Source organism: Pseudoglutamicibacter cumminsii, assembly GCF_003143995.1.
GTDB lineage: Bacteria > Actinomycetota > Actinomycetes > Actinomycetales > Micrococcaceae > Pseudoglutamicibacter > Pseudoglutamicibacter cumminsii_B.
This window is the reverse complement of sequence record NZ_QFWG01000015.1, coordinates 1-42,179: the sequence shown is the minus strand read 5'-3', so window position 1 is coordinate 42,179 and position 42,179 is coordinate 1. Positions and strand designations below refer to the sequence as shown.

The 42,179-nt window shown below is 61.4% G+C and carries 38 protein-coding genes and 2 pseudogenes; 8 read left to right on the top strand and 32 right to left on the bottom strand.

The window, feature by feature from the left end:
- A partial coding sequence (locus CAY35_RS09750) for a hypothetical protein (protein WP_219930475.1) occupies positions 1-251 on the top strand: 251 nt, incomplete at its 5' end.
- A 352-nt stretch (positions 252-603) separates the two neighbouring features.
- Here CAY35_RS09750 and CAY35_RS09150 read toward each other — a convergent pair.
- The 3 genes from CAY35_RS09150 to CAY35_RS09140 form a co-directional block, all read right to left on the bottom strand.
- Complete coding sequence (locus CAY35_RS09150) at positions 604-1,119, bottom strand: ferritin (protein ID WP_109304305.1); 516 nt, start codon at positions 1,117-1,119, stop codon at positions 604-606.
- Between the two features lie 78 nt (positions 1,120-1,197).
- Positions 1,198-2,496, bottom strand: coding sequence for a tyrosine--tRNA ligase (gene tyrS, locus CAY35_RS09145; RefSeq protein ID WP_109304300.1), 1,299 nt, complete (start codon positions 2,494-2,496; stop codon positions 1,198-1,200).
- A gap of 49 nt (positions 2,497-2,545) precedes the next feature.
- On the bottom strand, positions 2,546-4,846 hold the full coding sequence (locus tag CAY35_RS09140; protein ID WP_258265732.1) for a HelD family protein: 2,301 nt from the start codon (positions 4,844-4,846) through the stop codon (positions 2,546-2,548).
- A 226-nt stretch (positions 4,847-5,072) separates the two neighbouring features.
- Here CAY35_RS09140 and CAY35_RS09135 point away from each other — a divergent pair, with 226 nt between their 5' ends.
- Both CAY35_RS09135 and CAY35_RS09130 read left to right on the top strand, forming a co-directional pair.
- A complete protein-coding gene (locus CAY35_RS09135; protein WP_109304298.1) occupies positions 5,073-5,999 on the top strand; it encodes a hypothetical protein in 927 nt (308 codons plus the stop codon).
- 201 nt (positions 6,000-6,200) lie between these two features.
- Entirely contained in the window at positions 6,201-7,112 is a 912-nt protein-coding gene (locus tag CAY35_RS09130; RefSeq protein ID WP_109304297.1) for a hypothetical protein, read from the top strand.
- Positions 7,113-7,232: 120 nt separating this feature from the next.
- On the opposite strand, the gene CAY35_RS09125 is transcribed toward CAY35_RS09130, so the two are convergent.
- Positions 7,233-7,799, bottom strand: coding sequence for an adenine phosphoribosyltransferase (locus CAY35_RS09125; RefSeq protein WP_258265735.1), 567 nt, complete (start codon positions 7,797-7,799; stop codon positions 7,233-7,235).
- Positions 7,800-7,910: 111 nt separating this feature from the next.
- Positions 7,911-9,383, bottom strand: a complete 1,473-nt coding sequence (argH, locus tag CAY35_RS09120; RefSeq protein WP_109304296.1) for an argininosuccinate lyase — start codon at positions 9,381-9,383, stop codon at positions 7,911-7,913.
- Between the two features lie 108 nt (positions 9,384-9,491).
- Here argH and CAY35_RS09745 point away from each other — a divergent pair, with 108 nt between their 5' ends.
- On the top strand, positions 9,492-10,061 hold the full coding sequence (locus CAY35_RS09745; RefSeq protein WP_219930474.1) for an ankyrin repeat domain-containing protein: 570 nt from the start codon (positions 9,492-9,494) through the stop codon (positions 10,059-10,061).
- 80 nt (positions 10,062-10,141) lie between these two features.
- On the opposite strand, the gene CAY35_RS09110 is transcribed toward CAY35_RS09745, so the two are convergent.
- The 6 genes and pseudogenes from CAY35_RS09110 to argC form a co-directional block, all read right to left on the bottom strand.
- On the bottom strand, positions 10,142-10,705 hold the full coding sequence (locus CAY35_RS09110) for an arginine repressor (RefSeq protein ID WP_109304295.1): 564 nt from the start codon (positions 10,703-10,705) through the stop codon (positions 10,142-10,144).
- Entirely contained in the window at positions 10,702-11,673 is a 972-nt protein-coding gene (argF, locus tag CAY35_RS09105) for an ornithine carbamoyltransferase (RefSeq protein ID WP_109304294.1), read from the bottom strand. The genes CAY35_RS09110 and argF overlap by 4 nt, the downstream gene beginning before the upstream one ends.
- Positions 11,670-13,004 carry an acetylornithine transaminase gene (locus tag CAY35_RS09100; protein WP_109304293.1) on the bottom strand — a complete coding sequence of 445 codons (1,335 nt, stop codon included), beginning with the start codon at positions 13,002-13,004 and terminating at the stop codon, positions 11,670-11,672. Before CAY35_RS09100 ends, argF begins: the two co-directional genes overlap by 4 nt.
- 3 nt (positions 13,005-13,007) lie before the next feature.
- Positions 13,008-13,934, bottom strand: a complete 927-nt coding sequence (gene argB / locus CAY35_RS09095; protein ID WP_258265734.1) for an acetylglutamate kinase — start codon at positions 13,932-13,934, stop codon at positions 13,008-13,010.
- Between the two features lie 149 nt (positions 13,935-14,083).
- Positions 14,084-15,307: a bifunctional glutamate N-acetyltransferase/amino-acid acetyltransferase ArgJ gene (gene argJ, locus CAY35_RS09090; protein WP_109304292.1), complete on the bottom strand. Its 1,224-nt coding sequence runs from the start codon at positions 15,305-15,307 to the stop codon at positions 14,084-14,086.
- A pseudogene (gene argC, locus CAY35_RS09085) lies at positions 15,307-16,337 on the bottom strand (N-acetyl-gamma-glutamyl-phosphate reductase). The gene argJ and the pseudogene argC overlap by 1 nt, the downstream one beginning before the upstream one ends.
- Positions 16,338-16,508: 171 nt before the next feature.
- Here argC and CAY35_RS09080 point away from each other — a divergent pair.
- Positions 16,509-17,474: a quinone oxidoreductase family protein gene (locus CAY35_RS09080; protein WP_109304291.1), complete on the top strand. Its 966-nt coding sequence runs from the start codon at positions 16,509-16,511 to the stop codon at positions 17,472-17,474.
- Positions 17,475-17,566: 92 nt separating this feature from the next.
- Here the strand turns inward: CAY35_RS09080 and pheT are convergent, their stop codons facing one another.
- From pheT to infC, 8 genes are all read right to left on the bottom strand, one after another.
- Positions 17,567-20,113 (bottom strand): phenylalanine--tRNA ligase subunit beta, encoded by a 2,547-nt coding sequence (pheT, locus tag CAY35_RS09075; RefSeq protein WP_109304290.1) that lies wholly within the window; start codon positions 20,111-20,113, stop codon positions 17,567-17,569.
- Positions 20,114-20,116: 3 nt separating this feature from the next.
- Positions 20,117-21,211, bottom strand: a complete 1,095-nt coding sequence (gene pheS / locus CAY35_RS09070) for a phenylalanine--tRNA ligase subunit alpha (protein ID WP_109304289.1) — start codon at positions 21,209-21,211, stop codon at positions 20,117-20,119.
- A gap of 38 nt (positions 21,212-21,249) precedes the next feature.
- Positions 21,250-22,056 carry a hypothetical protein gene (locus CAY35_RS09065; RefSeq protein WP_109304288.1) on the bottom strand — a complete coding sequence of 269 codons (807 nt, stop codon included), beginning with the start codon at positions 22,054-22,056 and terminating at the stop codon, positions 21,250-21,252.
- A gap of 349 nt (positions 22,057-22,405) precedes the next feature.
- Positions 22,406-22,906 (bottom strand): NUDIX domain-containing protein, encoded by a 501-nt coding sequence (locus tag CAY35_RS09060; protein ID WP_109304287.1) that lies wholly within the window; start codon positions 22,904-22,906, stop codon positions 22,406-22,408.
- Between the two features lie 42 nt (positions 22,907-22,948).
- Entirely contained in the window at positions 22,949-23,815 is an 867-nt protein-coding gene (locus CAY35_RS09055) for a TrmH family RNA methyltransferase (protein ID WP_109304301.1), read from the bottom strand.
- A 144-nt stretch (positions 23,816-23,959) separates the two neighbouring features.
- The gene (rplT, locus tag CAY35_RS09050; protein WP_109304286.1) at positions 23,960-24,340 is read right to left on the bottom strand and encodes a 50S ribosomal protein L20; all 381 of its coding nucleotides are present in this window, start codon (positions 24,338-24,340) and stop codon (positions 23,960-23,962) included.
- 122 nt (positions 24,341-24,462) lie between these two features.
- Positions 24,463-24,657 (bottom strand): 50S ribosomal protein L35, encoded by a 195-nt coding sequence (gene rpmI / locus CAY35_RS09045; RefSeq protein ID WP_035757002.1) that lies wholly within the window; start codon positions 24,655-24,657, stop codon positions 24,463-24,465.
- Positions 24,658-24,853: 196 nt separating this feature from the next.
- Positions 24,854-25,492: a translation initiation factor IF-3 gene (gene infC, locus CAY35_RS09040; RefSeq protein WP_375231768.1), complete on the bottom strand. Its 639-nt coding sequence runs from the start codon at positions 25,490-25,492 to the stop codon at positions 24,854-24,856.
- 405 nt (positions 25,493-25,897) lie between these two features.
- On the opposite strand from infC, the pseudogene CAY35_RS09035 reads away from it, so the two are divergent.
- Positions 25,898-26,286 (top strand): annotated as a pseudogene (locus CAY35_RS09035) (DUF1844 domain-containing protein).
- A 117-nt stretch (positions 26,287-26,403) separates the two neighbouring features.
- Here CAY35_RS09035 and CAY35_RS09030 read toward each other — a convergent pair.
- The 8 genes from CAY35_RS09030 to CAY35_RS09000 form a co-directional block, all read right to left on the bottom strand.
- Complete coding sequence (locus tag CAY35_RS09030; protein ID WP_109304284.1) at positions 26,404-27,729, bottom strand: MFS transporter; 1,326 nt, start codon at positions 27,727-27,729, stop codon at positions 26,404-26,406.
- 3 nt (positions 27,730-27,732) lie between these two features.
- Entirely contained in the window at positions 27,733-28,680 is a 948-nt protein-coding gene (locus tag CAY35_RS09025; protein WP_109304283.1) for an SseB family protein, read from the bottom strand.
- A 46-nt stretch (positions 28,681-28,726) separates the two neighbouring features.
- Positions 28,727-29,482 (bottom strand): bifunctional 1-(5-phosphoribosyl)-5-((5-phosphoribosylamino)methylideneamino)imidazole-4-carboxamide isomerase/phosphoribosylanthranilate isomerase PriA, encoded by a 756-nt coding sequence (priA, locus tag CAY35_RS09020; protein ID WP_109304282.1) that lies wholly within the window; start codon positions 29,480-29,482, stop codon positions 28,727-28,729.
- Between the two features lie 68 nt (positions 29,483-29,550).
- A complete protein-coding gene (locus CAY35_RS09660; protein WP_181377551.1) occupies positions 29,551-29,790 on the bottom strand; it encodes a hypothetical protein in 240 nt (79 codons plus the stop codon).
- Positions 29,790-30,434 (bottom strand): imidazole glycerol phosphate synthase subunit HisH, encoded by a 645-nt coding sequence (gene hisH / locus CAY35_RS09015; protein ID WP_109304281.1) that lies wholly within the window; start codon positions 30,432-30,434, stop codon positions 29,790-29,792. The genes CAY35_RS09660 and hisH overlap by 1 nt, the downstream gene beginning before the upstream one ends.
- Positions 30,431-31,051: an imidazoleglycerol-phosphate dehydratase HisB gene (hisB, locus tag CAY35_RS09010; protein WP_109304280.1), complete on the bottom strand. Its 621-nt coding sequence runs from the start codon at positions 31,049-31,051 to the stop codon at positions 30,431-30,433. The genes hisH and hisB overlap by 4 nt, the downstream gene beginning before the upstream one ends.
- Before the next feature lie 150 nt (positions 31,052-31,201).
- Positions 31,202-32,314 carry a histidinol-phosphate transaminase gene (locus CAY35_RS09005; protein ID WP_109304279.1) on the bottom strand — a complete coding sequence of 371 codons (1,113 nt, stop codon included), beginning with the start codon at positions 32,312-32,314 and terminating at the stop codon, positions 31,202-31,204.
- 85 nt (positions 32,315-32,399) lie between these two features.
- Positions 32,400-32,819 (bottom strand): LysM peptidoglycan-binding domain-containing protein, encoded by a 420-nt coding sequence (locus CAY35_RS09000; RefSeq protein ID WP_181377550.1) that lies wholly within the window; start codon positions 32,817-32,819, stop codon positions 32,400-32,402.
- Between the two features lie 306 nt (positions 32,820-33,125).
- Here CAY35_RS09000 and lexA point away from each other — a divergent pair, with 306 nt between their 5' ends.
- Positions 33,126-33,929: a transcriptional repressor LexA gene (gene lexA, locus CAY35_RS08995; protein ID WP_109304277.1), complete on the top strand. Its 804-nt coding sequence runs from the start codon at positions 33,126-33,128 to the stop codon at positions 33,927-33,929.
- 73 nt (positions 33,930-34,002) lie between these two features.
- Here lexA and CAY35_RS08990 read toward each other — a convergent pair whose 3' ends face one another.
- Positions 34,003-36,108: an ATP-dependent DNA helicase gene (locus tag CAY35_RS08990; protein ID WP_109304276.1), complete on the bottom strand. Its 2,106-nt coding sequence runs from the start codon at positions 36,106-36,108 to the stop codon at positions 34,003-34,005.
- Complete coding sequence (hflX, locus tag CAY35_RS08985; protein ID WP_109304275.1) at positions 36,105-37,865, bottom strand: GTPase HflX; 1,761 nt, start codon at positions 37,863-37,865, stop codon at positions 36,105-36,107. The genes CAY35_RS08990 and hflX overlap by 4 nt, the downstream gene beginning before the upstream one ends.
- A 178-nt stretch (positions 37,866-38,043) precedes the next feature.
- Here hflX and CAY35_RS08980 point away from each other — a divergent pair, with 178 nt between their 5' ends.
- Entirely contained in the window at positions 38,044-38,652 is a 609-nt protein-coding gene (locus CAY35_RS08980) for a class I SAM-dependent methyltransferase (RefSeq protein WP_109304274.1), read from the top strand.
- A 41-nt stretch (positions 38,653-38,693) separates the two neighbouring features.
- On the opposite strand, the gene CAY35_RS08975 is transcribed toward CAY35_RS08980, so the two are convergent.
- Genes CAY35_RS08975 through miaB form a run of 3 tightly spaced genes read right to left on the bottom strand, consistent with a single transcriptional unit; the run spans position 38,694 to position 42,094 of the window.
- The gene (locus CAY35_RS08975) at positions 38,694-39,632 is read right to left on the bottom strand and encodes a hypothetical protein (RefSeq protein ID WP_109304273.1); all 939 of its coding nucleotides are present in this window, start codon (positions 39,630-39,632) and stop codon (positions 38,694-38,696) included.
- 9 nt (positions 39,633-39,641) lie between these two features.
- Positions 39,642-40,553: a tRNA (adenosine(37)-N6)-dimethylallyltransferase MiaA gene (miaA, locus tag CAY35_RS08970; RefSeq protein ID WP_109304272.1), complete on the bottom strand. Its 912-nt coding sequence runs from the start codon at positions 40,551-40,553 to the stop codon at positions 39,642-39,644.
- Positions 40,554-40,564: 11 nt separating this feature from the next.
- Positions 40,565-42,094: a tRNA (N6-isopentenyl adenosine(37)-C2)-methylthiotransferase MiaB gene (miaB, locus tag CAY35_RS08965; RefSeq protein WP_109304271.1), complete on the bottom strand. Its 1,530-nt coding sequence runs from the start codon at positions 42,092-42,094 to the stop codon at positions 40,565-40,567.
- Between the last annotated feature and the right edge of the window lie 85 nt (positions 42,095-42,179).

The window sequence follows — 42,179 nt, the reverse complement described above, 5'->3', positions numbered from 1 at the left end:
CCCCAGACAGGGATCAAAGGCATGCAGGCAACCACCAAACAAAAAAATATTTGGTATCAACAAACAAACTTGGCACACTATTGAGTTCTCAAACAACAGACACCCAAGAATCCACGCCCCACAAACCCGCACACACTTACCGCATGCGGAAGAAAAATAATCAGGACGCTTCACTCAAGAGCGGATACCCACACTACCACAAACTTTCCAAAAGAACAAAACCAGGTAAACACCCAGAAACTCAACCATGAAACCCATGAAAGGCCTCAACCAGGAAAGCAACGATATGAAGGATATGAAACCCTCGAAACCAGAACAGCAGCAAGCCGCTAGCAGAGGTTTGAAGGGTTATTGTCCACCAGACACGCCGATAACCGGCACTCCATCTTGGCGGGCAACAGGAAAATACTCTACACACACCCACACCAAAAGCAAAACCGAGCGCTTCGCACCCCTGAAACCCTTGAATTCACGGGGTTTGAGGGCAGTCCATAGGTATGCAGGACGGGCTTAAACACTGCAGGTGGCTACCGGTTTCATGCCGATAGCCACCTGCGACTAAGGAACTGTCAGCGCGAGTATCCCGCGCATCGTGTTCTGAAATTATTCGTCTTCAGTCCCGTCACTCGTGCGGGAACCCAATGCGGTGTCCAGACGCAGCAGGCCGGAACCATCGTTGCCGACCAGCTTGATCTGGCCCAGGATCTCGCCCACGGTGTCTTCTTCCTCGAGCTGTTCGCTGATGAACCAGTCGAGCAACGGCCGGGAATCGATATCCCCGGCCGCATCAGCTGTGCGGTAGAGGTCGCGAATAGCCTGCGAAACCTTCTTCTCGTGGTTTAGTGCCGCAGTGAAGATGGTTTCCGGAGACGCGTTCTCCTCAACCTCAGGAGCAGCGATAGCCCCAATCTTCGGGGAACCGTCACGAGCCAAGAGGTGGTTGATGAACTTGTTCGCGTGCTCGATCTCCTCGTCAGCCTGTGCTCGGAGCCACTTCGCGAAACCAGTCAGGTCCTGCTTATCGGCCTCGATGGCGAGCTGGCGGTAAACCATGTTCGCTTCGAATTCGAGAGTGATCTGTTCGTTGATCTTTGCTTCAAAATCAGGTGTAAGCGTCATGATGCTCACGCTACGCTCTTCCCCACTCGTTAGGAAGGGTTCATCGCTACAGGTGAAACCGGGAGTAACCTGAGAGGCTCACACCAAGCGAACAGCAGCCAACGTACGTCGGCCGCGACGCAGAATCAGGACGTCCTTCTTCTCAGTTCCTGATGCCAAACCAGAACCAACCTCGAAGGTTTCGTCCGGATCGTTGACCTTGACGTTGTTCACGTTGATAGCGCCCTCGCCAAGCGAACGGCGAGCCTCGGACTTCGACTTCGAGATACCCGCAGCAACCAGAACATCAACGATGTTCGAGCCGCTAGCTGCCTCAGCGCCACCCAGCTCAGCGAACACCGCGTCGACCGTGCCAGCATCCAACGCTTCCAACTCGCCGGAACCGAACAAAGCCTCCGACGCATCGATCGCGGCCTGCGTAGCTTCCGGACCGTGAACCAGCGAGGTCACTTCCCATGCGAGGCGCTTCTGCGCCTCACGACGGAACGGCTCGTCCTCAACCTTCTTCGCGTACTCCTCAATTTCTGGGCGATGCAGGAACGTGAAGACCTTGAGCCGGTCGATCACATCGGCATCAGAAGTGTTGAGCCAGAACTGGTAGAAGGTGTAAGGCGAGCACATCTCGGCATCAAGCCAGATCGCGTTACCTTCAGACTTACCGAACTTGGAGCCATCCGAGTTCGTGATGAGCGGCGTACCGAACGCGTGAACCGAAACACCCTCAACGCGGCGAATCAGATCCGCGCCCGAGGTCAGGTTGCCCCACTGGTCCGAACCACCCGTCTGCAGAACGCAGTCGTATTCGCGGTACAGGTTCAGGTAGTCCATGCCCTGCAGAACCTGGTACGAGAACTCGGTGTAGGAAATACCTTCCTCAGAGGCCAGGCGCTTAGCCACGGTCTCCTTGCGGATCATCGTGCCCACCCGGAAGTACTTTCCAACATCGCGCAGGAAGCTCAGCGCGGACAGGTCCTTGGTCCAGTCAAGGTTATTGACCATGCGCGCGGCATTCTCGCCCTCGAAAGACAAGAAACGCTCAATCTGCGCGCGCAGACGCTTAACCCATTCCTGGACCGTCTCCGGGGTGTTCAAAACGCGCTCAGCGGTCTGACGTGGGTCGCCGATCAAGCCGGTCGAACCACCCACAAGACCCAACGGCTTGTGGCCTGCCAGCTGCAGGCGACGAAGAACCAAAATCTGCACCAAGTTACCCAAGTGCAGCGACGGGGCCGTCGGGTCGAAGCCACAATAATACGTAATGGGATCCCCAGCCAGAACCTTCTCCAGGGCCTCCTCATCGGTGGACACGTACATGAGGCCGCGCCACTTCAGCTCCTGGAAAATATTTTCAAATGAGGGGTCGTTTGTTTGTGCCATTACGTCGGCTTTCTCCTTTTCCGTTACACAGGCAATGGTACCAACCGGATTACTGTTGTTCAGTTTGTAACGCCGCCGGCAAACCGCCCTCTGTTGCGAGTACGACGAGGTCCTGCGTGGTGCGCGTTATCGCGACATATAGCCCTGCCGCAGTGTGGTCCTCAGCGACGATCGCATTCGGTTCCACAACAACCACCGCATCGAACTCGAGGCCCTTAGCCTGGTCCGTGCTCAAAACTACGATGCGCTGGCCTGCCGCCGCGTCACCGGCACCAGTTCCTACCTGGTTACCAAAGCGTTGCGACAAAGCATCCGAAACCTCACCTTGCTGAGCCTGCGGGCAGATCACGGCGATGAGGCCCTGGCTCGTCTGCTCCAGGAAGCGGGCCACCGCATCGGCGGCGTAGGTCAGGACCTCAGTGGAATCGGTGAGTTCCAGAATCGCAGGATCGGTCTCGGCGTCGCGGACCGCCTCAGCCGCAGAGATCGGCAAGCCTTCGGACCGAGCGAGCTTCTCCGCGAGCTCGACCACCTGACGAGGCGTGCGGTAATTCACGGTCAGCTCCTCAAGCCGGTACCGCTCCCCCAAGTGAGGCTCCAACGCCTCGGCCCACGACGACGCGGATCCCACCGTGGTTGCCTGCGCGATATCGCCCACGATCGTGAACGACTTCAGCGGGCCGCGCCGCATCAGAACCCGCCACTGCATAGCGGTGAGTTCTTGGGCCTCATCCACGATCACGTGCCCATACGTCCATTCGCGGTCGCGTTGCGCACGCTCCACCGCGCTCAGGCCCGTAGCCCGGTGCGCGTTGAACTCGAGCAGCATGTTCTCATCAACCACGCCGTCGACGCCCAATTCTTCAAGCTCCGCGTTGACGTTTTCGAGGGCCTTCTTAGCGTTTTCAGCGTCACGCTCACGCTGCGCTTTCTCTGCACGCTGCTCGCTCGAAGCAGCGGGAAGCGGCCCGAGCAGCTCAGCGGCCTCATCCAACAACGGAACATCAGCATCCGTGAACGGCGCCCCTGGCTCCCGTAGCAGCGCCTCACGCGAAGCATCGGACAGCCGCGGCAATACAGCGTCCAGGATCTCCGGCTTACTGAACAGCTCACCCACGAGCTGCTGAGGGGTCAGCGGCATCCAGCACAGATTCAACGCGACGCGCACATCGCGGCTTGCACGCACATCGCGCTCAAGGGCCGCGGGCTCTTGCTCTGAGCCCTGCACGCCATCGTTCTTGACAGCCTCCTGGTAGAGCTCCAGGATCTGCTCGACCGCGTGATCCACGAAAATCTCGCGCGCTTGGTTGTGTGGTTGGCGGCTTGCCCTCGCCGCGGCGAGCGCCCGCTTGATGACCTTGGGCTTGAGCGTGAGCGTCAGGCCTTCGATGGTGAGCTTGCGTTTGCCTGGGATGGTGCGTTGGCGCTGGGCTACCGCACGCTTGATGACGTCGGCCATCTGCAGAGAGCCCTTGAGATAGGCGGCGCGGCGATCAGTCTCCGGGACGCCCTCAACGCCCGGGAAGAGAGTCGAAACTGTGGACATGACGACGCCGGTCTCGCCCAGGGAGGGCAGCACGCGTTCAATGTAGGACATGAACGTCCGCGAAGGGCCCACGATCAAAACCCCGGCGCGCCCCAAACGTTCGCGCCGCTCATATAAGAGGTACGCGGCACGATGCAGTGCCACCGCAGTCTTGCCCGTTCCAGGCCCGCCTTGAACAACAGTGACACCGCGCATCGGGGCGCGGATGATCGTGTCCTGTTCCGCCTGAATCGTAGCGACAATATCGCCCATCTTGCCCGTGCGTGGAGCGTTCAAGGCGGCGATGAGTGCGCCATCGGAATGCGATGCGCCAGCCGCCGTCGCAAGATCAGGGTCCAGCACGTCGTCTTCAAAGGCCGCCACCGTGCGGCCCTTGAGGCTCAAGTGGCGGCGGCGAGCCACACCGAGTGGTTCAAACGGGGTCGCCTGATAAAAGGTTGAGGCCTCCGGGGCGCGCCAGTCGATCAGCAACCGCTGCTGGTCTTCATCTGTCAGGCCGATGCGGCCGATATAGCGGGCCTTGTCCTGGTCGATAACAGGCTCCCCGCCCCGCCACTCGATGTCTTGGCTGCGGTCGATACGCCCGAAAACCAGACGGTGTTCAACCGCGTCAAGCTGCGAGATCCGGTCCTCGTATAGCGCTGCGAAAGAATCCCGCTCCGATGCGTTCTGCACGCTACCGATCGCGCCCGTCGACTGGACCTGACGAAGCTGCTCAACCTTTTCTGCACGCAACTGATCCACGCGGTCGTACAACCGCGAAACATACTGCTGCTCTGCCTCGTCAGACCGTGGTTCCTGCACGCGACCTCCTTGTACCCGCCATCGTGTGCCTAGTGTTCCACCTAGTGCTCTACCTAAGGGCTCTACCTTGGGGCTCCACGACGAGCTAATAAATACGCGACCGTCCATTCTACGCGTTCGTGGTAGCACCACTCGCATACACTTACTAAGGAGCACCGCGTTAACACGTGCGCCTCAACGCCCTCGACAAGACCGACCTGCCGTCCTTCACATCAGGAGTTCCGCTGTGACAGAGCCTCGCGCATACCGAGCTTTCGCCGCGCGCTGTGTGACAGGCCTGCTCGCGATAGGTTTGCTGACCGGTTGCGCCCCAGCAACGGAAGAGAAGCCCACACCTTCGGATACGCCAACGCACGATGGTGGCGCCACTCCTAGCGAAACGACTGCTTCACCTGATGCCACTTCCTCGGGCCCTGCCTCTGGTAAGGAAACTGCTTCTGGTAAGGAAACAGAGTCCGCTTCAGCAACGCCAGAAGCTAGCGGAGCGGATGGGGCCGGGGCGGGCGCTACCGCAGCGGACGAGGCCGGGCAAGAGGCTCCGCAGTTTGCTGATATTCGCTTCGACGTTCTCAACACTCTGGCCACGATGTCGACCTATAAAGCGAGCGGAACCACTACCTTCAAGGGCCTCACTATCGACTTTGTTGGGGTCTTCCACCGCCAGCCTGCCCACGCCATGGCACTCGAAGGTCAAGTGACCGGCACTCGCGCCGACGGCCAGCTCGTCCTGATCCTCGACGAAGATACCGTGTATCTGCGGGGTGACCGCGATTTCTGGGACGGCCTCGGCGCCGGAGCACAAGAAGGCGCAGACGAGCAGATTCAGAACGTAGTCGACAAATACGTCAGCATGACCCCGCTAGACGCCCAGCTAGACAACCTCGACCCCGTACGTTTGAGCGACTTGATGCTTGCGACTATCAAGTGGGATACCTTCACCGAGCCCCCGGAGGAAACCGAGTTCAACGGCAAGAAGGTTCTCAAGTACCTCGGGGCAGATGACGTCGTGATCTACATCGATGCGGAGTCCCACGAACTTCACGGGATCGACACGCGCATCGGCGGCCACATGGTCCAGTTCAGCCACTTCAACCAGACCGCGCTGATCCCACAACCTGAGGCGAGCGACACAGTTCCTTGGTCAACTCAATAGGGTTTTGCTGACCGAGTAATCTGACGCCGCAGTTCGTTTATTCTTCATTTCCATTCAGCAAGGACGTAATCTTTTCATACGAAACTGACAGCAACTTGTAAACAGATGACCTTTTACACGGCCATCCCGGTGGTTCACCGACCAGCGGCTCATCGCGCGGAATGAACCATCACACGGAACGAAAGGAACCGTGAGATAAGAATGAGGACGACTAAGCTTCGCGCAGGGATCGCGATTCTCTCCCTTTCCGCTCTGGCACTCACGGGTTGCGGTAACGGCGGCAACGGTGGCGAGTCCCCTACCCCGAGCAACGGCCAGAACTCCCAGCCGCAAGGCAACGGCCAACAGCCGCAGGGTCAGGCCAAGCCGTTCTCCGAGATCAAGAACGACATCGAGCAGCAGCTCGCCAACGTGACGTCGTACAAGCTGCAGGCCGAGATCAAGACGTCTAAGGGCACGATGCAGCTCAGCTCGACTCAAGCCGTCAAGCCAGAGCTCGCTGCCGACATGCAGATGAAGATGGACATCGCGGAGAAGGGTCAGAAGATCAACGGCGGCTTCCACATCATGCTCGTGGGCGACCAGATGTACATGAAGTTCGACGACCAGATCCTCGACTCCATGATGGCCGAAATGGGAAGTGCCCCACCTGAGATGCGTCAGCGTTTCGAGGGTATGCGCGGCAAGTTCATGAACGTGCCGATGTCGGCAAGCGGCCAGAACGCCCCGAAGCCTGAGGACTTCACCGAGTTCACTGACAGCCTGGACTTCTCGCAGTTCAGCGAGCAGGGCGAGCCAGCGCAGATCAACGGCAAGAACGCCTTCAAGTACAGCGGAACGAAGGACGGAGCCGAGACCTCGCTCTTCGTTGACGCGGCAGACGGCAAGACCCTCATCGCGATCGAAGGTAACGCGAGCGACCTTGTCTCCGAGGGGCAGGCCAACGTCGGCAACCAGACCACCACCGGCCAGAAGACACAGGATGGCACAGGCCGCGCGCGCATCAGCAACATCAACGAACAGGTCAACATCCAGGCCCCACCCCAGGACCAGATCGTTGACATGTCCGAACTGATGGGTAGCCCGGGCATCCAGAACGGCAGCAACTTCTAACCGTCGCAGAGCTGAGCTCATAACAACACAGGGCTGAGCTCTTGATACCGCATGAGGGAGCGGGTCGAACGTCGTAGACGTTCGACCCGCTCCCTCATGCGCAACGTTTATATGCGACGCTCACACGCGCTGCAACGCATGAACCTTCCACGGGTCGAGCTTCTCGCGGCCGCCTAAGCCATCCAGCTCCAGAACCACCGCAATGCCCGCAACAGTTCCACCGACCTGTTCAACCAGCGACGCAGCCGCAGCGGCCGTACCTCCCGTAGCCAGCACATCGTCAACCAACAAGACGCGGCCACCCTTAGGCAACGCATCACGGTGAACCTCGAGCGTCGCGGTACCGTACTCAAGCTGATACTCACGCGAATACACTTCACGCGGCAACTTGCCGCCCTTACGCACCGTCATCAGCCCAACACCGGCCGCATACGCAACCGCAGAAGCCAACAAAAAGCCGCGTGCTTCCAAGCCAGCAACAGCATCGAACTCGCCAGCGAACGGCTCCGCCAAAGAATTCACAACACGATGCAGACCCTCAGCATCAGCGAAAACCGGCGTCAAATCACGGAACGTGATGCCCGGTTCCGGGTGATCAGGAATGATCGCGCACAGACGATCCAACATCTGCTCAATAGATTCCTCAGGCTCCCCCACCGCATCTGCGGCATGCTTACCCTGACGCATCTGGACAGGCTGATTCATAACAGCATCCTTCGAGATCAACGGGTGTTCTCCTTAAAACTTAGCCGCGCTGTAAACCTAGTAGCGCTGTGAAACCTAGTTGCCCTGTAAAAACTAATTACGAGGACCAAACGAATCCGAGTGCAATGGACCGTCAGCGTACTGACGCACCTGATGTACAGACTTGATGAGCGCCTCGAGCTGACGTGCCACCGCATCGGGCGCCGTGCCACCCTGACCAGAACGAGCCTCGAGCGAACCACGCGTGGACAAAACTTCACGCATCTGCGGAGTCATCGCGTCAGAGATGCCCGCGTAATCCTCGTCGGTGAGGTCCCACAGCTCGCAGTCCTTCGACTCTGCCAAAGACACCGCCTGGCCGGACAGCTCGTGAGCCACGCGGAACGGAACGCCCTGCTTGACGAGCCACTCAGCGATGTCGGTAGCCAACGCGAAGCCCTGCGGAGCGAGTTCCGCCAAACGCTCAGTGTTGAAACGCAACGTAGCGATCATGCCAGAAACAGCCGGCAGCAGAATCTCCAACGTATCCGCTGCATCGAAAACTGGTTCCTTGTCTTCCTGCAGGTCACGGTTGTATGCGAGAGGAAGGGCCTTCAACGTAGCCAAGAGGCCCGTCAAATCGCCGATCAGGCGGCCAGCCTTACCGCGAGCCAACTCAGCGATATCAGGGTTCTTCTTCTGAGGCATGATCGAGGAACCCGTCGAATAACGGTCGTCCAGGAACGCGAAGTTCGCTTCCTTGGTCGCCCAGAAAATGATCTCCTCGGAGATCCGCGACAAGTCCACACCGATCATCGCGCACACCCACGCGAACTCCGCGTACACATCGCGCGAAGCCGTGCCATCGAGCGAGTTCCACGTAGCCGAAGCGAAGCCCAGGTCCGCGGCAACGCGATTAGGGTCCAGACCCAGCGTGTTACCGGCCAGCGCGCCGGAACCATACGCGGAAACGTTGGCGCGATCATCCCAGTCACGCAGACGCTCAACGTCACGCAACAGAGCCCACGCGTGCGCGAGCAAGTGATGGCTCAACAAGATCGGCTGAGCATGCTGAAGATGCGTGCGTCCCGGCATCGGCGCATACGGGTGCGATTGCGCCTGCTGAATCAAAGCATCGATAACGTCCAAGACGCCGCGAGCGATCAGGCGTGCGTGATCGCGCAAAAACATACGGCCCTGCGTCGCGATCTGATCGTTACGGGAACGACCCGCGCGCAACTTACCGCCCAGCTCAGCGCCCGTACGCTCAATCAGGCCTCGCTCAAGCGAACCGTGAACGTCCTCATCGCTGAGAGCCGGCTGATACTCGCCCGAAACGACATCCGCATCGAGCTTCTCAAGGCCGGTAAGCATGCCGTCGAGCTCTTCATCGCTCAGCAGGCCGGCGCGGTGCAGAACATGCGCATGCGCCTTCGAACCCGCGATGTCATAACGCGCCAGACGCCAATCGAAGTGCGTCGACTTACTCAACGCAGCCATCACGTCTGAGGGCCCATCGGCAAACCGACCACCCCACAACGAACCCTCGTTCGTACCGTGAGGTTGTGCGTTCTTTTCTGCCGTCATGTACTACTCCTTGAAAGGCCGAGATTCGGGCGCAAAGCACCAGCGTCCATTCTATCTGTGACCGCTACAAGAAGCGGCCGCAAGCCCTGCTTAGTTACGATGTTTCCTATGAGTGGGACACACAATTCGACACACGATGAACAACCAGATGCCGCACAACCAGACAGCGCACAGCCAGGTGGAACGCGGCCAGGTGGAGCACAGCCGTTGCACCCGGCGGATCCGCGCCGCCCCTCCGGAATCGATTTCGAAGCCGCGATCGCGGCGCCAAGCCAGGTTGGCGGCAACGGGCCGGAACTGAGCGACGAGCAGGTCGAGTTCCTCAACAAGCTCTTCGACATGGCGCGCGAAGGCGATCGGTTGCTCGTCGAATACGTCAAGCAAGGCGTTCCCGCCGAGATCCAGAACAGCCGCGGCGACACGTTCCTGATCCTCGCGGCCTACTCCGGCCAGGGTGAGCTCGCACTCGCACTCATCGACGAAGCCGGCGCCGACGTCAACTACCTCAACCAGTCGAATCAGTCGGCCCTGACCTGCGCTGTTTTCCGCGGGGATGAACCGCTTGTACGCGGCCTGCTGGAGCGTGGCGCACAGCCCGATGCGGGAACCCCTAACGCGATCGACGCGGCGAAAACCTTCGGGCAGGCGGCACTGTTGACGCTGTTGGAAGGCAAGTAGAGCCTTGGGCAGGCAGGCACGGCGGGCCCGTGCCTGCCTCTGACCTGTTTCCTCTGACCCGCAGCTGCTGATAGCTGAGGCTAGATAGCGCCCGCGAGATCCAGGAAGCGGCGGGCCACATCGTCCCCGCCTTGCGGATCCCGCGTGATGACCAGCACCGTGTCGTCGCCGGCTACCGTACCCAGAATCAGCGGGATACCGGCGCGGTCGATCGCCTGAGCCAAGAAGTTCGCGGCCCCCGGCGGGGTATGCAGAACCGCCATGTTCGCGCTCGAATCAGCCGAAACCAAAAGCTGCGTGCACAACTGGGCGAGCTTGCCGCTCCACGCCTCCGGTTCACTCTTGGGGCTTGCGTGCGGACGCGTCAAAGCGGCTGGGTCCTCGCCATCGGCCAACAGACGGTACACATAGCCCGAGCCGTTCGCGCCACGCACACGCACAGCGCCAACGTCCAGCAGGTCGCGCGAAAGCGTGCCCTGCGAAACGTGAAGGCCCTCGTCAGCCAAGATAAGGACCAGCTCAGCCTGGGAGCCCACGGCCGCGGAGCTCAGGATCTCGCGGATGCGGGCTTGGCGTGCGGTCTTGGTCGTCAGCTGAGTGGGAGCTTTGGCTCCAGCTATTGCCGTATGAACCGACTCGCTCATCGAGCATCCTCCTTGCCGTTCGGGGCATCCGCCGACAGTCCGGATTCATCCAGCAAGAACGTCAACAAAGCCTTCTGAGCGTGCAGGCGGTTCTCTGCCTCATCGAACACAACCGACTGCGGGCCGTCGATGACCGACTCCGAAATCTCAAAACCGCGGTAGGCCGGCAAACAGTGCAGCACGATCGCGTCATCTGCGGCGTGGCCCATCGCGGCGTCATCGACGGTGTAATCCGTGAACAGCTTGAGCCGCTGTTCCTTCTCGTCTTCCTGACCCATCGAAATCCAGGTGTCCGTAGCCACCACATCGGCGTCTTTCAGGGCCTCTACAGGGTCAGTCGTTACCAGCACGCTGCCGCCAGTCTCCGCAGCGAGCGCCTGGGCCTCAGCAACAACATCCTCGGCTGGAAGATAGCCTTCAGGGCCGGCGATCCGCACGTGCATTCCGGCGTTAACGCAACCCAAGAGGTAGGAGTTCGCCATGTTGTTCGCGGCGTCCCCCAGGTACGCGATGCTCAAGCCCTCGGTTTTGCCCTTGTGCTCGCGGATCGTCAGCAAGTCGGCGAGGATCTGGCACGGGTGGTAGTCGTCCGTCAGCGAGTTCACGACGGGGATGGTCGAGTGAGCCGCGAACTCTTCAATGTCAGCGTGAGCGAAGGTGCGCCACACAACCGCGGCAACCATCCGGGAGAAAACCTTCGCGGAATCCTCGATGGTCTCCTTATGCCCCATCTGTGCCTCGCCCGGATTGATGATGAGAGCATGCCCACCCAAATCAGCGACGCCGGTCGCGAACGAAAGCCGCGTGCGGGTTGAGGTCTTATCGAAAATCACGGCAACAGTCTGCGGGCCAGCCAGCGGCGAGCGCGACCAACGCTCGGCCTTCAGCTGCACCGCCATGTCCAGAACCCGGCGCTGCTCGTCAGGGCTCAGGTCTGTGTCCTTCAGGAAGTGGCGTACAGAGCTCATGCTTTCGTGCCCTCTTTCTGCGTGTTCTTGTTAGCCGTGTGCTCGGTTTCTAGCGCCTTCACGGCCTCGGCGTGGATGCTTGCGAACGAGGCGAGGAATGTCCCCAGCTCGTCGCGGGTGATGTTGAGCGGCGGAGCCAAACGAACCGTCGATGGGCCCGTTGCATTGATGATGAAACCGGATTCGAGCGCGATGCGGACCATGTGAGGCGCGATGCCCTCGCCCACTTCGACGCCCAACAGAAGCCCCTTGCCGTGAACCGACTCGACCTCAGGCAACTTGGCGAGTTGCCCGGCAAGCCACTCACCGGTCTCTTTGACGTGCTCCACGATTCCCTCAGCTTCGAGGGTCTCCAACACGGCGAGACCTGCGGCCGTCGCAACCGGGTTACCACCAAAGGTCGTGCCGTGCTGGCCTGCGCTGAGCCGCTTCGAGTTCTCCTCGCCAAACGTGACCAAGGCACCCAGCGGCATCCCGCCGCCCAGGCCCTTAGCCAGCGTCATCGCGTCCGGGGTGACCCGGCCGAGCGACGCGAACCACTCACCCGTGCGAGCGATACCGGTCTGGACCTCATCGACGATCATGAGCGCGCCATGCTCACGCGTTACATCACGAACCGCCTCAAGATAGCCCTCCGGAAGCTCACGCACGCCGGCCTCGCCCTGAATAGGCTCAACGATGACCGCCTGAACCGTGTCATCCACAGCGGCTTTGAGCGCGTCCACATCGCCCGGCTCGATCCACTCAACTCCAGGAACCAACGGCTCGAACGGCGCACGGTAACCCGGCTTCCACGTCATCGACAACGCGCCCATCGTGCGGCCATGGAAGCCCTGCTTCAAAGCAACGATGCGGGTGCGCGGCTTATCTTCGGTGCCGGCGTTGCGGCGGGCCAGCTTCAACGCGGCCTCATTGGACTCAGTACCCGAGTTCGTGAAGAACACGGCTGAACCCTCCGGAGCGTCCGTAAGCTCAAGGATCTTCTCAGCAAGCCCGACCTGTGCGGGCGAGGTAAAGAAGTTCGAAACATGACCCAAGGTCGAGATCTGCTCAGTCACAGCCCCCACGATGGCCGGATGCGCATGACCCAAAGCATTCACCGCGATGCCCGCGAGCAGATCCAGATACTGCTTGCCATCCGCATCCCACACGTACGAGCCCTTACCCCGCACCAACGGACGCTGCGGCGTACCGAAAACACCCATGAGGCTGTGCTTATACCGCCCCAACAGGCTCTCATTCGACGCATCCTCAGCGGCCGATCCCCCGCGCCCCTGCTGGGCTAGCGCCAACGCAGACTGAGCTACCGCATCGTAATCATCAACAGACATGACTCACTCATCCTCCCCATCAGGAACCACCTGCGTACCAACGCCAGCGGACGTGAAAATCTCCAACATCATGCTGTGCGGCTTACGCCCATCCACGATGTGGGCGCGAGACACACCGGCCTCAAGCGCCGCCAAGCACGCCGCCATCTTCGGGATCATGCCCGACTCGAGCGATGGCAAAAGCTCCGTGAGTTCACTGACCGTGAGCGAGGAGATCAGCGAATCCTTGTCAGGCCAATTCGCGTACAGGCCCTCGACGTCCGTGAGGATCACGAGCTTCGACGCACCCAACGCGCCCGCGAGCGCGGCGGCCGCGGTGTCGGCGTTGACGTTGAGGACCTCGCCCGTAGGCTGGCCCCACTCATCGATCTCGGGGGCGACGGTCGAAATCACTGGGATGCGACCCGCATCGATCAGGTCCTCGACCGCGCTCGGGTCAACGCCCGTAACCTCACCCACGAGGCCTAGGTCAACCTCTTCGCCATCGACCACGGTGCCGCGGCGGCTCGCACGCAAAAGCTGGCCGTCCTCACCCGAAAGCCCCACCGCATAGCGGCCGTGCGAGTTGATCAAGCCCACGAGCTCGCGGCCCACCTGTCCCGTCAAAACCATGCGGACGATGTCCATGGTCTCCGAGGTCGTGACCCGCAGGCCGCCACGGAATTCAGACTCGACACCTAGGCGGTCGAGCATCGCGTTGATCTGCGGCCCGCCGCCGTGCACAACCACCGGGTGCACACCCATGTGGTGAAGGAACACGATGTCCTGGGCGAACGCTTCCCGCAACTCGTCGTTGATCATCGCGTTGCCGCCGTACTTGATGACCATGCGCGTGCCCGCGAAGCGCTGAATCCACGGCAACGCCTCGACCAGAGCCTCGGCCTTGCGCGCGGCGAGCGCGAGCCGTTCCGCCTGGGAACGCTGATTGATCGGCGTCTTGATCGACGATGTCTGTGGTGCTGGGTCTTGTGGGCTGGAGTGTGAGGTGCTCACAACGTTTCCTTAGTGATGTGGTTGAGAATGCGGTAGCCGGCGGCCATGACGTCGGCGCGGCGGACGGCTCAGGCGACGCTGACGGCTCAGGTCGAGTAGGCCGAGTTTTCCTCGACGTAGTCGTGGGTCAGGTCGTTGGTCCAGATCGTCGCCGATGCGTTACCGGCTTTCAGGTCGATTTCGACGTGCACGTCGCGTTGCGCTGATAGGTCGACGAGGTCTCGCGAATCCCCTACCCCGCCGTTGCGGGCAACCCACACGCCGTTCATCGCGACACTCAGGTTCTCTGGTTCGAAGGCGGCTTGCGTGGTTCCGACTTCGGACACCACGCGGCCCCAGTTCGGGTCGTTACCGAAGATCGCGGTCTTGAACAGGTTCGAGCGAGCCACCGCGCGTGAGACCTCGAGCGCATCGGCTTCGGATGCGGCGTTGATGGTCGTGACGGCGATGTCATGGCTTGCGCCTTCGGCGTCGCTCAGCAACTGTCGAGCCAAGTCAACGCACAGCGGTGCGAGCAGCTGCTCGAACTCGTCGTCTGCCTCGACGCCGGAGGCACCCGAGCTCATGAGCAGTACGGTGTCATTCGTGGACATGCAGCCATCCGAGTCAGCCCGGTTGAAGGACACTTCGACAGCCTGCTGCAGCGCCGTTTCCAGCCGTTCCTGCGCGATCACGGCATCAGTTGTGATGCAGACCAGCATCGTCGCGAGACCCGGCGCCAACATCCCCGCGCCCTTAGCCATGCCACCGATCGTGTAGCCCGCATCGGCGGTCACCTGGGCCTGCTTCGCGACAGTATCCGTGGTCATGATCGCCTGAGCCGCGTCAGCGCCGCCATCCGCCGACAGCTTCGCAAACGCATCGTCCGTGCCGGCAAGCAGCGTGTCCATCGGGAGCAAAACACCGATCATGCCGGTCGATGCCACCTGAACCTCGTCAGGCTCGCAGCCCAACAGGTCAGACACGTGCTGGCGGGTCGCCAACGCGTCCGCAAGGCCCTGCTGGCCCGTGCACGCGTTCGCACCACCCGAGTTGAGAATCATCGCGCGAGCGGAACGGTTACGCTCAAGCGCGGCACGAGAAACACGCACCGGGGCGGCACACACGCGGTTCGTCGTGAACACGCCCGCTGCCACATCGTGCGGGCCGTCGTTGACGACCAACGCGACATCCGGCTTACCCGAAGGCTTCAGGCCAGCCGTCACGCCAGCCGCACGGAAACCTTTCGCCGCCGTAACACCCGCGAGCGCCCGCGCCTCCTCGGCCGACGTGTACGCCGGAAGCGGTTCGATACTGACTTTTTCGCTCATTACGGAGCCATACCTTCCTGCTGCAGACCAACAACCTCATCGAGCCCGAGCGCAATGTTCATCGACTGAACCGCACCACCCGCGGTCCCCTTGGTCAGGTTGTCTACAACCGCAGTCACGATGACGCGGCCGGCATGCGGATCGAAGGCCAGCTGCATCTCAACATGGTTGGAACCAAGTACGTGCTTGGTGTGTGGCCACTGACCTCCGGGAGGACGTGCACAAACGGTTCGTCCTGGTATATGGCCGTCCACGCATCGCGGAGCTGTTCCGCGGTCACGCCAGGCTTGACGCGTGCGGTTGCCGTGGTGAGGATTCCGCGCGGCATCGGGGCAAGAGTTGGGGTAAAGGAGATCTGTACGGGTTCCCCGGCGAGCGCGCTCAACCCCTGCTCGATCTCAGGGGTGTGGCGGTGCATGCCGCCGACGCCGTACGGGCTCATCCCGCCCATCGTCTCTGCGCCAAGCAGGTGCGGCTTGAGCGACTTGCCCGCGCCGGACGTACCGGAGGCCGCAACGATGACAACATCCTGCGGTTCCAAAAGCCCCGCTTCCATGCCCGGGGCGAGCGCAAGCTGAGCCGACGTCGGATAGCATCCAGGGACCGCGATGCGCTTGGTACCGCGGAGCTTCTCGCGATGGCCCGGCAGCTCCGGCAGGCCATACGGCCAGGAACCGGCGTGCTCGCTTCCGTAAAACTTTTCCCACGCAACCGGGTCTTCGAGGCGGTGGTCGGCCGCCGCATCGATCACCAGGACATCGTCACCGAGCTGCTCAGCGATCTCGGCGGAAGCACCGTGCGGGAGGGCTAGAAACACGACGTCATGGCCTGAGAGGGTTTCGGCATTTGTGGGTTCAACCACGCGGTCCGCCAAAGAACGCAAATGCGGTTGCGAAACGCCCAACCGCTCCCCTGCGCTCGAATGCGCCGTGACCGCGCCAATGCTGACATGTGGGTGTTGGGTGAGCAGGCGCAAAACCTCGCCGCCTGCATAACCTGTGGCACCAGAAACCGCTACCGAATACGTCATAGGCTCATCATACGCCGCTATATTCACTCCAACGAATAGTTATGCAATCATGACGCGGCGGGAATGATGAGCGCGCCTTGCCAGCTATATACAGTGAGCCCGAGCCGATGCCTCAGGGCAGACGCCCCAGAAAGCACGAACGTGTCGAAAAATATGCAAAGGAGTCCACGCATGGCCCGCGCAATCCAGATGACCCAGACCGGAGGCCCTGAAGTCCTCACCCTCACTGATGTTGAGGTTCCCGAGCCGGCCGCCAACGAGGTTCTCGTCAAGGTCGCTGCCGCTGGCGTGAACTTCATCGAGACGTATCAGCGCAGCGGCGTCTATCGTGTGGACTTGCCTTTCACCCCAGGCAGCGAGGGCGCTGGCACCGTGACGGCGGTGGGCTCCGAGGTCACGAACTTCTCTGTTGGCGACCTCGTTGCCACTGCGGGCGGGCGTGGTTCTTACTCCGAATACATGCTCGTTGAAGAGAGCAAGCTCGCGCGCATCCCGGACGGCATCGACCTCACTACGGCCGCGGCCCTGCCACTGCAGGGTTTCACGAGCCACTACCTCATCAACTCGACCTACGATGTGCAGGCCGGCGATGTGGTTCTCACTACCGCTGGCGCGGGCGGCGTGGGCGGGCTCATGACCCAGATGCTCAAGGCCAAGGGCGCAACCGTCATCACGACGACCTCGAGCGATGAGAAGGCCGCGATTGCCAAAGCTAAAGGCGCGGACTACGTGCTCAAATACGACGAGGTGCCCGAGAAGGTGCTTGAGATCACGGATGGACGCGGCGTGGATGTCGCCTACGACGGGGTCGGTAAAGATACCTTCGACAACTCGCTGGCAAGCCTGCGGATCCGCGGGATGCTCGTGCTCTTCGGCGGCGCGTCCGGGCAAGTCCCGCCGTTCGACCTGCAACGTTTGAACTCCCAAGGCTCGATTAGTGTGTGCCGCCCGACGCTGGCCCACTACACCCTCACGGCTGAAGAAGTTCAATGGCGCGCCAACGATGTGTTCGGGATGCTTGCTGACGGAAAGCTCGACGTCAGCATCGGCGGAACCTACGACCTCGCCGACGCCGGCAAGGCCCACGCGGACCTTGAAAGCGGTTCGACGACCGGCAAGCTCGTGCTCACGGTCTAAACCAACCTCACGGTCTAAACCAATACAGACGATCGGGGCGGTGCCGTGTGGCACCGCCCCGATCATCTGCTTATGTAGAGTCTGTTCGCGTTTTAGCCGCGCAGCTGGGCTCCATACTTCTCTGCCGCAAGCTGCACCGCAGCCTGGCGCGCCTCGGAAGCCTCATCAGCCGTCAGCGTCCTGTCAGCCGCGCGGAAACGCATGCCGAACGCGAGCGACTTCTGCCCCTCTTCGATGCCCTTGCCGCGGTAGTCATCGAACAGCTCGATGTGCTCCAGCAGCTCGCCGGCACCCTCACGCAACGTCTCGAGGACATCAGCGGCAGGGATATCCGCCGCCAACGTCAACGCAACATCCTGCGTAGCGGCAGGGAACGTCGTGAGCGGCTCAGCGATCACGGCCTCCGGCATCTGGTTGATCAGCGCCTCGGCATCCAGCTCCATCGCGACCATGCGCTCCGGCAGGTCCTGCGAAGCCAGCCAATCAGGGTGAAGCTCGCCGGCCCAGCCCACGAGCTGGCCGTCCTTCGTCTCAAGACGAGCCGCACGGCCCGGATGGAACGAGTGGTGGCTGCCCTGGCGGACCACGAGCTCGACACCCAGCGTGTCAGCGACGAGGCGCGCGGAATCGATCGCATCAGCCCAGTCCCACGCGCGTTCGGTCTCGCCGAGAACGGCGCGCGAGGCCTTACCGACCATGACGGAAGCGATGTGCCACGGCTGAACAGGGATCGTCGCGTTGAGCTCGGCGAGTACATCCGCCGATGGGCGCTCCCCGCCCGCAGGCAACTCGACCGGGCCCTGCTTCTCGGCTGGCAAGAACACAAGACCGCCCTCGAACAGCGCAAGGTCACGGAAGCCACGGCCGTTGTTGCGGCGAGCGATCTCGATGAGCCCCGGCAGAAGCGACAAGCGCATCCAACCGTATTCGGAAGAAACCGGGTTAGCGAGGCGCACCGCCTCAACCTCGGCATCGGCGTCAGCGGAACCGAACGCAGCGTTCTGAGCCTGCGAGACGAACGGGTACGCGAGCACCTCGGTCATCCCGGCGCCGGCGAGCGCATCGCCGATGCGGCGGCGGCTACGCTGCGCCACGCTCAGCCCGCGGCCTGGCGGTGGAACCGGGATCGAGGAAGGGATGTTTTCGTAGCCGACCACGCGCGCGATCTCTTCGACGACGTCGTCGGCGATGGTCATGTCCGGACGCCATAGCGGGACGGTGACGTCCCAGCCGTCATCGGTGCGGTTGAGTTCGCAACCGACGCCTTCAAGCGCGGATGCGACCTGTTCCTCGGTGTATTCGATGCCGACGCGCTCAGCCGGGTAGTGCGCTGGAACGTGGATGACGGTCGGCTCTGGGCGTTCGCCCACATCGGTGCCCTTGCCGGTGTCGCGGCCGCCCGCGAGCTCAACCAACAGATCCACGACACGCTGAGCGGCCACGGACGCCATATCCCAGTCCACGCCGCGCTCGTTGCGCTTAGCGGCCTCGGACGGCAGCTTGTGGCGGCGTCGGCTGCGGCCCGTGCTGACGGGGTCGAAGTTCGCGGCCTCAATCACGATCGTGCGGGTCTCATCCGAGACCTCAGTCGACGCGCCACCCATGACGCCGGCGATGCCGATCGCCCCGGATTCGTCAGCGATCACGAGGTCTTCAGGGTTGAGCTCGCGTTCCTTCTCATCCAGCGTCACGAGCTTCTCGCCTGCCGCAGCACGGCGTACCGTGATGCCGCCGGTGAGCTTATCGCGGTCGTAGCAGTGGGTCGGCTGGCCGAGCTCCCACATGACGTAGTTGGAGATGTCCACAGGAAGCGAGACCGGACGCATGCCCGCAAGGCGCAGGCGTTCAGCCATCCAGCTTGGGGTCTTCGCGGTCGGGTCGATGTCGGTGACGACGCGGGTCACGAAGCGCGTGCACCCCTGGACGCCGCGGATTGGCGCCTGATCGTCGATGCGGGTCTCAACCTCGGCCTCGGACGGCGCGGTCACGGTGACCTTGGATGCTGGGTCGGTGAACGATGTGCTGGTCGCCAACGCGTATTCGCGGGCTACGCCACGGATCGAGAAGCAGTAGCCGCGGTCAGGGGTCACGTTGATTTCAGCGGCTTCGTCGGTGAAGCCGAGCAGAGGAAGCGCGTCCTGGCCGACCTCCGGGTCCAGTCCAAGGTCGGGGAACACGAGGATGCCGTCATGGTCATCGCCCAAGCCGAGCTCGCGAGCCGAAGCCATCATGCCGGCCGAAACGTGGCCGTAGGTCTTGCGTGGGCTGATGCGGAAGTCCCCCGGCAACACAGCGCCAGGCAACGTCACTACGACCTTGTCACCCACATCGAAATTGTGGGCGCCGCACACGATCCCCTGAACACCAGCCGGATCGATGCCTTCGCCCGTCAACGTCTGCTCCTGGCCCTCCGGCACAACACGCACCGAGCACCAGTTGATCGTCTTACCGTTCTTCTGCTCCTCCGGTTCGCGGCTGAGCACCTGGCCAACCACGATCGGGCCGGTCAGCTCATCGAGGGGACGGTGAACGTCCTCTTCTTCGAGGCCAACGCGCACCACATCGGCCATCAGATCTTCCGCGCGAGCACCCTCAGGCAGTTCGGTGAACTCACGCAACCAAGAAAGTGGAATACGCATTGCTTAGATCTCCATCCCGAAGTGCTGGCTGAAGCGGATATCGCCCTCGATCATGTCGTGCATGTCAGGGACCATGTTGCGGAACATCAGAGTGCGTTCAACACCCATGCCGAACGCGAAACCCGAGTAGACGTCCGGGTCGATGCCGCCGGAACGCAGAACGTTCGGGTGCACCATGCCGCAGCCGCCCCACTCGATCCACTGTGGGCCGCCCTTGGCGTTCGGATGCCAAATGTCCAGCTCAGCGGATGGCTCCGTGAACGGGAAGTACGACGGGCGCAGGCGGATCTTCGCTTCCACGCCGAACATCTGGCGAGCGAAGTGCTCAAGCGTTCCTTTGAGGTCCGCCATCGTGAGCCCCTTGTCCACCGCGAGGCCCTCGAACTGGTGGAAGACCGGGGTGTGGGTCGCGTCCAGCTCATCGGTACGGAACGTGCGGCCCGGGCACAGGACATAGATCGGGACCTCGCGGTCCAGCATCGAACGCACCTGCACCGGCGATGTGTGGGTGCGCAAAACCAGGTGCTGGGACGGCGGATCCACGAAGAACGTGTCCTGCATTTCGCGTGCCGGGTGGTCCTGGTCGAAGTTCAGCGCATCGAAGTTGTACCACTCGGATTCAACCTCGGGGCCCTCGGCGATTTCCCACCCCATGCCAACGAACACGTCAGCGACGCGTTCCTGCAGCAGCGAGAGCGGGTGGCGTGCGCCCAGGACGGTGCGGCGCGGCTGAGCCGTGACATCCACGGTCTCCTCACGAAGACGACGAGCCGCACGCTCCGCCTCGAGAACCTCAGTGCGTGCCGCCAAGGCCTTATTGATGCGGCCCTTAGCGCCGCCCAGAAGCTTGCCGGCGGTTGCCTTGTCCTTATTTTCCAGCTTGCCGATGCCGCGGTTAGCGAGCGTGATCGGCGCCTTGTCACCCAGGTGAGCCAGACGCGCTGTCTTGAGCTCATCAAGGTCAGTTGCGTTCTCAAACGCCGCCAACGCGGCCGCAACAACAGCCTCTACTGCCGCCTCATCAGTCGGATGCGGCACCGGCGGAATCTCTGCAGCTACCTGCGCTGGAGACTCTGGCACAGCAGTTTCTTTCTCCATGGATATTGGTCCTATCTCTACAAAAGATCCGGCGACGCTTACGCGTTCCCCTCAGCAGCATCGGTATCTGGGGTGTTCGGCTCAGGCGTGGCCTTCTTACCTGGGGTTACGGCCAGCGCGACCATGAGCGCGGCCGCGATAACACCGAGCGCAAAGATCACTGCGGAGAGCCAGATCGGCGTCTGATCAACCGTGCTTGCAACACGAGTTTCAGCGATCAGAGCCTCCGGGAGGTCTTTCGCCTTGACAGCTTCTTCGAGGTTTTCACTGGTCCAGGTAACGGTGTGGCCGTTAATCTGGCCGCTAGCGTTCGCCTCAGTGACCGCCGCGGGCAGAGTCAAGTTGAGCTCTGCTTCTACCTCTTGCTGTGGATTGCCTGCAACGAGAGCCAGCGCGGCCTGCGCGATGTAGGTGCCGTCTTCGGTATAGCCAGCCTTGACCGAGGTCACCGCTTCGAGCTCCTGCTCGGTGAGATCCTTAGCCTTGAACGTGGCCACCTGCTCAGATTTCTCGGTGACCTTCATCTTGTCTTCGCTGATGCCGACTTGCTGAGCCAGAAGCTTCTTCTGGCCTTCCATCGAATCCTTAGCCGAAAGCTTGTCATCGCCAGATGCCTCACGCATCTCCTTGAGCGTTTCCTTCTTCAGCTCAAGCTGCACCTCGACGTTAGCGTCGAGCTTTTCCGGGGTCCGACCATCGGCTTCAAGCTCTACATCGTAGGTAAATTTGTTCACTTTCGGATCCGAGTTCGGAGCGCCATCACCCCCAGCAGAGCAACCAGTCAACGCGAGAGCGCCGGCGAATAGCGCCGCGGTTATTGCTCGGACAGGTTTGGTGAACTTCATAATCTCCTACTTCATTCGACGGCCGCGCCTCTCACTGCAGAGGGCCATATATAGCCTAATTGGTGCCACCGTGTTTATAGAAAGAACGTTGCACGAACTCAGGAACTCCCCACGAGTTTAACACCGAGATGACACTCATTCGAATATGTGTTCTAATACTGGTGTGAGCATGGGAAGCTCCGACGATGCGGTTGCCGCGGATGCCCTCGGTGTCGCGTCGTCTGGGGTGGGCTTTCACGCCCACCCCTCACCCCCATGCGCTGAAGAGGATGGTGCTGGAGGGCCGTCGCGATGAGACTGTGACGGTAGAGCATAGGTCAGCAGAACGTTACTCAGCAGAACGCATTTGTCAGCAGAATGTTGGCATGTTGCCCGTAGCTTCGACAAGTGCACGGACGATCGGCTTGTCCGCGGGGATCCATTCGACAGCTTCCTCGGTGTTCTGGTCCAATGTGAGCCATCGGATTTCGAGATGGTCCGCTCCTTCAGGTTGAGCGCCTGAGGTGACGTCCGTTGGCTTCAGCACTACCCCATCGGCATCCAACAAGACCCCGGTCCAGACCCGCATCGTCATCCCGTTATCCAAAGGCCATCCGGCGCGACCTGCCGGCGGAACGATTTCCTGGCCCGCCCTGAACGCGTACCCGAGTTCCTCGGAAATCTCGCGTTCAAGCGCATCCAGTGGATTCTCGCCTTCGCGAACCTTACCGCCCGGGAACTCCCATAGACCTCGCAGCGCTTCCGGATACGCGCGTTGTGCCGCGAGCACCTGCTGAGCATTCACGAGGTCATCCACGATCGCGAGCCCCACCACCTGGCCCGAGGTTGTCGCATTAGTCTGGTCGTTCACTGCGTCTCCTGCCCTAGCTTCGTCAAGAAAACCATGCCTGCATTAGCTGCGCTGAGCCCGCGCGGAGGCATACAGGCACAGCGTCGCCGCCGTCGAAACGTTCAAAGACTCCGCCTGCCCGTACAAAGGAATCGAAACGGTAGAGAATGATGCGGCGCGCTCTTCATCCGAAATCCCCTGGCCTTCGTTGCCAAAAAGCCATGCGGTCGCGGTAGCGAGCGACGGCCGCTTCATCGACCCCTTGACGGTCACGCCGTGCCGGCGAGCAGCCGCATCGTCTTCAAGTACCGTCAAGTCATGGTCGCCGCCGCCGTCGGCAGCAAGCAGAACAATCCCGCAGCGTGTCAGGTGCTCGGTCAGCTCATCGAGCTCAACGCCCGTGACCACCGGAACATGGAACAGTGAACCCACCGTGGAGCGGACCACCTTAGGCGAGAAAACATCCACACTTCCCTTGAGCGCAACCACCGCATCGGCACCTGCGGCATCGGCGGCGCGGATGATGGTGCCAGCATTGCCCGGATCCTGGACCCGCCCCAAAACCGCTACAAGGCGCGTCTTGGGCGTGACCGCCTGCTTGAGCGTCGTGTGTGGGATACGGCACCGCGCGACCACGCCCTGCGGGGACTGCGTATCGGCGATCGCCGCCAAGACGCGATCCGTCACGACGTTCACACGAGCATCCGCGACCTGAGCAAGCTCGGGCTCGCGCTCCATCCGGTCCTCAGTGATGAACACCTCACGCACAAAACCACGCTGAGCGCGATGCTCCACGATCGCTTCCCGCACGGCCTGCGGACCCTCAACAAGGAACTCGCCTGCCTTTTTACGGCCAGCGGCTTTCGCTAGGTGCGCGGCAGCTCGGACGCGGTCTGCACGCGGGTTATCCATGATCTCCATAGAACTCATCTTCCCATCTTGCGGCAACACAGCCAGTTCGCACGCATGAAACAGCTGGGGTCTTAAACGGCTGGGGTTCCGACCCTTGCGAGTCGGAACCCCAGCGACACGGCACCTAGCCATCACGACGGCTCGGCGACGCTACAGCTTCACTTACGCGCGTGGTGCGTTCACGTCAGCTGGCAGAGCCTTCTTAGCGGTCTCAACCAGAACCGAGAATGCGTGAGCGTCAGATACAGCGAGCTCAGCAAGCATGCGGCGGTCAACCTCAACGCCAGCGAGCTTGAGGCCCTGCATGAAACGGTTGTAGGTCATGCCGTTAGCGCGAGCCGCAGCGTTGATGCGCTGGATCCAGAGGCGACGGAAGTCACCCTTACGCTTACGACGGTCGTTGTAGTTGTATACGAACGAGTGGAGCAACTGCTCCTTGGCCTTGCGGTAGAGGCGCGAACGCTGACCGCGGTAACCAGATGCGCGTTCCAGAACGACGCGACGCTTCTTCTGGGCGTTTACTGCCCGCTTCACACGTGCCACGTGTGTCTCCTAACATGTGGGGTCTAACTGCACTCTGCCGGTCACATTGCCGACGCAGTTAGAAAAGTTTTGAAGGTCTCAAGTATGTGTGCGCGTTAGCGCACGAACACGCCAGCGTGGGTTTAGAGGCCCAGCATGCGGCGGATGGTGCGCTGATCAGCCTTAGCCACAACCACATCGCCCTTGAGGCGACGAGTCAAACGCGAGGACTTGTGCTCGAGGTAGTGGCGGCGGTTTGCACGCTGACGGCGGATCTTGCCAGAACCGGTGAGCTTGAAACGCTTCTTAGCCCCAGAGTGGGTCTTGAACTTCGGCATGAGAGCCTTCTCCTTGTACGTCTTCCCGAATGACCCCTAGGTCACCGGGTGCAGCTACCCGCACACAATGTGTGACGGGCGCCCGCTGGGCTCCTCCCCCACCTGCCGAGCATCCTCGAGTGGAACTCGCCCGCAAATGGGTTGGAGGAGAAAAACTATTGATATGTGTGGACTGGTTTGGCGTTGCCGCTGAACCTTAGTCCTCTGTGGTCTTGTCCTTCGAGGCCTGCGCCATGCGGCGCATCGCTTCAGGTGCCGATGCCGCAATCGTCTGCCCGGAAGTATCCTGCGGGGCCGACGTGTCCAGACGCTGCTGGCGGCGCTGGCGGCGCGGTGCCTTCTCCGGCTGAGCCTTACGGCTTTCAGCCTTGCTCTTGAGAGGGCCAACGACCATGACCATGTTTCGACCATCCTGGCGCGGCTGCGACTCAATCACACCCACATCGGCCACATCCTCAGCGAACTGCTGAAGCAACTTCACACCGAACTCAGGACGCTGCTGCTCACGGCCACGGAACTGAATCATGGCCTTGACCTTGTCACCCGCGGACAAGAAACGATGCGCGTTACGCACCTTCGTCTCGTAGTCGTGAGTGTCGATCTTCAGACGGAAACGAACCTCCTTGAGGGACGCGTTCGTCTGCTTCTTGCGAGCTTCGCGAGCCTTGACAGCGGCTTCGTACTTGTACTTGCCGAAGTCCATCAGCTTGCACACGGGCGGGCGAGCGTTAGGCGCAACCTCAACCAAGTCGAGGTCCGCTTCAACCGCCAGGCGCAGGGCGTCCTCGATGCGGACAATCCCAACCTGTTCACCGTTAGGTCCGACCAACCGCACCTCTGGGACGCGGATTCGATCGTTGATGCGTGGGTCGCTGATGTTAGTGCTCCTTCATGCGATGGTGTGGCCGACGCTCCCGAAGGCCTACGAAAAAAGCCCCCGAGTTCAAACACGGGGGCTCCAGATACCAGCAAGACACGCTTCCGCCACACATTCCTGCGCGACTCGCTGCGTGTTTCGCTAGACCTGACCCGGCCGCCCTCAGGCGATCGCGGGTGGGATACCTCCGCTTTGATTCCTGCTTCAAGCCAAACACGTGAACCAGGCGCTCTTTCACCTGGAACACGCATCCGCACGTCAATGCTTCACATCGCGTTACGTGGCGATCAATCTCAGCGATCATCGCCACATTTACGGCGCAAACCATCAACAAGCAGAACGGTCTATGACAAGCTTAGCATTATGAGCGATCAGAATTCGAATCAGCACGTGCATAGCTTCTCGGACTCCGAGTACGCAGAAGCCCAGCAAGAACTCCGCGACATCGCAGAAGTTCCAGCCGTGGAAGTCATCACGACCACCGCGGTCCACCTCATGTCAGCCGCCGCAGTCAAGGTCGGCCTCGCTGAAGGTCCCGACGCCGAAGAGCTCAAAGACCTCGACGAAGCCCGCAAACTCATCACAGCCCTCGCAGGCTCGTGACCGCAGGTGCCCCGGAGATCGGCTCCCAGCACGCCGCACCAATCCGCGACGGCCTCCGCTCCCTCCAACTCGCGTTCCGCGAAGCATCGCTGATCCCAGACAAGCCAGGACAGGGTCCAGGCGAAAAGTGGACCGGCCCAGTCAGCTAACACACGAACGCGGCAACGCGAACACCACTACCAACGACGTGGGGTGGGCTTCCCAACGGAAGCTCACCCCACGTCGTTGTTTAAGTTATTTGCTGCGCCGTTACTTGCTCTGGACCGTTACTTGTTCAGGGCCGCGCGCTTGCGGCGGCGGCGAATCTGCCGCAAAACCATCGCAGCGGCACCCGTCGCCACCGCGACACCAGCCAACGCAGAAATCGCGAGAGTCGGGCCACCAACATCCAGCATGATGCCCACCAGCGGTGTCCCCGCTGCCGTGCCTGCCGTCATCGCCGAGCCATACAAGCCCATCGCCTGGCCACGGTTACGCTCCGGAACAGTCTCCGTCAGACGCTCCGAGGCCGCAGTCAGCAACGGCGCAACGCAGAAGCCAGATACGAAGAGCGTGATCGACATCAATGCCAACGTCTTGGAAAATGCGACCGGAAGTAGCGTGAGACCCAGAACGATGATGATCGCGAACGGATCGAACTTACGGGACAACGCGCCATACACGAGCCCGCCAATCAACGAACCAAAGCACCACAGGCCGTACATGATCCACAGCGTGTCACCGCCGCCGCCCAAGGTCTCATTGAAGCCAACCACCGCGACCTCAGTACCTGAAAGCGCCATGCCCGCGCCCAGCGCCATGACCATCATCGCGGCCGCCGAAATGCTCAGCCACGGCATGAGTCGGCGCTGACGAGGCTGAGGTTGAGGAAGCGGAACCACTGGGATAGCGCCAGTCACCGCGGCAACCGACGGCGCATCCCGAGGGTGTGACGGGGCCGCTAGGTCGTCAACTGCCTCACGCGGAGCGGACGGCAACTGCGAAGAACGCGTCGGCGGGTTCGTGATCATCAAAATCACACCGGCAAACACCACGAGCGCGCCCACCAAAAGCAACGAGACCGTCGTCGAAATGGCCGTAGCCAAAACACTGATGCCGCCCGGCGCAATCACAAACACGAGCTCAGTGGTCACCGAGTCCAAAGCGAACGCCGTGGTGCGATCGGGGCCACGCACCAAAACACCCATTGACTGACGCACCACCGTGAATACCGGTAGCGAGAAAACGCCAGCCATAAACATGAGGACAAGCAGAACCTCGAAGCTCACAAACGGAGCGGCACCGAAGGCTCCTGCCTCGACGACGATCGACGGCAGAACCGCGCGCCGGACACCCTTGATGTCCACGACCCGGCCACGCCATGGGGAACCGATCGCGATACCGATAGTGAGCATCGCCGTAACCAGGCCGGCCGCTGCGAAGTCCATCTCCAACGCGTTGCGGACATGCAGCGTCAACAAAATCGCGGCCGAGGAGTGCGGCAAACGACCAAAAATACCGACCAACAAAAGTGTTGGCACGTGCGGGCGTTTCAGAACCCGTGCATAACGCTGGAAAACACCGTTCGGCTCTCCAACACCCGCTTGGGTCATGCGTTATCCCCCTTGAGCGACCCTAATGGTCAACGAATCAGCTTTCTCCTGCACCTCTTGAGTACCTTCAAGAGCAGTGCGAACCTCAGAAACTATACGCGAGACATCCTGATCTGTAACCGTGTTGTTCACCACTACAGTCACCACCAATTCAGGCCCGTGGCCGCCACCGCGCATCACCGTGCCGTCGGCCGCCCGCGACGCGATCCCGTCCGCAGGGCCCAAGATCAACGCGCCCACGCCATCGATATCAGCAACCGCCTGCTGAAGGGGTTCGGCGAGCGAATCGTCGCGGTAGCTCGGCAACCACAGTCGCTGCTGAGCCAAAGCCCACACGGCTGGGCGACGCACCACGAACGTGACGTTCGCGCCAGGATCCAAAACCAGCAACTGCGCACCCTCGTCCACCGCGGACAGCGCAGCACGCGGCGCGTACACCGCAACCGGGCGAGCGTCCGGGTGCCAGTTCGTCAGGCGATCCACCGAAGAAAACACAGGCAAAGCCGTCCGGCCGTCTGGAGCAGCGATCATGACCAGCGCCATGTCCGCTTCCTTCTCCACCAAATGGCCGTGTTCACCGATCTCCGTGTGGCCTGTCTGAGGCACAATCGGGACGAAAACGCGCGCATCAGCCAAAGCCTCAACCACATCGTCCTCGGGGCCATAGCCGGCCTTCAACGCGTCGAGTGCTTCCTGCAGTGCCTCGTTCGGCAGACCGTCATCGCCATCGAACTGGTGAAGCGGGTTTCCTTCACCGGATAGGTCACGGCCCTCCCACGACTGCCCCGCGGTGTCCGAGGTGCCGCCAGCTCCCGCAAGCAAAGCCTGCTGGATGTGGGCCGGCAAAGGCTTCGAACCCGGCGTGGGGTTGCTGTTGGCGGGGTTTTCGGCCGCGTTCTCGGAAGCCGGGTTTTCAGAAGCGGAGTTTTGAGCGGCGGAGTGTCTGCCCATGGAGTTCTTACCTCTGTTTACTTCAGGCCTTACTTCAGGCCTACTTCTACTTCTGACCGCGCGCGACGGCGAGCGCATCTTCGAGTGAGAATGCGCCGTTGTAGAGTGCGCGGCCGATGATCGCGCCTTCAACACCCGAGCCGACCATCGCGCGGAGCGCGCGCAGGTCATCGAGCGTGGACATGCCGCCGGAGGCGATGAGCGGTTTGTCGGTGTGCTTCGCGATTTCGGCGAGGAGTTCGGTGTTAGGTCCGGTCATGGTTCCGTCGCGGGTTACATCGGTCACGACGTAGCGGGCGCATCCGGCGTCGTCGAGGCGTGCGAGGACGTCCCACAGGTCGCCGCCGTCCTTGGTCCAGCCGTGGCCCGAGAGCGTGGTTCCGCGAACATCGAGGCCTACTGCGATCGCGTCACCTACGCGTTCGATGGCTTTCGCGGTCCACTCTGGGTTCTCGAGTGCAGCGGTGCCGATGTTGACGCGGGCCGCACCCCATTCGAGTGCGCGGTCTAGCGACTCATCGTCACGGATGCCTCCGGAAAGCTCAACCTCGAGGTCCAGCTCGTTTGCGATCTTCTTGAGGACCGGGCGGTTGTCACCGCGAGAGAAGGCTGCATCCAGGTCAACGACGTGAATCCATTCCGCACCGGCCTCTTGCCAACGCAAAGCCGCTTCGAACGGGTCGCCGTGATCAGTTTCGGTGCCAGCTTCGCCCTGAGTCAGGCGCACTGCCTGACCGTTGACGATGTCCACCGCAGGGAAAAGAACAAGTTCCTTATTCTCAGTTGCTTTGTGATCAGTCATGGGATCTTTCTCAAAAGTTCAAGGGGTGAATTTCACGAATGGATACGGCACTTCGGTGGGCCTGTGTGTCACGGGGCAGGTGTGTCACTGGGCATGTGTGTCGCTTCGCTGTGGGCGACGGCGGCATCGTTGCCTTTGTCGTCTGCGTCGGGACCTTTCTGCGCAACGGCCCACGCAGCGATCAAGAACATAACCGCGAGTGCACCGCACACGATAACCCACACGCGTTTGACACCTTGTTGCGCGAGCGAATACGTTCCGCCCACCAGCAGGCCGCCCAGGATCATCAACACGATCGGTGAGGGCATCAGAGTGTCTCCATCCAGTTCTTGATCAGTTGGGCGCCGGCGTCCCCGGATTTTTCGGGGTGGAACTGAACCGAGCTGAGCGGGCCGTTCTCGACCGCGGCGATGAACGGGCCTCCGTGCTCCGACCACGTGACCATCGGCGGTTTCATGAGGGGCTGCACGACGTCGAAGTCCCAGCTCTGCACGGCATAGGAGTGGACGAAATAGAAACGTTCATCTTCAATGCCGCGGAAGAGCTGTGTGTCTTCCGGTGGGGTGACACTGTTCCAACCCATATGCGGTACGACGTCAGCTTTGAGGCGTTCAACAACACCTGGCCATTCGTCCAGGCCCGCGGTTGTGGTGCCGCCTTCGGTGCTTTCGGTGAACAGCACTTGATGGCCTACGCAGATCCCGAGGACTGGTTTTCCGCCTGCGATCCGGTATCCGAGGTGGCGTAGTAGCGAACCCTTTTTGAGCGCCTGCATGACGCTCGCGAACGCTCCAACGCCGGGCAGAACCACGCCGTCGGCTGCTTTGAGTTCTTCGCCGTCTGCGGTGAGTGAGACGTCGGCGCCGACGTGTTCGAATGCGCGCAGGACTGAACGGACGTTACCTGCCCCGTGGTCCACGACGGCGATGTGTGGCCTGCGGCCCTGAGTCATAGCGCTCCCTTGGTGGATGGAATGATGTCGCCCATCCGATCATCTGGTTCGATGGCTTGGCGCAGTGCGCGTGCGAGTGCCTTGAACTGGCATTCGACGATGTGGTGCGGGTCGCGACCGCGCAGAACATCGATGTGGAGGCAGATGCCTGCGTGGTAGGCGAAGGATTCGAAGACGTGGCGGGTCATGGAACCGGTGAAGTGTCCACCGATGAGGTGGTACTGCTGACCTTCTGGTTCACCTTCGTGAACGACGTATGGACGGCCGGAGAGGTCGACGATACAGCGCGCCAGGGCTTCGTCGAGTGGGATGGTGGCTTGGCCGAAGCGGGTAATGCCGCGCTTGTCCCCGAGTGCGGTTTTGAAGACTTCGCCGAGTGTGATGGCGGTGTCTTCGACGGTGTGGTGGACGTCGATGTCGGTGTCGCCGTGGGCCTTGATCGTGATGTCCATGAGCGAGTGACGGGCGAGCGACGTAAGCATGTGGTCGTAGAACGGGACAGTGGTGGAGATGTCCGCTTTGCCGGTTCCATCGAGTTTGATGGTGACGTTGACGGTGGATTCGGAGGTGATCCGTTCCATGGTCGCTTCACGGGTACCGATCAGCTTAGCGCTCATGGTGCTCGCTTTCTTCATGTGTTGCGCCAGACGCGTGGGGCGTCGGCGTTGGAGTGTTCTGCCCTTCATTCTATGAGGGGCAACTGTTGAGTTAGATGGGCTACAGGGACTCGGCGGGAGGTCCGACTATGAGCCGCACTGCTTAGCGCGTTAGTGCTGAGCGCGTTCCATGTATTGGTGCATCAACGTAAGGAACTGTGTGGTTTCCTCTTCGGTTCCTGCTGTGACACGGAGTTTTCCTGGCAGGCCGTTGTTGCGGATGATGACTCCGCCGGCCAGGAGGTATTCGAAGACGTCGTTGGGGTCTTCGAAGTCGCCGAAGGTTACGAAGTTCGAGTCAGACAGTGTTGGGTTCAGTCCCATGTCTTTGAGTTCGTTGACGATGCGGTCGCGTTGTTCCTTGATCGCTTCAACGTTGGCCAGCAGCGCGTCCGTGTGTTTGAGCGCTGCGAGTGCTGTCGCTTGGGTTACTGCGGAGAGGTGGTACGGAAGCCGTACGAGACGTAACGCGTCGGCGATTTCCGGGGCGGCCGCGAGGTATCCGAGCCTCGCGCCTGCTAGCCCGAAGGCTTTAGACATGGTGCGGGAAATGATCAACCGTTGGCGGCCTTCAAGCAGGGTGATTGCGGTCGAGTTCGGGTCGTGTGCGAATTCGGCGTAGGCCTCGTCGACGACAACGATGGTCTGCGGTTCTTCGCCGGCCTCGTAGACGGCTTTGACTACGTCAAGCTCGAGGCCGGTTCCGGTGGGGTTGTTGGGCGAGCACAAGAAGACGATGTTCGGTTTGTGCGCGCGAACTTGTTCCGCTGCCGATTCGGCGGTGAGGCTGTAGTCGTCTGCTCGGTGACCGGCGATGTAGGTCGTGTCCGTTCCGGATGCCAGGAGCGGGTACATCGAGTAGGTGGGAGGGAAGCTCAGGAGGGTTCGACCCGGCCCACCGAAGGCTTGCAGGATCTGCTGGAGGACTTCGTTGGATCCGTTGGCGGCCCACAGGTTGTCTGCGGTGAGTCCACGGCCGAGGTATTCAGCGAGCGCGGTCCGCAGCTGCGTGAATTCTCGGTCTGGGTAGCGGTTCAGCGTATGTGCGGCCGCTTGCACGGACGTGGTGATCTCGTCGATCACTTCTTGTGGCAACGGGTGCGTGTTCTCGTTGACATTCAGCTGGACTGGAACGTCGATCTGTGGGGCGCCGTATGGTGAGAGCCCGCGAAGGTTCTCCCTGAGTGGGAGCCGGTTGAGCCGTTGCAAAGCATCCTGAGACATGCTTCAAGTCTAGAGATCGGCTGAGCGGCGATTCGAATTAGGGTCGCCCTGTTGCGAAAGACCGCCCACTCAGGCGCAGGTCAGGTCAGTAGCTGACGGGAACGACGATCTTCTGACCCGGGACAAGAGCACCGTCAAAAGAGTTGTGCTTGTGAATCAGTGCCACGGTATCTCGCACATCACGCTCAGGGGCGTAGTGCTCCGCGATGGCCCACAGGGTATCCCCGTGCGCAACGGTGACCTCAACCAACCGGTCACCTTGCGCAGTGACTGCCTCACCCGTCGTTGCTTGTGCCGGCTGGAGCAGTGCCGAGAGCATCAGGAACATGCCAACAATCAGCGCGACCGTCGGCAAACCGAAAAACAAGAAACGGCCACGTCGGGTCAAGCGAACAGCTGCGGAGCTTTCGTTTGCACGAACCTCTGCAACGTCTACAGAGGTGACGTCCACACAAGCAGCGTTAGCGGCAGCAGGGTTGATAGTGCGCTCAGACGAGTTCAGCATGGTCATTCCTTTCGACTTCGAACAGAAAAATTATTCGAACATCTCTTCGATACCTTTCTAGCACACATCTTCGAACACGCTCAAGAAACTTCGTACATATCTTTGAATATGTTCAAAAGCCGTATAGGCTGTAACTACCGATGTGGCCTGTATTTACAGTGAAGAACGACCCCCTGACAGTTTGAAACTGGATCTACTGAAACCGCATCTAAGCGAAAGCCATACATTCGAACATCGGTATGCGTCTGAGGACGACTGACGATGCCGAGCTATCAAGCACGGAGACCTGACAAGGATGGGAAACGAATGAGCACCGAGACACCGTCACCGGACACACAGACGGCACGCCCATCGAAGCCGCTCACCGCTCGTCAGCGTTCCGTTTTGGAGTGCATCGAATCGTTCCTGAATGTGCAGGGCTACCCGCCAACGATGCGTGAGATTGGCGATGCGGTCGGGTTGAAGTCGCTCTCATCTGTAACGCATCAGTTGCAGCAACTCACTAAGCTCGGCTGGATCCGCCGCGACCCTAAGTTGCCGCGCGCACTCGAAGTTCTCCATCCATCCGACTCGACGTTGGAAAGCTCTGCGCCTGTTTCCCCTGCCGCAGCAGACGCCTCTTCAGAAGGTACCCCTGGCCTCGCACCGGTGAACTCAATTGTGCAGGGCTCGGCACACGCAAAGACACCAGCAACTTCCACCGCCGCGACGCTCGATTTTGCTCAGGGCGACGAAGATTCGGCCGCAATCCCGCTTGTGGGTCGCATCGCCGCGGGTGGCCCGATTCTTGCTGATCAGCAGGTCGAGGACGTCATGACGTTGCCGCGCCAACTTGTGGGGCACGGCGAGCTCTTCATGCTCAAAGTCTCTGGTGATTCGATGATTGATGCGGCGATCTGTGATGGCGACTGGGTTGTCGTGCGCCGCCAGAACACCGCTCAGAACGGTGAAATCGTTGCGGCACTTCTCGACGATGAAGCCACTGTGAAGACGTTCCGTCAGCGCGACGGCCACACGTGGTTGTTACCTCAGAATTCCCAATACGAACCGATCCTGGGCGACCACGCTCAGATCATGGGTCGCGTCGTATCCGTGCTGCGTTCGCTTTAGATGCCGTTCGCGCTAGATGCCCCTCGCACTAGACGCCGTTCGTTTTAGGCCTGCGCGCTAGCGGTCGTTTGACCTATTTATTGGCTTCGCGCAAGCGGCCCAAAGCACCAAGAACCGTATTCCGGTCGGTAGTGGTCCACAGCGGCGGCAAAACATTACGTAGATACGCCCCGTAACGGCGGGTAGCCATCCGCGAATCCAAAATCGCGGCCACTCCCCTGTCTTCCGTCGAACGGATCAGACGGCCCACTCCCTGAGCCAAACGGATCGCAGCATGATGCGCGGAAACAGACATAAACCCGTTCCCACCATGCTCATTCACATCACGAGTCCGAGCCGTCATCAAAGGGTCATCCGGCCGCGGGAACGGGATCCGGTCGATAACCACCAAGCGGCAATGACGCCCCGGAACATCCACGCCCTGCCACAAAGTCATCGTCCCGAACAAGCACGTCTGCTCATCAGCAGAAAACTCACGCACAAGCTCCGTCATCGACGCCTCACCCTGCACCAAGATAGGCACATCAAGACGCTCACGGCACGCAGCGGCCGCATCCTCAGCCGCCCGGCGGGACGAAAACAGCGCCAAAGCCGCCCCACCCGAGGCCTTGATCAAATCGACGAGCTCATCAATCGCCTCTTCAGAGACCCCGCGGCCCGGCGGCGGGAGATGCTGAGCGACATACAGGACACCCTGCTTCTCATATTCAAAAGGCGAGCCAACATCGACCGAATCCCACTCAGGAGCCTCAGGCCCCATCAGCCCGAGCCCACCAGCAACCGGCTCAAAAGCCTCACCCACCGCGAGCGTCGCCGAAGTCAGCACAACAGTCCGGTCCTCAAACAGGCCATCCCGCATCTGCATCGCAACAGACAAAGGAGCCACCATCAGCGAAGCCGGCTCGGAATCATCCGGAACCACGTAGCCGCGCCCAGGCTCGAAGCTACCGGGGCGAGACGCCCACACAACCTCTTCTCCCTGGCCGGCATTCAACAAGCGCTCGCACAGTTCAACAATCTGAGCCACCGCAGAACGCGCGGATTGCCAGCCACCGTCCGGAGCCGCATCGCCGGCCTCGCGCTTCGAATCCGACATCACAACTTTCGCGGACTCGAAAACCTGCGTCACGGCCGCACGTTGAGCCTCCGTCAAACCGCGCGGCTGCAACCCTGTCGGAATGTTCGTGACCGATTTCTCAAAAGCCTTCGCCGCATCGGATAACGCTTTTGACGCGACTTTCAAATGCTTCTTAGCGCCCTGCGCGGCGTGCGTGATCGCAGTGTGCGTCAACGGTCGCGTATACGTGTTGGTGACCCGGTCCTGAAGTTCGTGAGCCTCATCAACGATCACAACGTCGAAATCCGGCAAAACCGGTAGCTGCTCGAACGCAGAAAAAGCGAGCATCGCATGGTTCGTCACCACAACGTCGGACTCAGCCGCCAACCCACGGGCACGCTCAGTGAAGCATTCCTCCGCCATCGGGCAATGCTGTGTGCCCAAGCATTCAAGGGAAGACACCGAAACCTGACGCCACGCCTTATCCGAAACCGACGGGACCAGCTCATCCCGGTCCCCCGTTTCGCTCTCCTCAGCCCACTTACGGATCCGCATGATCTCTTGACCCAAGGGCGACGTCGGGCCGTCGTCAACCGCACTCGCATCAGCTAGCGACGCATCGAAAAGCGAGCCCGCATCGTTATCCTCCGGGTAACCGCCGGCCAGCTTATATTTGCACGCGTAGTTGTTCCGGCCCTTCAGGAGCGTGACGTCAACCGGCCGTGGAAGCTCATCTTCCAAAGCCTTCAACAAGCGCGGAACGTCACGCCCCACAACCTGGGACTGCAGCGCCAACGTCGCCGTCGCAACCACAACGGGTTTCTCTGCATGGATCGCGTGCGTGATCGCGGGAATCAGATACGCCAGGGACTTACCCGTACCTGTCCCAGCCTGCACCAGCAGATGCCTCCCAGACGAGAGCGCGTGCGCTACCGCGTGCGCCATCTCGTGCTGGCCGTCGCGACGCTGGCCACCCATCTTGTCGACGGCGGTGGTCAGCAAGCGCTCAACCTCCTGAACCGCGGGGTCAGCTGATGCGGTTGCTGATTCCGATGCTGATGTAACGCCCGATGCGGTTGCTGATTCCGATGCGGCGGCGGCTTCCGGGGTGCCTGGACTCATGCGTCCGCACCGTCTTCCGCGCCATCTTCCGCTCCGTCTTCCCCACCGTCCGCTTCCGCGTATGGTGCGAGCAGGTCAGCAAGATCCGGGCGAACCAGAGCGTGGATCCGCGTACCGTCTTCGACGTGTTCCAGTTCCAGCAGTTCGGCGTCGTGACCGTGAAGCCGCGCCACGAGGCCACCTTCGGTGTACGGGATCAGCGCGCGAACCTCGGTGTGCGGGCGTGGGATCGCCCGTGAGATCCCTTCCTTAAGTTCATCGATCCCCTGGCCTGTGCGGGCAGAAACCACAACGTGCTCAGGGTAGTTACGGCGCAGCTGAGCCAGCGTATGCGTATCGGCTAGGTCTGCCTTGTTGAGCACGATGATCTCGGGACCGTTCGCTTCAACATCTGCGAGAACCTCGTGCACCGCTTGGATCTGCGACATCGGGTCCGGGTGAGATGCATCGACCACGTGAAGCAGCACATCGGCACCCGCCGCTTCTTCCAGGGTGGAGCGGAACGCCTCGACAAGGTGGGTCGGCAGGTTGCGCACGAAACCGACCGTGTCGGTCAGCGTATAGCCGATCCCGTCAGGGGTTTCCGCGGAACGCACGGTTGGGTCCAGCGTGGCGAACAATGCGTTCTCCACAAGCACCCCGGCGTCCGTGAGCCTGTTGAGCAGCGAGGACTTGCCTGCGTTGGTGTAGCCGACGATGGCCACAGACGGAACAGCGTTACGCTTACGGTTGGCTCGCTTGGCTTCGCGAGCGGGCTTCATGGCTTTGATTTCGCGGCGCAGCTTAGCCATCCGGTTGCGAATGCGACGACGGTCGAGCTCGATCTTCGTTTCACCGGGGCCACGCGAACCGATACCGGCACCGCCAGCGACCTGGCCACCGGCCTGACGCGACATCGACTCACCCCAACCGCGAAGACGCGGCAAGAGGTATTCGAGCTGTGCGAGCTCAACCTGGGCTTTACCTTCGCGGGATTTAGCGTGCTGAGCGAAGATATCCAGGATCAACGCGGTCCGGTCAATGACTTTGACCTTGATGACGTCTTCGAGCCCACGACGCTGGGATGGTGCAAGCTCGCTGTCGACAATCACGGTGTCCGCGCCAACCTCGTTCACGATGTCACGCAGCTCGGTTGCCTTACCTGAACCGAAGTACGTTCCTGGGTCCGGTTTCACGCGGCGCTGGATGACGCCATCCAACACTTCTGATCCCGCGGTTTCGGCGAGCGCGGCAAGCTCACGCAAAGAGTTCTCCGCCTGCTCGGCAGTACCGTCAGACCATAGGCCCGCCAGGACGACTCGTTCGAGGCGAAGCTGGCGGTATTCGACCTCGGAAATGTCTTCAAGTTCGGTCGAGAGACCTTGCACACGGCGGGTCGCGCGGCGCTCCTCAAGGTCTTGTTGCAGACCATCGAAGCGAGAATGCTCGGTCTGCCCCACGTCAAGGGCTTCAGCCTGACCGAAGCGCAAGAACGATCCCCGCTGCCCACGCCCGCTAGCCTGCGCCTCCGGATCCACCGCATCGGCCGTCTCTGAGCCTTCTGCCCCTACTTCTACGCCTTCTGCCGCTGATGAACCTGCCGCTGAAGAATCTGCGGAGCCTGTTGTATCTGCGGAGCTACCCCCGCGGCCAGCGAGCCGCTCACGCTCACGATCGGCGGCGAGGATCCTTTCGATCGTCGCTTGGATCTCGCGGTCGTGTTCTGTTGAGCTCTTCTCCGAAGGGGTATCGGGGGTGTTGCTGCCGTGGTCGGTCATGGTCTCCTGACGTCGTATCTCCCGCGCTCGCGGGTTCCCTACCATTCTAAGCCGCCGCTACGCCTCAGCGAGGGTCGCTCGCCGCATGTGGACGCCCTTCGGGCACTCTGGCACCTGTGAACATCGAATCCCCAGCGACCCCAAACCCAGCCCCGCGGTTCAGATAGGCTTGTGTTCCATGGCCGAGCATTACTTCACAGCGGAACCGGTGACCCCCGAAGCCCGCAAGCGCATCACTGTTTCGCTTGCAGACCGCGAGCTTGACGTCCACACCGCGGCAGGCATTTTCAGTCCCGCTGGTGTGGATAAGGGAACCCAGATTCTGCTGGATGAAGCTCCTACCCCGCCGGCCCGCGGAACGATGCTCGACATCGGTTGCGGATGGGGCCCCATCACGCTGACCCTGGCTTTGCGCTCGCCGCAAGCGGACGTGTGGGGCGTGGACGTCAACGAGCGCGCGATGGATCTCGCCCGGCTCAACGCGTCCGATGCGGGCGCTCAGAACGTCACGGTGTGTTCCCCTGAAGATGTGCCGGCCGATGTCGGTTTCGATCTGATCTGGTCGAATCCGCCCATCCGGGTGGGCAAGCAGGTGCTCCACGAGATCCTGATGACGTGGCTTCCGCGCCTCAACCCTGGCGGCGAGGCGTATCTTGTGGTTCAGAAAAACCTCGGGTCAGATTCCCTGCAGAAGTGGCTCGCCGAGAATCTGCCAGCCGACTGGACGGTTGACCGCTACGCCCGCAAGAAAGAGTTCCGCATCCTGCGCGTGGCCCGCCCGGCGTGAGTCACTAGCTCAGCTGGCGGGGCCTGTTCAGATGGACCGGGCTAGCTCAGCTGGATATTCGCGACGACCCGGGCTGGCCCCGTCACTTGCGCCGTTCCGGAAGCGTTCGATGCGGAACCTGGCTCGAGCCGGACCCCCATGAGGGCTGCTGGCTGGCTTACGGCCCAACCTTCGGCGAGGTCACGTCCGGCTCCGGCCCAGTACTGGAATGCGAGCGAACCCGCGACTGCGGCTGCGGCGCTCGAACCGTATTCACGCGAAAGCCTCTGCCCCGCCGAGTAATCCGATCCACCCTCCCGGTCATCCGGCGCGTGGTGGAAACGCATCGACACCGCGGCTATACCGCCCTCAACCAGCGGATCATGCGGAACCACGAAGCTCGTCGACGAACGCTCGAGCACCTCAGAATCCAATTGCGGACCGTGACCGTCCAAACGTAGCCCCTCAAGCTCGGACACATCGGCGAGCGCAACCACCGACACCGGCGCGCCAACGGTCATCGTCAGGCAGGGCCGGGCAACGGGGAGGCCCTCCGCATGGACCGTACCGTCGCTCGCTTCGGATTGCGCTTGTTGCGGGAACGCGAACGACCACCGCACCCCTGCGACCTTATAGTTGCTCCGCGAACGGGCCACCGTGTACTGCTCGCCCGACCCGAATTCAAGCTGCGAACCGTTGCTAGCCAGCTGCCCGGCGCCGTCGAGGTACGCAGCGACGGCGAGCGCCGCATCGGGCTCCAGCTCCGGTACCGGTGCGCCTGATGTCCCAACCAGAACGCACTTCCAGCTGCCGTTCCCCTGCTCAGACACGGTCAGCACACCTGCCGCACCGAGGCCCGCGGCATCATCGCACAGCCACTGCGCTTCGGCTTCGCTCACGGTCGCTGAGCTGATGAGAAACGGGATAGCACCAGAGGTAACACGGGCGAAACTCGCACCAGTTAGCCCGGCCGGAACGTCATTTGGAAGCGGATCAACCATGTTTCCAGCCTACCGAGCGTCAGGCAACGCTTCTGCAACGAAAGCGCGAGCGATCTCGCGCGTGCCGGCCCCCGCATCGTAATGTGTGACCCGCGGATCGGCCCGGAACCACGTCCGCTGCCGCTTGGCGAACTGCCGCGTAGCGATGTGGGTGCTCTCGATCGCTTCGTCTTGGCTCATCTCGCCGTCGAGTACCGCTAGCGCTTGCTTATATCCAATAGCCGCCGATGCGGTCCTCCCCTCCCGCAGGCCGCGCGGGATGAGCCCGCGGACCTCGTCGAGCAGGCCCGCTTGATACATGCGGTGAACACGGCGAAGGAGGGCCTCGTTGAGGATGGCCGGGTCGAGGTCGAGCCCCACCTGAAGCGTGGGCTGGTGATAGATACGCTGCGGCATGTAGGACGTGAAGGTGCGGCCGCTGATGCGGTGCACTTCAAGTGCGCGGATCATCCGGCGCAGATCGTTGATCTTCGCGGCACTCTCCGGGTCAACCGCGCGCAAGCTTTCACGGACTTCCTCGATCGTGCGTCCGTCCGCCCATTCTTCTATCTCGGCCCGGACCTGCGGGTCAGTGGGCGGGAACTCGATCTCGTCCAGGACCGCGCGTACATACAGGCCGGAACCTCCCACGAGCACAGCGGTTTTCCCGCGCGCCTGGATCTGGGCGATCGCATCGCGGGCTTGCTCTTGGAACACCGCAACCGAGGCTTCCTCGGTCACGTCCATGATGTCGAGCAGATGGTGCTCAATCCCCTGCCGCTCCTCCACGGGAAGCTTGGCGGTACCGATGTCCATGCCACGGTAGAACTGCAACGCATCAGTGTTGACCACTTCGCCATCGAGCATGTGGCATAGCTCGAGCGCGAGCTCCGATTTGCCGGTTCCGGTGGGGCCAACCACCGCGATGACAGGGTTGCTCATGACGCAGATGTCTAGGCTTCCGGGCGCAGGCTCGGCATACCGAGCGAAACGCCCTTACCGTTTGCGCCGCCGCCTGGCGAGCACGAGTCAGCTTGTGCACGCTCCCATGCGTCTCCGGAACGGGTGCGGCGCAGGCTGTACTGTTCGATACTCGGGTCAGACAGCAAGTGGAAGGACCCTGCGTGGGTGATCGGAACGGTTACGGCATCGCCAGGGCGTGGGGTTTCCGCACCCTCTGGGACCGAGAAATGCACGAGACGCTGGTCTTGAGCGCGGCCCGCGAGCCGGCCGGTTTCTTCAGCTTTGCGGCCCTTCGAGTCAGCGACGATGAGCTCAACCGTAGTTCCGATTAGCTTCTGGTTTTCCTCGGCAGAGATACGGTCTTGGAGCGCGACGAGGCGTTCGAAACGTTCCTGCACGACGTCCTTGGGAACCTGGTTTTCGTATTCTGCGGCCGGGGTTCCTGGGCGCGGCGAATACTGGAAAGTGAAGGCCTGGTGGAAGCGGGCCTCTTCAACCACACGCATGGTTTCTTGGAAGTCTTCCTCGGTTTCACCCGGGAAACCGACGATGATGTCGGTCGTGATCGCAGCGTGCGGCATGCGCTCGCGAACTTTCTCGAGGATCCCAAGGAACTTCTTGGAGCGGTATGAACGGCGCATATCCTTGAGGACCTTGTCCGAGCCGGACTGCAGCGGCATGTGCAGCTGCGGCATGACGTTCGGGGTTTCAGCCATCGCCTCGATCACGTCGTCGGTGAACATCGCTGGGTGAGGCGATGTGAAGCGGACGCGTTCGAGACCTTCGATCTCACCGCAAGCGCGCAACAGTTTGGAGAACGCTTGGCGGTCGCCGAATTCAACGCCGTAGGAGTTCACGTTCTGCCCGAGCAGGGTTACTTCGATCGCGCCGTCGTCGACGAGTGCTTGCACTTCGGCGAGGATCTCGCCCGGGCGGCGGTCTTTTTCTTTTCCGCGTAGCGACGGCACGATGCAGAACGTGCACGTGTTGTTGCAGCCGACTGAGATGGAGACCCAGCCTGCGGAGTGTGATTCACGCTTAGCGGGCAGTGTGGATGGGAACACCTCGAGCGCTTCGAGGATTTCAACTTGGGCTTCTTTGTTGTGGCGTGCACGGTCAAGGAGCACCGGAAGGGACCCTACGTTGTGGGTTCCGAAGACGACGTCGACCCATGGCGCGCGTTTGACGATGGTGTCGCGGTCTTTTTGTGCGAGGCAGCCGCCGACGGCGATCTGCAGGTTAGGGTTTTCGTCTTTAGCTGCTTTGAGCATGCCGAGGTGACCGTAAAGCTTATTGTCTGCGTTTTCACGGACCGCGCACGTGTTGAATACGACGACGTCGGCTTCGCCTTCCTGGGCGTCAGCGTCGACTGGGACCATGCCTGCGGTTTCGAGCAGGCCGGCGATCCGTTCGGAGTCGTGGACGTTCATCTGGCAGCCGAACGTGTTGACCTGGTAGGTGCGCGCGGTCGCCTCCACACCGGTGGTCTGGGGTTCGGTTGCTGGGTTTGAAGCAGTCATAGGCGTAGAAGTCACCCGTCTAGTCTAGCGAGAGGGGCACGTAACATGGTGAGTCGGTGCCTGCGGGAATGTTGGACTGTTGGGC

What these genes read in the sequence shown, in the direction of transcription:
- CAY35_RS09150 (WP_109304305.1), bottom strand. Translation starts at nt 1,119, where the DNA reads ATGACGCTTACACCTGATTTTGAAGCAAAGATCAACGAACAGATCACT.
- tyrS (WP_109304300.1), bottom strand. Translation starts at nt 2,496, where the DNA reads ATGGCACAAACAAACGACCCCTCATTTGAAAATATTTTCCAGGAGCTG.
- CAY35_RS09130 (WP_109304297.1), top strand. Translation starts at nt 6,201, where the DNA reads ATGAGGACGACTAAGCTTCGCGCAGGGATCGCGATTCTCTCCCTTTCC.
- CAY35_RS09125 (WP_258265735.1), bottom strand. Translation starts at nt 7,799, where the DNA reads ATGCGTCAGGGTAAGCATGCCGCAGATGCGGTGGGGGAGCCTGAGGAA.
- argH (WP_109304296.1), bottom strand. Translation starts at nt 9,383, where the DNA reads ATGACGGCAGAAAAGAACGCACAACCTCACGGTACGAACGAGGGTTCG.
- CAY35_RS09745 (WP_219930474.1), top strand. Translation starts at nt 9,492, where the DNA reads ATGAGTGGGACACACAATTCGACACACGATGAACAACCAGATGCCGCA.
- CAY35_RS09110 (WP_109304295.1), bottom strand. Translation starts at nt 10,705, where the DNA reads ATGAGCGAGTCGGTTCATACGGCAATAGCTGGAGCCAAAGCTCCCACT.
- argF (WP_109304294.1), bottom strand. Translation starts at nt 11,673, where the DNA reads ATGAGCTCTGTACGCCACTTCCTGAAGGACACAGACCTGAGCCCTGAC.
- CAY35_RS09100 (WP_109304293.1), bottom strand. Translation starts at nt 13,004, where the DNA reads ATGTCTGTTGATGATTACGATGCGGTAGCTCAGTCTGCGTTGGCGCTA.
- argJ (WP_109304292.1), bottom strand. Translation starts at nt 15,307, where the DNA reads ATGAGCGAAAAAGTCAGTATCGAACCGCTTCCGGCGTACACGTCGGCC.
- CAY35_RS09080 (WP_109304291.1), top strand. Translation starts at nt 16,509, where the DNA reads ATGGCCCGCGCAATCCAGATGACCCAGACCGGAGGCCCTGAAGTCCTC.
- pheT (WP_109304290.1), bottom strand. Translation starts at nt 20,113, where the DNA reads ATGCGTATTCCACTTTCTTGGTTGCGTGAGTTCACCGAACTGCCTGAG.
- pheS (WP_109304289.1), bottom strand. Translation starts at nt 21,211, where the DNA reads ATGGAGAAAGAAACTGCTGTGCCAGAGTCTCCAGCGCAGGTAGCTGCA.
- CAY35_RS09065 (WP_109304288.1), bottom strand. Translation starts at nt 22,056, where the DNA reads ATGAAGTTCACCAAACCTGTCCGAGCAATAACCGCGGCGCTATTCGCC.
- CAY35_RS09055 (WP_109304301.1), bottom strand. Translation starts at nt 23,815, where the DNA reads ATGAGTTCTATGGAGATCATGGATAACCCGCGTGCAGACCGCGTCCGA.
- rpmI (WP_035757002.1), bottom strand. Translation starts at nt 24,657, where the DNA reads ATGCCGAAGTTCAAGACCCACTCTGGGGCTAAGAAGCGTTTCAAGCTC.
- CAY35_RS09030 (WP_109304284.1), bottom strand. Translation starts at nt 27,729, where the DNA reads ATGACCCAAGCGGGTGTTGGAGAGCCGAACGGTGTTTTCCAGCGTTAT.
- CAY35_RS09025 (WP_109304283.1), bottom strand. Translation starts at nt 28,680, where the DNA reads ATGGGCAGACACTCCGCCGCTCAAAACTCCGCTTCTGAAAACCCGGCT.
- priA (WP_109304282.1), bottom strand. Translation starts at nt 29,482, where the DNA reads ATGACTGATCACAAAGCAACTGAGAATAAGGAACTTGTTCTTTTCCCT.
- CAY35_RS09660 (WP_181377551.1), bottom strand. Translation starts at nt 29,790, where the DNA reads ATGCCCTCACCGATCGTGTTGATGATCCTGGGCGGCCTGCTGGTGGGC.
- hisH (WP_109304281.1), bottom strand. Translation starts at nt 30,434, where the DNA reads ATGACTCAGGGCCGCAGGCCACACATCGCCGTCGTGGACCACGGGGCA.
- hisB (WP_109304280.1), bottom strand. Translation starts at nt 31,051, where the DNA reads ATGAGCGCTAAGCTGATCGGTACCCGTGAAGCGACCATGGAACGGATC.
- CAY35_RS09005 (WP_109304279.1), bottom strand. Translation starts at nt 32,314, where the DNA reads ATGTCTCAGGATGCTTTGCAACGGCTCAACCGGCTCCCACTCAGGGAG.
- CAY35_RS09000 (WP_181377550.1), bottom strand. Translation starts at nt 32,819, where the DNA reads ATGCTGAACTCGTCTGAGCGCACTATCAACCCTGCTGCCGCTAACGCT.
- lexA (WP_109304277.1), top strand. Translation starts at nt 33,126, where the DNA reads ATGAGCACCGAGACACCGTCACCGGACACACAGACGGCACGCCCATCG.
- CAY35_RS08990 (WP_109304276.1), bottom strand. Translation starts at nt 36,108, where the DNA reads ATGAGTCCAGGCACCCCGGAAGCCGCCGCCGCATCGGAATCAGCAACC.
- hflX (WP_109304275.1), bottom strand. Translation starts at nt 37,865, where the DNA reads ATGACCGACCACGGCAGCAACACCCCCGATACCCCTTCGGAGAAGAGC.
- CAY35_RS08980 (WP_109304274.1), top strand. Translation starts at nt 38,044, where the DNA reads ATGGCCGAGCATTACTTCACAGCGGAACCGGTGACCCCCGAAGCCCGC.
- CAY35_RS08975 (WP_109304273.1), bottom strand. Translation starts at nt 39,632, where the DNA reads ATGGTTGATCCGCTTCCAAATGACGTTCCGGCCGGGCTAACTGGTGCG.
- miaA (WP_109304272.1), bottom strand. Translation starts at nt 40,553, where the DNA reads ATGAGCAACCCTGTCATCGCGGTGGTTGGCCCCACCGGAACCGGCAAA.
- miaB (WP_109304271.1), bottom strand. Translation starts at nt 42,094, where the DNA reads ATGACTGCTTCAAACCCAGCAACCGAACCCCAGACCACCGGTGTGGAG.